37 protein-coding genes, 1 tRNA gene and 1 pseudogene are annotated in these 41,136 nt (G+C 67.7%); 17 read left to right on the forward strand and 22 right to left on the reverse strand.

Annotated elements, in window-relative coordinates; genetic code table 11:
• Positions 1-547 precede the first annotated feature (547 nt).
• Positions 548-1,609 carry a hypothetical protein gene (locus tag EFAMC1_RS10420; RefSeq protein ID WP_154054204.1) on the reverse strand — a complete coding sequence of 354 codons (1,062 nt, stop codon included), beginning with the start codon at positions 1,607-1,609 and terminating at the stop codon, positions 548-550.
• Between the two features lie 381 nt (positions 1,610-1,990).
• The gene (locus tag EFAMC1_RS10425) at positions 1,991-2,167 is read right to left on the reverse strand and encodes a hypothetical protein (RefSeq protein ID WP_187324666.1); all 177 of its coding nucleotides are present in this window, start codon (positions 2,165-2,167) and stop codon (positions 1,991-1,993) included.
• Between the two features lie 65 nt (positions 2,168-2,232).
• On the opposite strand from EFAMC1_RS10425, the gene EFAMC1_RS10430 reads away from it, so the two are divergent.
• Positions 2,233-2,430 carry a hypothetical protein gene (locus tag EFAMC1_RS10430; protein ID WP_154054205.1) on the forward strand — a complete coding sequence of 66 codons (198 nt, stop codon included), beginning with the start codon at positions 2,233-2,235 and terminating at the stop codon, positions 2,428-2,430.
• A 12-nt stretch (positions 2,431-2,442) separates the two neighbouring features.
• On the opposite strand, the gene EFAMC1_RS11320 is transcribed toward EFAMC1_RS10430, so the two are convergent.
• The 4 genes and pseudogenes from EFAMC1_RS11320 to EFAMC1_RS10445 form a co-directional block, all read right to left on the reverse strand.
• On the reverse strand, positions 2,443-2,841 hold the full coding sequence (locus EFAMC1_RS11320) for a hypothetical protein (RefSeq protein WP_261981878.1): 399 nt from the start codon (positions 2,839-2,841) through the stop codon (positions 2,443-2,445).
• Between the two features lie 85 nt (positions 2,842-2,926).
• Positions 2,927-3,133 (reverse strand): annotated as a pseudogene (locus EFAMC1_RS11565) (cytidylyltransferase domain-containing protein); the annotation flags it as partial.
• Positions 3,134-3,683: 550 nt separating this feature from the next.
• Entirely contained in the window at positions 3,684-4,352 is a 669-nt protein-coding gene (locus EFAMC1_RS10440; protein WP_154054207.1) for a M48 family metallopeptidase, read from the reverse strand.
• Positions 4,353-4,380: 28 nt separating this feature from the next.
• Positions 4,381-4,959, reverse strand: a complete 579-nt coding sequence (locus EFAMC1_RS10445; protein WP_154054208.1) for a xanthine phosphoribosyltransferase — start codon at positions 4,957-4,959, stop codon at positions 4,381-4,383.
• A 331-nt stretch (positions 4,960-5,290) separates the two neighbouring features.
• Between EFAMC1_RS10445 and EFAMC1_RS10450 the strand changes: the two genes are divergently transcribed.
• From EFAMC1_RS10450 to EFAMC1_RS10460, 3 genes are read left to right on the forward strand one after another with little or no spacing between them, the layout of a single operon-like run.
• On the forward strand, positions 5,291-6,970 hold the full coding sequence (locus EFAMC1_RS10450) for an FAD-binding oxidoreductase (RefSeq protein WP_154054209.1): 1,680 nt from the start codon (positions 5,291-5,293) through the stop codon (positions 6,968-6,970).
• Positions 6,967-7,752, forward strand: a complete 786-nt coding sequence (locus EFAMC1_RS10455; RefSeq protein WP_154054210.1) for an electron transfer flavoprotein subunit beta/FixA family protein — start codon at positions 6,967-6,969, stop codon at positions 7,750-7,752. The genes EFAMC1_RS10450 and EFAMC1_RS10455 overlap by 4 nt, the downstream gene beginning before the upstream one ends.
• Entirely contained in the window at positions 7,749-9,023 is a 1,275-nt protein-coding gene (locus EFAMC1_RS10460) for an electron transfer flavoprotein subunit alpha (protein ID WP_154054211.1), read from the forward strand. Before EFAMC1_RS10455 ends, EFAMC1_RS10460 begins: the two co-directional genes overlap by 4 nt.
• A gap of 72 nt (positions 9,024-9,095) precedes the next feature.
• Here the strand turns inward: EFAMC1_RS10460 and EFAMC1_RS10465 are convergent, their stop codons facing one another.
• Complete coding sequence (locus EFAMC1_RS10465) at positions 9,096-9,890, reverse strand: GntR family transcriptional regulator (RefSeq protein WP_187324667.1); 795 nt, start codon at positions 9,888-9,890, stop codon at positions 9,096-9,098.
• A 240-nt stretch (positions 9,891-10,130) separates the two neighbouring features.
• Between EFAMC1_RS10465 and EFAMC1_RS10470 the strand changes: the two genes are divergently transcribed.
• Positions 10,131-10,931 (forward strand): hypothetical protein, encoded by an 801-nt coding sequence (locus EFAMC1_RS10470; protein ID WP_154054213.1) that lies wholly within the window; start codon positions 10,131-10,133, stop codon positions 10,929-10,931.
• A gap of 32 nt (positions 10,932-10,963) precedes the next feature.
• Entirely contained in the window at positions 10,964-11,377 is a 414-nt protein-coding gene (locus tag EFAMC1_RS10475) for a hypothetical protein (protein WP_154054214.1), read from the forward strand.
• 115 nt (positions 11,378-11,492) lie between these two features.
• Here EFAMC1_RS10475 and gltA read toward each other — a convergent pair whose 3' ends face one another.
• The 3 genes from gltA to pth form a co-directional block, all read right to left on the reverse strand.
• Positions 11,493-12,944 (reverse strand): NADPH-dependent glutamate synthase, encoded by a 1,452-nt coding sequence (gene gltA, locus EFAMC1_RS10480; protein ID WP_154054215.1) that lies wholly within the window; start codon positions 12,942-12,944, stop codon positions 11,493-11,495.
• Entirely contained in the window at positions 12,932-13,771 is an 840-nt protein-coding gene (locus EFAMC1_RS10485) for a sulfide/dihydroorotate dehydrogenase-like FAD/NAD-binding protein (protein ID WP_154054216.1), read from the reverse strand. Before EFAMC1_RS10485 ends, gltA begins: the two co-directional genes overlap by 13 nt.
• A gap of 381 nt (positions 13,772-14,152) precedes the next feature.
• Positions 14,153-14,785 carry an aminoacyl-tRNA hydrolase gene (pth, locus tag EFAMC1_RS10490; protein ID WP_187324668.1) on the reverse strand — a complete coding sequence of 211 codons (633 nt, stop codon included), beginning with the start codon at positions 14,783-14,785 and terminating at the stop codon, positions 14,153-14,155.
• 558 nt (positions 14,786-15,343) lie between these two features.
• Here pth and EFAMC1_RS10495 point away from each other — a divergent pair.
• Complete coding sequence (locus tag EFAMC1_RS10495; protein ID WP_154054217.1) at positions 15,344-16,414, forward strand: hypothetical protein; 1,071 nt, start codon at positions 15,344-15,346, stop codon at positions 16,412-16,414.
• Positions 16,415-17,052: 638 nt separating this feature from the next.
• On the opposite strand, the gene EFAMC1_RS10500 is transcribed toward EFAMC1_RS10495, so the two are convergent.
• Positions 17,053-18,045: a ribose-phosphate diphosphokinase gene (locus EFAMC1_RS10500; protein WP_154054218.1), complete on the reverse strand. Its 993-nt coding sequence runs from the start codon at positions 18,043-18,045 to the stop codon at positions 17,053-17,055.
• A gap of 255 nt (positions 18,046-18,300) precedes the next feature.
• Positions 18,301-19,719, reverse strand: a complete 1,419-nt coding sequence (gene glmU, locus EFAMC1_RS10505; protein ID WP_154054219.1) for a bifunctional UDP-N-acetylglucosamine diphosphorylase/glucosamine-1-phosphate N-acetyltransferase GlmU — start codon at positions 19,717-19,719, stop codon at positions 18,301-18,303.
• 121 nt (positions 19,720-19,840) lie between these two features.
• Here glmU and EFAMC1_RS10510 point away from each other — a divergent pair.
• Positions 19,841-19,912, forward strand: a tRNA-Gln gene (locus tag EFAMC1_RS10510).
• On the opposite strand, the gene EFAMC1_RS10515 is transcribed toward EFAMC1_RS10510, so the two are convergent.
• Complete coding sequence (locus tag EFAMC1_RS10515) at positions 19,888-20,808, reverse strand: HAD family hydrolase (RefSeq protein WP_154054220.1); 921 nt, start codon at positions 20,806-20,808, stop codon at positions 19,888-19,890. The two genes, EFAMC1_RS10510 and EFAMC1_RS10515, sit on opposite strands and share 25 nt — an antisense overlap.
• A 1,037-nt stretch (positions 20,809-21,845) precedes the next feature.
• Here EFAMC1_RS10515 and EFAMC1_RS10520 point away from each other — a divergent pair.
• The 4 genes from EFAMC1_RS10520 to leuB all read left to right on the forward strand — a co-directional run bounded on the left by EFAMC1_RS10520 (position 21,846) and on the right by leuB (position 27,347).
• Positions 21,846-23,381, forward strand: coding sequence for a 2-isopropylmalate synthase (locus tag EFAMC1_RS10520; protein ID WP_154054221.1), 1,536 nt, complete (start codon positions 21,846-21,848; stop codon positions 23,379-23,381).
• A 124-nt stretch (positions 23,382-23,505) separates the two neighbouring features.
• Positions 23,506-24,774 (forward strand): 3-isopropylmalate dehydratase large subunit, encoded by a 1,269-nt coding sequence (gene leuC, locus EFAMC1_RS10525; RefSeq protein ID WP_187324669.1) that lies wholly within the window; start codon positions 23,506-23,508, stop codon positions 24,772-24,774.
• 243 nt (positions 24,775-25,017) lie between these two features.
• On the forward strand, positions 25,018-25,518 hold the full coding sequence (locus EFAMC1_RS10530; protein WP_154054222.1) for a 3-isopropylmalate dehydratase small subunit: 501 nt from the start codon (positions 25,018-25,020) through the stop codon (positions 25,516-25,518).
• Between the two features lie 719 nt (positions 25,519-26,237).
• Positions 26,238-27,347, forward strand: coding sequence for a 3-isopropylmalate dehydrogenase (gene leuB, locus EFAMC1_RS10535; RefSeq protein ID WP_154054223.1), 1,110 nt, complete (start codon positions 26,238-26,240; stop codon positions 27,345-27,347).
• A 49-nt stretch (positions 27,348-27,396) separates the two neighbouring features.
• Here leuB and EFAMC1_RS10540 read toward each other — a convergent pair whose 3' ends face one another.
• From EFAMC1_RS10540 to EFAMC1_RS10555, 4 genes are all read right to left on the reverse strand, one after another.
• On the reverse strand, positions 27,397-27,825 hold the full coding sequence (locus EFAMC1_RS10540; protein ID WP_222838714.1) for a GNAT family N-acetyltransferase: 429 nt from the start codon (positions 27,823-27,825) through the stop codon (positions 27,397-27,399).
• Positions 27,826-27,950: 125 nt separating this feature from the next.
• Positions 27,951-28,457: a DUF3021 domain-containing protein gene (locus EFAMC1_RS10545; RefSeq protein ID WP_154054224.1), complete on the reverse strand. Its 507-nt coding sequence runs from the start codon at positions 28,455-28,457 to the stop codon at positions 27,951-27,953.
• Between the two features lie 5 nt (positions 28,458-28,462).
• Positions 28,463-28,918, reverse strand: a complete 456-nt coding sequence (locus tag EFAMC1_RS10550) for a LytTR family DNA-binding domain-containing protein (protein ID WP_154054225.1) — start codon at positions 28,916-28,918, stop codon at positions 28,463-28,465.
• Positions 28,919-28,942: 24 nt separating this feature from the next.
• A complete protein-coding gene (locus tag EFAMC1_RS10555; protein WP_154054226.1) occupies positions 28,943-29,167 on the reverse strand; it encodes a flavodoxin family protein in 225 nt (74 codons plus the stop codon).
• Positions 29,168-29,296: 129 nt separating this feature from the next.
• Here EFAMC1_RS10555 and EFAMC1_RS10560 point away from each other — a divergent pair, with 129 nt between their 5' ends.
• The gene (locus EFAMC1_RS10560) at positions 29,297-29,749 is read left to right on the forward strand and encodes a hypothetical protein (RefSeq protein WP_154054227.1); all 453 of its coding nucleotides are present in this window, start codon (positions 29,297-29,299) and stop codon (positions 29,747-29,749) included.
• Between the two features lie 394 nt (positions 29,750-30,143).
• Here EFAMC1_RS10560 and EFAMC1_RS10565 read toward each other — a convergent pair whose 3' ends face one another.
• From EFAMC1_RS10565 to EFAMC1_RS10580, 4 genes are all read right to left on the reverse strand, one after another.
• On the reverse strand, positions 30,144-31,052 hold the full coding sequence (locus EFAMC1_RS10565) for a peptidoglycan-binding domain-containing protein (protein WP_154054228.1): 909 nt from the start codon (positions 31,050-31,052) through the stop codon (positions 30,144-30,146).
• A 102-nt stretch (positions 31,053-31,154) separates the two neighbouring features.
• On the reverse strand, positions 31,155-32,192 hold the full coding sequence (locus EFAMC1_RS10570) for a polyprenyl synthetase family protein (protein WP_154054229.1): 1,038 nt from the start codon (positions 32,190-32,192) through the stop codon (positions 31,155-31,157).
• A gap of 33 nt (positions 32,193-32,225) precedes the next feature.
• The gene (galE, locus tag EFAMC1_RS10575; protein ID WP_154054230.1) at positions 32,226-33,281 is read right to left on the reverse strand and encodes a UDP-glucose 4-epimerase GalE; all 1,056 of its coding nucleotides are present in this window, start codon (positions 33,279-33,281) and stop codon (positions 32,226-32,228) included.
• Positions 33,282-33,835: 554 nt separating this feature from the next.
• Complete coding sequence (locus EFAMC1_RS10580) at positions 33,836-35,149, reverse strand: coiled-coil domain-containing protein (RefSeq protein WP_222838715.1); 1,314 nt, start codon at positions 35,147-35,149, stop codon at positions 33,836-33,838.
• A gap of 573 nt (positions 35,150-35,722) precedes the next feature.
• On the opposite strand from EFAMC1_RS10580, the gene EFAMC1_RS10585 reads away from it, so the two are divergent.
• Genes EFAMC1_RS10585 through murB form a run of 4 tightly spaced genes read left to right on the forward strand, consistent with a single transcriptional unit; the run spans position 35,723 to position 39,894 of the window.
• Positions 35,723-37,063, forward strand: coding sequence for a hypothetical protein (locus tag EFAMC1_RS10585; protein ID WP_154054231.1), 1,341 nt, complete (start codon positions 35,723-35,725; stop codon positions 37,061-37,063).
• A complete protein-coding gene (locus EFAMC1_RS10590; RefSeq protein WP_154054232.1) occupies positions 37,047-37,808 on the forward strand; it encodes an ATP-binding cassette domain-containing protein in 762 nt (253 codons plus the stop codon). The genes EFAMC1_RS10585 and EFAMC1_RS10590 overlap by 17 nt, the downstream gene beginning before the upstream one ends.
• Positions 37,809-37,810: 2 nt before the next feature.
• The gene (locus EFAMC1_RS10595) at positions 37,811-38,932 is read left to right on the forward strand and encodes a hypothetical protein (RefSeq protein ID WP_154054233.1); all 1,122 of its coding nucleotides are present in this window, start codon (positions 37,811-37,813) and stop codon (positions 38,930-38,932) included.
• Between the two features lie 38 nt (positions 38,933-38,970).
• Positions 38,971-39,894 carry a UDP-N-acetylmuramate dehydrogenase gene (gene murB / locus EFAMC1_RS10600; RefSeq protein ID WP_261981879.1) on the forward strand — a complete coding sequence of 308 codons (924 nt, stop codon included), beginning with the start codon at positions 38,971-38,973 and terminating at the stop codon, positions 39,892-39,894.
• A gap of 104 nt (positions 39,895-39,998) precedes the next feature.
• Here murB and EFAMC1_RS10605 read toward each other — a convergent pair.
• On the reverse strand, positions 39,999-41,136 hold a 1,138-nt coding region (locus EFAMC1_RS10605), incomplete at its 5' end, for a serine hydrolase (RefSeq protein ID WP_222838716.1).

Raw genomic sequence — 41,136 nt, forward strand, 5'->3', positions numbered from 1 at the left:
GTTTTCATCCGTATGATTCGTCACATTTCCGCCCACCGGATTCCCGCTGGTGGGCGGTTTTGGTTGGCGGGGAGGGCAAAGAGGCGAAGAGGGTCGTGCTGCTGGGCGGGCGTAAGCGGGTTAGGCGGGAAGGCGAAGAGGGGCGCGATACCGGGCGGGCGTAAGTGGGCAGGCAAGGAGACGAAGAAGGGTGCGTTGCTGGACGGCCCCAGGTTTGCATGAGCTCGCGTACGCTTTGCTCGCGATCGATTTTTATGTTTGCTGTCACGAAAACTCAGTTTGTGGGAAAGGGAAGTTCCCATCCTGAGGGCAATTGGGGGCTCGGCGCGTGTTTGAACGTGCGGCTGTGCCTGCGCACGACTTGGGACTTGGGGCGGCAACGAAGCTACCTGACGTTTTCCAAAAGAGCTATCAGCGATGTGGGCGAGTGGCGTGGAGGCGTGACGCGTGCGGTCCTTTGGCTGTCCCACAAACTTCGTTTTCATGGCAGAAAACGCCCAAACTGATCGCGTGGGGGGGCTGGTGGCCTGATGGAGTCCCCGCTTCGCTACAGCAGCGCGTCCAGCGTTTCGGCAAGCTCCCCGAGTGACCGGGGCCGATGGATGCGTTCCCGGTGCGCGTACGAGTTGGCGATGGTGTCCATGGGGCCATGCCATACAGCCATGACCTCGGGCTCGGTGACCGTCGCGTAGAGCTCGGCCGTGCACACGATGTGCGGTTCGATTCCAAGCAGGATGCGGGGCATGACCTGCGCGGTCGAGCAGCCTGCGAGCAGCACCGGGCCCTCGCCCACGATGCCCGACTTGTAGGCGAGCTTCCAGGGAATGCCGCTCTCGTCGTAGGCGATGCGCGGGTCGCGCGGCGAGTTGTCGCGCGGGTGGGGGCGTACGATGACCTCGCGCTCGTGCGGGTCAAACAGCTCGAGCACGCGCCTGTCCATCTCTGCCCTCTCTGCATAGGCGTCGACGGGCTGGGTGAGGTAGACGCAGCGCTTGCCGTGATAGGGTGCCAGCTGCGCATAATCGACCGCAAAAATGCGCTGGAGCGTATCGGCTAGCCTTCGGTCACCCAGCGAAAAGGGGAGCTTGCGTATGACGTCGCTTGCGCTCGAGTGGCAGAGCTCGGGTGCGCTCACGTAGAGCGCGGCGGGTCGCGGCGGCCCCGAGCCCCCGTTGTCGCGCAGGATGTCGCCCCCGTGGCTGCCGAGACCGCCGTCGAAGAGCACCAGCTCGGCATCGGGCGACGCCTGGAGCAGGGCCTTCACCGTGTTGAAGGGATAGCTGCAGAGGATGCGGACATAGGGGGCGTCGGGCACGTGTCTGCCGGTGGCCTGCGCGCGGGCACTCTCGTCCATCGCCACGGAGGCCTCGCTGCCCCGCAGGTCAAGGCTGGCGCCCTTGCCGGGAGCCACGTCGACGACCGCCCTCGTGAGGTGCTCATCGCGAAGCCTGCGCGAGATGGCCGCGGCGTTGGCGAAGCCGTGGCGCAGGTACAGGTCGCACGTCTCGGGCTGACACGTCGCTCCCTCCAAAAGCAGCGCCACGGCACCCATGAGCTGGTACGGCGTGCCACAGACAAGGGCCTGTCTGCCCGGTTCGCTCTGAGCCAAGGGAAAGCCTTTCCTGCGTGGGCGTTTGAAGCACTATGGCGCAATCGGTGGCCACGTGCCGGCACACTCCCGCACCGGCCCGCTTGACGAGGTGATCCCATGGCTCGCAAGCTCAGCTACCAGGAACGACGCTTTCGGGTGACGAGGCTGTTTGTCGGGTTCGTGTCCTTTCTCGTCAACCACCTGGCGTTCTCGTTCGTTGCGCCCACCTTCAAGCGTCGCTGGCAGCGCGAGGGCACGGACCCCACGTCCGATGAGTTCGGCAACCGCTGGAGCGACTCCACCGACCGCTGGGTCTTCGCCAACCTCGTGGCGGTGCTCGTCTGCTCCGTGGCGATGTGCCTCGCCAGGAACATTGCCACGGAGCTGGCTCATCTCCCTCTACGGCGCGCTGCGCATCATCGAGATCCTCGCGGTGCGGCTCAAGATCGTCCCCATCGACCCTTTCGACGCGGACGGCATGGTGCGGCCCCATTGCACGATCACGGGCATCCAGCGCTCCATCGTGTGCCCGCTGTTCAACAACCTCGAGATGATGCTGTGGTTCGCGTGCCTCATGACCTTCCTGATGGGGGCTGGGCACGGGCGAGGCGCTCTCGTGCCCGCTCATCGTCTCGGCGAACGTGTTCGGGCGCCTCACCTTCGACTCCGACCGCGTGATGGCGCTGCTTGGCGTGCCGAGCGACTGGCCCACCTACCTCGCACTTTTCGAGGCCGTGTCGGGCATGGTCATGAACGTCGCGAGCATCGGGCGCTTCGTGGGCGCCCTGCCGGGGCTGCAAGTGTTGCCAAGGCATGGCCACGACCCGCACCGCAAGTGAGCCGTTGCGTGCCTAGCGCCGGGCGATGATCTTCCGGGCCTCCTCGAGGTCGGCCGGCTCATCGATGTCGAGCGCCTGCGAGCGGTCGAGCACCCAGCCGACCGGGCTGTCGTTGAGGCTCGTATCGGGACGAATCTCCTCGGCGCGGTTGATGAAGATGGCCCCGTCGAACGTGAAGTACGTGGGCATGTCCTGGCGGCGCGCCGTGCTGCCCTGGGCCAGCAGGTGCGAGAGCGTGCCGTCGGCGGCCATCGTGCGCATGAGGATGGGCGAGACGTCCACCTCGCCGATTGAGACCAGACCGCGCTCGCCGCACCCCTCGAAGCGCTCGAGTGCGCGGTCGAGGTCGGCTGCCGTGCGAAACGGGCTTGTGGCCTGCAGAAGTACGACGATATCGTAGCGCCTCCCCATCTCGGCGAGGCGTGCCAGGCCCTCTACCGTGCAGTCGATGGTCTTCGAGCCGCCCTGCGCGAGCTCCGCTGGCCGTAGGAACGGAGCCCAGGCACCGCGCGCGAGCTACCTCGGCAATCTCCTCGTCGTCGGCGAACGCGAAGCAGTCGTCGGCGTAGGCCGAGCCCAGCGCCGCCTGGATGCTGTGCCAGATGAGGGGATGCCCGCCGAGGTCTTGAATGATCTTGCGGGGGAGACCCTTACTCCCGCCTCGTGCGGGGATGAGGGCGAGGACGCGCTTCAACTCAAGCATGGGGCCCCAAACATGTGTCGGTCTGCCCTCCCATCCGGCTGGATGACCTGCTTTCGAGCATGCCAGTAGCCTATCGCGGCCGGTGCGAGGACGGTGATCTGCAGCCTGGGCCGGCTTGTGCCAGTCCAGCCTTTCTTGCGTCCTCCTGGGTTTTCTCTGCCCGTTTTGGAGCGGAGAATTGTCAGGCCGAGCGCGACGGGCCCTCGTGGTACGTCTCCGTTGCCGCTTTTGGAGTTGAGGGGAGGCCTCCAGCCAAGGCTTGCGATCGATTTCGGCGATTGCTGTCACGAAAACGCAGTTTGTGGGAAACGATGTCTTCGGCGCACGGGACGAGCACGGTGATTGGACGTGTGACAGTGGTGCGGTGTGAACTGGAGCTTGAAGTGACAGTCAATCTACCTAGTCTTTTTCAAATGTCATATTTGGGAGGCGGCATGTGGTGCGGCGTCATGGGAGCTTCGGCTGTTGAGTGTTTCCCACAAACTGCGTTTTCGTGGCAGAAAAGGGATTCTTGTTCGCGGGGTGCCCGTCCAGCCAAGCCCGAGCTACCTCACCCAAGCGCCGGAGGCTGCCTCAGCCGCGCGCGAATCTCGCGCTCGTTGGGGATCGCACGAGCTACGATGGCGTGAAAGCGCTGGTTATGGCTGGGTTCCAGCAGGTGCGCCAGCTCGTGCGCCACGACGTAGCCAAGGCACTCGGGTGGGTAGGCCGCCAGGCGCGCGTTGATGCGGATTCGTCCGGTCTTGGGCGTGCACGAGCCCCAGCGGCTCTTCATGACTCGCACCTGCCAGCCACTCGCATGGGCTCCTACCTGCGGCTCCATACGCTCGATGACCTCCGGCAGCATCCGGGTCATCTCGGCGTGATAGAGTTCTTCGAGCTCCTCCGCCGAGGCGGCCGACCCGTCCGGCGACCTGCGAAGCTTGCCCCAGAGGGCGTAGCCGCCGGCGCACCCCTCGTTTCGAGTCGCCGCCTCGGTCCGCGCAAGCACGCGCCGCCGAGTCCGCGCGATCCACGTGGCGTGCGCGTTCAGAAACGTCTGCGCCTGCTCGCGCGACACGTGCCAGGGAACGCTCAGGACAACACTGCCACCTGTCTGAACCCGCAGGTTGAGGTTGCGTACGCACTTGCGCGTCACGCAAACGGGGACGGCCTCCTGCGAAGAGGTGCCGCCCCCGACCAAAACATGCAGGATGTAGCTGGGATTCTCTTGTGCCATGGCCGCCTGCGAGCCCGCCTGTCAGCTACTACTCGAACTCGATCTCGCCCGTCGCAGCGTTCATCGACTTCACGATTGCGAGGCTCTCAAGCTGGTAGCCGCGTTCGCGCAGGCTCTTGCCGCCCGGCTGGAAGCCCTTCTCGATCGCGATGCCGATCCCCTCCACGATGGCGCCCGCCTCGCCGCAGATCTCGAGCAGGCCGTTGAGCGCGCAGCCCATCGCCAGGAAGTCGTCGATGACGAGCACGTGCTCGCCGCTCTTGAGGAAGCGCTTCGCTACGATGACGTTGTACTCGCGCTTCTTGGTGTAGCTGCGGATCTTGGTGCGGTACTGGTCGCCGTCGAGGTTGATCGACTCGGTCTTGCGCGCAAACACCACCGGCACGTTGCCAAAGTGCGTGGCCGCCACGCACGCGATGCCGATGCCCGAGGCCTCGATCGTCAAAATCTTGTCGACCTTCTTGCCGGCGAACAGCCGCGCCCACTCGGCGCCCATCTTCTCGTAGAGCGCGACGTCGCACTGGTGGTTGAGGAAGTTGTCCACCTTGAGGACGTTTCCCTCGCGAACGATGCCGTCCTGGCGGATTCGATCCTCGAGCTCCTTCATGCGGCGGCTCCTCCTTGAAGTTGCGGACAATGACCTACCTGCTGATTCGAACATTATGCAGCTTTTTGCCGCGCAGTGGGAGTGAGGGAGGGAGAGGAGGGACGTTGGGCGCGAGGTGGTGGGGCGCGGCGGCGGGTGAGGGGGGGCAGTGCCTGGGAAGAGTGTGGCGGAGGGCGTGGGCGAGAACGGCGCCTGTCGGGAAGCCGGGGGCGGTCGCCGGGTGCAGGTGCGAAACACGCCGGCAACGTTGGGGGAATAGCGTAGTAACCCAGCGAGTCTGCCCGGGTGCGGGGGTCCCGGCAGGCGTGGGCACAGAGGGAGAGTGCGTGCCATGTCATTGATTCGGCCATTGACCTCGGATTTCGAGGAGTACGTACGAGACGAGTCGCGCACGGTGGGGGAGGCGGACACCATCTCCTTCCCCACGTCGGAGGACGAGGTGTGCCAGACCCTACGCGAGCTGCACGGCGACGGCACGGTACACGCGGACGGCACGCCCGGCGGCGCCGTGCCCGTGACCGTGCAGGGCGGGCGCACGGGGCTTGCCGCCGGCGCGGTGCCCCACGGCGGCCACGTCATGAACCTCTCGCGCATGAACGCCTTCCTGGGCCTGCGTAGGGACGAGAATGGCACCTACTACCTGCGGGTTCATCCGGGCGTTGTGCTGGCCAACCTGCGCAAGGCACTTGCCAACAAGTCCGTCCCCACGGCCGGCTGGGACAAGGCGAGCCTCGAGGCACTCGAAGAACTCTATGCCGGGCCCGAGCAGTTCTTCCCGACCGACCCCACCGAGACCTCGGCCTGCATCGGCGGCATGGTGGCCTGCAACGCCTCGGGCGCGCGCAGCTACCACTACGGGCCGACCCGCCCGCACGTGAGCGCGGTGCGCGTGGCCCTGGCCGACGGCGACATGCTAGCCCTGCGCCGGGGCGAGACCCACGCCACGGGCCGCACGCTGCACCTCACGACCGAGGGCGGTCGCGAGCTCACGCTCGACCTGCCCACCTACCAGATGCCCCACACCAAGAACGCGTCGGGCTACTTCGCGGCCGACGACATGGACGCCCTCGACCTGTTCGTGGGTTCGGACGGCACGCTGGGCGTCATCACCGAGATCGAGCTTGCGCTCATGCCCAACCCGCCCGTGGTCTGGGGCGTGAGCTGCTTCTTCGAGAGCGAGGCCGCGGCGCTCGACTTCACTGTGGCCGTGCGTCCGCGCCTCTCCAACGCCGCCGCCATCGAGTACTTCGACGCCGGTGCCCTCGACATCCTGCGCTCGCAGCGCGCCAACGCCGCCGCCTTCGCGAGCCTGCCCGACGTGCCCGCGCGCTACGTCGTCTGCGTTTACGTCGAGCTCGACTGCCCCGACGACGCCACGGCGCTTCGGCAGCTCTACCTCGTGGGGGACGCCCTGCGCGAGGTGGGTGCCAGCGAGGATGACACCTGGGTGGCCCGCACCGACGTCGACCGCGAGCGCCAGCGCTTCTTTCGCCACGCCGTGCCCGAGAGCGTCAACATGCTCATCGACGGGCGCCGTCGCACCGACCCCGTCATCACCAAGCTGGGAAGCGACATGTCCGTGCCCGACGAGCACCTCCACGACGTGGTGGCGCTCTACCGCCGCACGCTGGCCGAGAGCGGCCTGGAGAGCGCGGCGTGGGGCCACATCGGCGCCAACCACCTGCACGTGAACGTGCTGCCGAGAAACGCCGACGACTTTGCCGCCGGCAAGCGTCTCTTTGCCGGCTGGGCCAAGGAGGTCACGCGCATGGGCGGCGCCGTCTCGGCCGAGCACGGCGTGGGCAAGATCAAGCGCGGCTTCCTCATGACGATGTACGGCCCCCAGCACATCGCGGAGATGGCGCGGCTCAAGCGCGAGCTTGACCCGGCGGGCCAGCTGGGTCGTGGCAACCTCTTCGACGAGGCGCTGTTGGATGTGGACGGGGGCGCGACCGTGGGCGAGGCCGCACCCGTGGGCGAGGCCGCGGAGAAGGGCGGTGAGCGCGCATGAGGATGGTCGTCTGCATGAAGGCCGTGCCCTCCACCACCGAGGTGCGCATGGACCCCAAGACCAACACGATCGTGCGCGACGGCAAGCAGTCCGTCGTGAACCCGTTCGACGCCGCGGCGCTCGAGGTGGCGCTCCAGCTCAAGGAGCGGCTTGGTGGCCACGTCACGGCGCTCTCGATGGGCATCCCCGACACCCAGCGCCTCCTGCGCGACGCCATCGCGCGCGGTGCCGACGACGCGATGCTGCTGAGCGACCGCGCCTTCGCCGGCTCGGACACGCTGGCCACCTCCTATGCGCTCTCGCTGGCGTTTGGCAAGATGGACGCACCAGCTGACCTCGTGCTTTGCGGCAAGATGGCGGTTGACGGCGACACGGCCCAGATTGGCCCCGAGCTTGCGGGCCTGCTCGACGTGCCCTGCGTCACGAGCGTCTCTGAGATGCTCGAGGCCACGCCTGACCACCTCGTCGTGCGCCACGACGTCGACGGCGGCACGGAGACGGTCGAGGTGCCGCTGCCGGCCGTGCTCACGCTCACCAAGGACGTCGCGACCCTGCGCATGCCCAGCATCGCGGGTGTGCGCGCGGGCGAGGCGGCCGAGGCGAGCGTCTTGGACGCGGCTGCCGCCGGTGCCAACCGCGCGCGCTGCGGGCTGGACGGCTCGCCCACGCAGGTGGTTCGCTCGTTCGTGCCCGAGCGCACCAACGAGGCCGTGGAGCTTTCGGGCACGCCGGTCGAGCAGGCCAGCGTGCTGCTTGACGTGTTTGGGGAGGCCGCACGATGAGCGGACTTGTTGTCGATACCGAGAAGTGCGTAGGGTGCCGTCGCTGTGAGCGCGTGTGCGGAAACGACGGCATCGAGGTTGTGAACCGCAAGGCGCACGTGCTCGACGGCTGCATCAGCTGTGGCATGTGCGTGGACGCGTGCCCGGTGGGCGCGCTCTCCATCGAGAAGGACAGTGCCGCGGGCGTCGACCTCTCGGCCTACCATGACATCTGGGTGTTCTGCCAGATGGATGGCGAGGGGGCTGTCCTGCCGGTGGCCTTCGAGCTGCTGGGCAAGGGCCGCGAGCTTGCCGATGCGCGTGGCTGCGGGCTCGTGGCCGTGCTGGGCGAGGGGAGCGGGACCGATGCGAGCGCGCCGCAGGAGGCCGGCGCGTCTGGGGCGGGCGTGCCCGACGCTGCCGAGCCCGACGCCGTATCCACCCTGCTCGCGGCCGGTGCCGACGAGGTCATCCGCACGCGGGACGAGCGCCTGGCCCACCCCAATTCCGAGGTCTTCGCCGACTGGCTCGTGGCCCTCGCGCACGAGCGCAAGCCCGAGGTCATCCTCTACGGCGCCACCAACTTTGGCCGCGAGCTGGCCCCGCGCGTGGCGGTGCTGCTCCAGACGGGCCTCACGGCCGACTGCACCATCCTCGAGATGGACGCCGAGCATGGCCTCCTGCTCCAGACGCGCCCCGCGTTCGGCGGCAACCTCATGGCCACGATCGAGTGCCCCTCGCACCGCCCGCAGATGGCCACGGTGCGCCCGGGCATCTTCCAGGCGCCCGAGCCGCGTTCCGTCGACGCCGCAACGGCGGCCGGCGCCGTGGTCGACGTGCCGCTCGACGCGGATGTCCACGCCCGCACGCGCGTGATCGAGGCCGAGGTGGCCGACACCGCCGGCTCCATCACTGACGCCGACGTGCTCGTGGTCGTGGGGCGCGGCATCGGCAGCAAGAAGGCGCTGGGTCCGGTGCGCCGGCTGGTGGACCTTCTGGCCGAGCGTCTCGGCTGTACGGTGGCCCTTGGCTGCACGCGTCCCATCGTGGAGGCCGGCTGGCTCGAGTACTCGCACCAGGTGGGGCAGACGGGCGTGTCGGTGGCGCCAAAGCTGCTGGTGAGCCTGGGTGTCTCGGGCGCCATCCAACACCTGGCGGGCATCGGCGGCGCCGAGTGCGTCGTGGCCGTGAACGAGGACGAGGGTGCCCCCATCTTTGGCGTGGCGCAGTACAAGGTGGTCGCGGACTGCCGCGAGGTCGTCGACCAGCTCATCGCGCAGCTGAGCGCGTAGGATCTGGCCGGCATCTCGCGAAGGGTGCCGAGCTGACTCGCTCCGACGCCTCGCGAGGGGCGTCGGCTTGTCTCACACCACCACCTTGCGTGCGCTGGAGCCGTCGATGTCGTAGGCTGTCTCGACGCGCAGGCGGTCGGCCCGCGCGATGCCCACGCTCGTCTCGAGCGTCTGGCCCTGGGTGCCCAGCGAGCGCGCGACGATGCGCAGGGCCGCGCTTCCCGGAGAGGTCTCCAGCAGCCGTGCCTCACGCCGGTCGAGCGTGATTGCCTCCACGTATTCCTCGGTCCGGCTCGACAGCTCGCCCGACTCTTCGGCGATGCACTGGTAGAGCGAGGTGCTCTCGAGGTTCGCGCTGTCCAGGCACGGGCAGAGCGCTTGGGGCACGTAGGCTAGCTCATGGATGACGGGGTCCTTGTCGGCGAGGCGCAGACGGTTGATCTCCCAGAGCGGCGTGCCGTCGGCGACGCCCAGCGAGCGCGCGACTGCTCCCGCCGCGGGCACCACCTTGATGCCCAAGAAGCGCGAGCCTGGTCGCGCGCCCGACCTCCCAATCGCGCTCGAGGTACTTACCTGCTGATAGATGGTGTCGAGCCGGCTGCTTTCCTCGGGGAGCGACACGAACGAGCCCCGGCCGCGCCGGCGGGTCGCGTAGCCCTCGTCCACGAGGTCCCGGTAGCAGCGGCGCACGGTGGCGCGCGAGAGGCCAAACGTCTCACAGAGGGCCTGCTCGGTGGGCAGGGCCTCGCCCGCGCCCAGCGTTCCGGTGGCAATGAGCTGCAGGATGCGGTGCTTGAGCTGGCGGTAGAGCGGAACGCCTGAGCTCTCGTCGAGCGCGTCGTGCGAGATGAGGGCGAGTGCGTCCATGGCTGCTCCCGGTCCTTGCGGCGTGGGTTGTCTGGCGATTTGCGGTCCCCGGGGGCCCATGTCGTGGCGACCAGCCATTCCGCCCACACTTTGTATGCACCTTTGTCCGCATTGTATCGTACATACAGACCAATTGGCCCAGTTGGGCGAGATGCGATCGCGTGGCCCGTATCCTGCAGGTGACACGGGGCGCCACGGAACGGGCGCCATGACGCGGGACCCAGGTGGAAGGAGACCACGATGATCGCATCCACGCAGGTAACGGCTTCTTCGACGGACAGGCCGGCACAGGCAGAGGCATTTGGAAGCGAGGGCCTGGCAGGGCTGGCGAGCCACCTCGACCTCGAGATTCCCACCGGCGTCGCGCCGCTCGACGTTGCCGCTCTCATCCGCAGGGCCCGTGAGCTGGGCGTTCGCTCCGTGTGCGTGCCGACCGAGGTCGCAACCGCCGCGCACGACGCCCTACGCGGCCGCGTGCGCGTACGCACCACGTGCGACCAGGTGCTCGGCTGGCCGGGAAACTCGCTGCTCATGCACGTTGGCGAGCGGCTGGAAGGCCGCCTCGTCGACGAACTCGACATCCCCGTCGACGCGTCCGTCCTGGGAGACGCCGCGTGGCTCTCGCCGCAGCTGCGCCGCGTCGTCGCGCGATGCCATGCGCACGGGGCCTTTGCCGCGGTGGCCCTGTGCACGGCCGGCCTCACGACGGCCGAGCTCCGCACGCAGGTTCGCGGCCTGGCGCGCGCGGGCGTCAACGCCCTTGCGCTGGTCGTGCCGGAGGGCGGGGCGCTTCCGCTCGAGCTCGTGGCGGCTGCGGTCGACGAGACGGCGGGTCGGCTCGCCGTGCGCGTCGTCATGCCGGGTGTCACGTTCTCCCAGCTCCAGCGCATGCTCGACCTGGGCGTGCAGTCCGTGTCCGTGACGCCAGACGAGATGGATGTCCTGCTCGCGGCCGCCGTCGCAGCCGACGAGGCCGCGGCCACGGCCGCATCTGCCACGGCCGCACCCGCGGCTGCCACGCCCCGCCCCAAAGCCGCCTAGCCCTGACCGCACCCGCGGCCGCCACGCCCCTCGTGACCTGCCACATCGACCACGACGCGGCCGAGGTCCTCTATCGCCAGGCGTGTGAGCTGGGCCTCACCCAGCACATCTACAACACCGAGGGCCGCATGCTCGTCGTCGATGCGGACGCCACGGAGCGCGCCTACCTCTCGAGCATGCCCGGCACCGAGTTCGTCTCGAGCGAGGGGCACCCCAGCATCGCATCGTTCTTCGGCGCCGACGACGTCGTGAAGGTCATCTTTGCCAGTTCGGGTTTTGCCATGCTCCGCGAGCTGGGTGAGCGCCAGCGCCCCGAGCTTGCCGCGCACGGCATCGACGTCACCGACGACGCGCGGCCGCACTGCGACGTGGTGCTCAAGACACGTAGCGAGGACGGTGCCTTCGAGGAGCTCCATGAGCGCTTCGTTGAGCCGGACCTCATCTGAGGAGGGCTGCGGGCGACTCGTTCGCACGCGCCCCACATTCCACTCACAGAAAAGGCGGGCCCGGACGCATCATCCGAGCCCGCCTCATCAGCCTATCAGCCCAGCTAGATAACCCTTACGCCTCGACGGCGTCGGCCTTCTCCTCGGTCGCGGGGGCACCGTCGCCCTCGAGCGCGGTCATCATGGAGTGGGCGGCCTTCTTGCCGGCGCCCATGGCCAGGATGACGGTCGCAGCACCGGTCACGATGTCGCCGCCAGCCCAGACCTTCGGGTTGGAGGTGTGGCCGTTCTCGTCGGTCTCGATGTAGCCCCACTTGTTGAGCTCCACGTCGGCGGCAAGCTTCGGGAACGGGTTCGCGAAGGTGCCGATGGCGGTGACGGCCACGTCGCACGGGATGTCGAACTCGGAGTTGGCCACGGCATGCGGACGACGACGACCGCTCGCGTCAGGCTCGCCAAGCTCCATCTTCTGCAGACGGACCTTGCTCACGAAGCCCTTCTCGTCGGCGATGAACTCGACCGGTGAGACCAGCTCCATGACCTTCACGCCCTCCTGCTTGGCGTGGTGCAGCTCGGCGCGACGGGCCGGCATCTCGGCCTCGGTACGACGGTAGGCCAGGGTGACCTTGTCGGCGCCCAGGCGAAGCGCGGTGCGCGCGGCGTCCATGGCCACATTGCCGCCGCCGAAGACCACGACGTTCTTGCCGTGCTTGGTGGGTGTGTCGAACTTGGGGAAGCTCTCGGCCTTCATGAGGTTCACGCGGGTGAGGTACTCGTTGGCGCAGAAGACGCCGGGGAGGTTCTCGCCCGGGACGTTGAGGAAGCGGGGAAGGCCCGCGCCCACGCCCAGGAACATGGCGTCAAAGCCCTGCTCCTCGAAGAGCTCCTTGGCGTCGGTGATGCGGCCCACGACGCTGTTGTACTCGAACTTGACGCCCAGGTCCTTGAGGCCGTCGATCTCGCGCTTGACGATGGCCTTGGGCAGACGGAACTCGGGGATGCCGTAGGACAGCACGCCGCCGCCGGTGAAGAAGGCCTCGAACACCGTGACGTCGTAGCCGTTCTTGGCAAGCTCGCCGGCGCAGGCGATGCCGGACGGGCCGGAGCCCACCACGGCGACCTTCTTGCCGTTGGACGGCTTGACCTCGGGCTCGCGCGCAAGCTCGCCGGCATTGTCGCCGAGGAAGCGCTCGAGCTGGCCGATTGCGATGGCCTTGCCCTTCTTGTTGAGGATGCAGTGGCCCTCGCACTGGTTCTCCTGCGGGCACACGCGGCCGCAGACGGAGGGGAGCATGCTCTCCTCGTGGATGATATCGAGGCCCCCGCCGAAGTCGCCCTGGCGAATCTTCTCGATGAAGTGCGGGATGTCGATGTTGACCGGGCAGCCCTGCACGCACTGCGGCTTCTTGCAGTCGAGGCAGCGGTTGGCCTCGGCGACGGCGTCGGCCATGGTGAAGCCGCGGTCGACCGGACGAAAGTCCTTGGCACGCTCGGAGGCGACCTCCTCGTTGTCAGGAGTGCGGTCCGCCTTCATATTGGGCTTGTACTTACCGTTTACCTGTGGCATGCGCAGGTCTCCTCCTCGTAGGCCTTGAGGGCGATGCCCTCTTCCGTGCGATACGAACCCTGGCGGGCGCGCAGGTCGTTCCAGTCGACGAGCGTGGCGTCAAAGTCCGGGCCGTCGACGCAGGCAAACTTGGTCTTGCCGCCGACCTCGACGCGGCAGCAGCCGCACATGCCGGTGCCGTCGACCATGATCGGGTTCAGGGAGGCGATGATGGGGATGTTCTCCTCCTGACAGGTGATGGCGGAGAACTTCATCATCGGCACGGGGCCCACGCAGAAGGCGGCGTCGATGGCACCGGCCTCGCAGAGGCGCTTGAGCGGGAGGGTGACGACGCCCTTCTCGCCCTCGGAGCCGTCATCGGTGGTGATGTAGAGGCCCTCGAGCGGCAGCTGCTTGATCTGGTCGGTGAGGAGCAGCAGGTCCTTGGTGCGGGCGCCCATGATCATCGAGACCTTCTTGCCCTGCTGGCAGAAGGTGCGGGCCACGGGGTAGGCGATAGCCAGGCCCACGCCGCCGCCGATGACGGCCACACGCTCGCCCTCGATCTCGGTGGGGTTGCCGAGCGGGCCGGTGAGGTCCTGGATGTAGTCACCCTCCTCGAACTTGGAGAGCATCTCGGTGGTCTTGCCGATCACCATGAAGATGAACTCGATCCAGCCCTCCTCGGCGTTCCAGCCGGCGAGGGTGAAGGGGACGCGCTCGCCCTCCTCGTTCGCGCGGACCATGAGGAACTGGCCGGCATGGGCCTTCTTGGCCATCTGCGGCGCCTCACAGCGGAACTCGAACACCTTCTCCGAGAACTGATGCTTTTTGAGGATCTTGTACATGCAGATCTCCTCTCCTAAAGCTCTTCCACGCACGCTTGATATGGCCCCGCAGGCTTTGCCCCGTCCCGCGCGAGCCATGGTTGCGCACCATGCACACAGTCGCCATTCTATCTTGTTGAACGAGTTTCAATCGTGTAAATTGCCTGCGTATAATACCTGTTCGCAAAAGGTATTTAAACTGGGTGGAGAGGCTGGGCGCGGGGTTTGGAATCCCGGTGGGTCCCCGGTTTTTGGCAGGCGGTGGGCTGGTGGGGTGCCTGGAATCCTGGCAGGCCCTCGATTTCTTGGTGGGCGGTTTGTTGGCGCGGCGCCGCCCTTTTTGGGCCGGGATGACTGCGGCCGGCGCCCCGATTCGGCGCCGGCCGCATGCCGTTTCTCGCTCTAGCGGGCGCCCGGCTTCCCGGCGCCGTTCACGTGGTCACGCGCGAAGATGACGCCACGCTCGAGCGCGAGCTCGGCCGCGTCGGCGGCGTCGACGGCGGCCTGCGCGCCCTCCTCCAGCTCCTTGGGGCGGTATTCCTTGAGTACCCAGTCGACCACCTGCATGCGGCCCGGCGGCATGCCGATGCCCACGCGGATGCGGCTGAAGTCGCGGCTGCCCAGCTTGTTGATGATCGACTTGAGACCGTTGTGGCCCGCGTGCCCGCCGCCCACCTTGACCCGGACGTCGCCGGGGTCGAGGTCGAGCTCGTCGTGGATTACGAGCAGCTCCTCGGGCGCCACGCCGTACTCGGCGCAGAGCTTGGAGATGGGGCCACCGCTCGTGTTCATGTAGCTCTGGGGCTTGGCGAGCACCACCTCACGCACGCACGGGTGGCCCTCCTCGTCGAGGCCGCGGGCCCTGACGGCGGCAACCTCCGCGCCGCACTGGCTCTTCCAGTAGCCGGCGCCAAGGCGGCGCCCCAGCTCGTCGATGGCGCGAAAGCCCGCGTTGTGGCGGGTGTTGGCGTACTCCTCGCCGGGGTTGCCGAGTCCCGCCACCATGCGGATCGTCTTGGGCTGGGAAGTGGGCATGCGTGCTCCTTGCGTGTGTCGTCGGGCGTCGGTTCCCGCAAAGTCATGGGGAGCATCATGGTAGCTCTCGTGGTCTGCCGGGGTGTTTGGGGCCGCTTGCAATCCGTGTCGTACCCGCGGTCGTTCGCGATTCGTGCCAGGTTTAGCACCATTTTCATTGTCCAGGGTCAAAACTATCGAGTTTGCTGCAGTTCAAATGCCCTCGGCCAAGTAGCCCGTAACGGGGGGGAAACTCGCTACCTGCATGTTTGTAACTGGGAAACCCATGGCTACTTGGCCACACCGAAATGAACTGCAGCAAACTCGATAGTTTCGTTTCTCCTGGGCCTCAACGTGGCCATTTTCTGCGGTTCTTGTCGTTCACCTTGGCCAAAGGGGCCGTCTGCCGACGGGCAGCCCGCGCGCGCCCGAAACGTGAGGGCCCCATGCTAGTTTCCGGATATGGAAGCAATCATCTGTGGCATATCGGCTTGGCAGTACCACCGCGTCCCTCCGCTCGTGCGGGACGTGGAGATCGATGCCGCCCGTGCAACCGCCCCAGCTCCGGCGGGTCTTGCGATGCCACCCGGAATCATCGCAGGGAGGTCCAATGCCCGCGCGGTCGAGCGGCTTGTGCGCTCGCGTATCCTCACGGACCTCAAGGGGCTCTCGCTCCCGATCCACCTGATGGTCCCCGACTCCTCAGGCATGCACGAAACTCGGCTTGTCCATTCCCATCGCATCCCCAAGCGGCTTCCGAGGGAGCACCTGGTTGACCTTGGCAACGGCCTGTTCGTGCTGTCCCCCGAGCTGACGGTCATGCTCCAAGGCACTGGCGCAAGCAAGGTAAAAGTTGCAAAGATGATGTTCGAGGCCTGCGGCCTCTTCTCGCTGCTGCCATCAAACGACCGGATCGACCTCGTCGCTTCCGACCTGGTCTCCCAGGGTGTCTTGGTGCGCGAGAGCTTCGGGGCAGATAGCATCTTCGGCTACAGCGACGACGCGGGCAGGCCGCTTGGCTTTCTCGACTGGGAGGGGAACCCGCTTGGCTGGACGCCGGCCTTCGACCGTCTCGGCAGGCTCACGGACCTCTGGAAGCGACCGCCCCTTACGAGCGTCGAGGAGCTGACATGCCTGCTTTCCGAGCTGGGCGGGTTGCGCGGCCTTGGCGTTGCGCGCGCCGCCGTAAAGATGGTCAGGAACGGTGCCGCCTCGCCGGAGGAGGCGAGGTGCTGCATGCTGCTGTGCTCGGGCGCGCGTCATGGTGGCGAGGCCTTCGGCTCGCCGGACCTCAACCGGCAGATTCAGCTTTCCCCCGAGGCTCAGGCGCTGTCGGGCCTTGGCTTTTGCGTCGGCGACCTGGTCTGGAAGGAGCGCAGGCGCATCCTCGAGGTGCAGGGCAAGGGCTTTCACGCCGACGCCCAGGGGTTCGAGGTGACTACGGGCAGAAGGGCCGGGCTCGAGAGCATGGGCTACGAGCTGCTGGAGGTCACGCCTCACCAGATGGCCCACCTCGAGCTGCTCGATGCGATGCTGCCCTCCTTCTCGAGCAGGCTGGGGTTCAAGTTGAGGAAGCGCACGGCCGCCTTTCTCGCGCGACGCAATGCGCTCCACGCGGAGCTCTATGGCGGCCCCTATGACGAATGCTAGCCGGCAGATGGGGCTTGTGGGGGTTGGAATTGGGGTGATTGGGACGTAACGCGGTCCTATGACGATTGCTAGCTGGCCAAGAGGGCTTGCGTGGGGCTGCGATTCTTGGGAGAGGTGGGCGTGCGGGTGGGCTGGGGTGCCTTTTGCGCGGGGCGCGGTGGCCTGGGCACAGGGTATTTTGGGTCTGAGAATCAAAACTATCGAGTTTACTGCAGTCGAGGGGCGACGGCCCAAGTAGACCGACCTCTCTCGTTTGTAAAAGTGCTGGTAAATGAGGTTCGCGATATCGGGATACTTGGGCAGTCGCGATTGAACTGCAGCAAACTCGATAGTTTTGACTGGTGGGCAAGAATTGCGGCTTCGGGACGATGGATTGCTGGGCCATCGGCGCCGAAATAGCGGTTTCAGACTGGGGAGTGGCGCAGTTTGGGGTAGTTACGCAGCTTGGAACGAGGGCTTCGGGTCGAGGGACTCGGGCGGGCGGCCCAGCCGGGGCCTGGATTGAGGCAGGATTTGGCCCAGGCTGCGGAAGGGCGTGAGCCACGGGCCAGCGAAGGGACGCTCGACAAAGAGGGCCGCACGCCGTGAGGCATGCGGCCCTTGCCGTCCGAATGGAGCGGGGAAGTGAGGCGCTTGGCCTACAGGTTGAACCTGCCGCCCACCATGCCGGAGACCGAGGTGTCCGTGAACACGTGGTAGATGCACTCGGAGATCTCGTTGGCGACGGAGATGGTCTTGACCTTGGGGCCCAGCTCCTCGGGGTCGTGCGGCACGGCGTCGGTCACGACGCACTCCACGATGGGCGCGTCGTTCAGGCGCTGGATGGCCGGGCCGGAGAAGATGCCGTGCGTGGCGCACACGTAGATGTCGCCGGCGCCCAGGTTCTTGAGCTCCTTGATGGCGGCACACAGCGTGCCGGCTGTGTCGATCATGTCGTCGTTGATGATGCAGGTCTTGTTCTCGATATCGCCGATGATGCCCATGACCTCGGCCGCGTTGTGGCGCGGACGGCCCTTGTGGGCGATGGCGAGCGAGCAGCCCAGGTCGTCGGAGAGCTTCTTGCACGCCTTGGCACGACCCACGTCCGGCGACACCACGACGGTGTTCTCCCAGTCGAAGTTCTTGTTGCGGAAGTACTCGCCAAACAGCGGCAGCGCCGTGAGGTGGTTCACCGGGATGTCGAAGAAGCCCTCGATCTGGCCCTGGTGCAGGTCAAGCGTTATGACGCGGTCGACGCCGGCCGTCTCGAGCAGGTTGGCGACGAGACGCGCGGTAATCGGCTCGCGCGGGGCGGCCTTCCTGTCCTGGCGCGCGTAGGCGTAGTGGGGCAGGACCGCGGTGATGGAGCGGGCGCTCGCGCGGGTGGCCGCGTCGGCGACGATGAGGACCTCCATCAACAGGTCGTTGACGTTCTGGCCCACGATGGACTGGACGAAGAACACGTCGCAGCCACGGACGGACTCGTCGAAGCGGGCGTAGATCTCGCCGTTGGCGAACTGCTCGAGCACGAGGCCCTCGACCTCGACGCCCAGCGTCTTCGCGATGTCGGCGGCGAGCTGGGGGTTGCTCGAGCCGGTGTAGATTCGCAGACGCTTCTTCATCGGAACGAGCTTGTCGAGATCTTCGTACATGTGGGTGCCGCCCTTTCGTGTCGAGCCATCGCTGCCGTGCTTGCCTGATTGCGTCTGGCGCCGCATGGCGCCTGCCCGCCGCCCGCGTCCGGGCCGCTTGCCGGGACTATCGTAGCCTACTTGCCGGGATGCCGTGTTGCCGTGCCGCGTCCCCACGATGTCGCCGCAGGCAGCGGGCGCAAGACCCACCACCAAGTCGCGGCGCCGCCGTGCAAAGGCCGCGGCAAGTCCGCCGCGGCCCCGCGCTCGCCGGCTCTACTTGCTGCCGTACTTCTTCTCGAGCGCCTCGCGGTGCTTGTGCGCCCAGCCCTTGATGTTGGTCTGCCGCGCGCGGCCCACGCCCAGCGCGTCGGCGGGCACGGGCTTGGTGATGACCGAGCCGGCCGCCACGAGCGCGCCGTCGCCGATCTCGGCCGGGGCCACCATCATGGTGTCGGAGCCCACGAACACGTCGTTGCCGATGACGGTCTTGTGCTTACCCACGCCGTCATAGTTGCAGGTGATGGAGCCGGCGCCGATGTTCACGCCCGAGCCCATCGTGGTGTCGCCGATGTAGGAGAGGTGCGGTACCTTGGAGCCCTCGCCGATCGTGGACTTCTTGATCTCGACATGGGTGCCGGCCTTTGAGCCGTTGAGCATGTGCGTGCCGGGGCGCAGGTAGGCGCGCGGCCCGCAGTCGACGGCGTTCTCGAGCACGCAGTCGATGGCGACCGTCTCGTCGATGGTGCAGCCGTCGCCGGCGCGCACGTTGGTGAGGCGGCTCTGGGGGCCCAGCTGGCAGTCCTCGCCCACGTGTGTGTCGCCGATGAGGAAGGTCTGCGGCCAGATCACGGTGTCCCTGCCCACCGTGCAGTCCGGGCCAACCCAGGCCTGCGTGGGGTCGATGATCGAGACGCCCTCGGCCATGAGGCGCGCGTTGATGCGGTCGCGCGCGATGCGGGTGAGCTGGGCGAGTTGGGCGCGCGAGTTCACGCCGAGGCCCTCGGTGTAGTCGTCGACGTGCATCGCGGCCACGCGCCCGCCGTGGGAGCGCAGGATCTCGAGCATGTCGGGCAGGTAGTACTCGCGCTGGGCGTTGTCGCAGCCCACCTCGCCGATGTGCGCCGCGAGCAGGGCACCGTCGAAGGCATAGCAGCCGGCGTTGCACTCGAGCAGGCCCTTGTCCTGCTCGGGCGTGCAGTCCTTCTGCTCGATGTTGCGGATGACCGCGCCCGTCTCGTCGAGCTCGAGGCGACCGTAGCCAAACGGGTCGGGCGGGGTGATGGCGAGGATGGACGCCGCGGCGCCGCCGTCCGCGACCGAGGCGGCGAACCTCTCGATGGTCTCGGGGCGCACGAGCGGCAGGTCGCCGTTGAGCACCACGACGGGGCCGGCGTCGATGCCGGTGGCCTCGAGGGCGACGCGGACGGCGTGGCCGGTGCCGAGGCGCTCGGTCTGCTCGACGCACTCGACGTGGGCCTCCGCGCGTGAGCCGTAGCGGGCGTCGAGGATGGTGCGGACCTCGTCGGCGTGGCTGCCGACGACGACCACGACGCGGTCGCAGCCGCCCGCGAGCGCCGCGTCGACGACCCACGAGATCATGGGCTTGCCGAGGATCTGGTGCGAGACCTTGGCGTGGTTTGACTTCATGCGCGTGCCCTCGCCGGCGGCGAGGACGATTGCGGTAGCTGACATGGGTGCCTCCGCTTGTGCCGGGAAGTTGGTTTGCTTTTCGTCGTGGGATATTGCACCAACATGATAGCGCAGTGGCGGATGGCATCCCTGAGCTGCTACACTAGGCAGGCCAGCGCGCAGCTGGGGGATCGTCCAGTGGTCAGGACCCGGGATTTTGATTCCCGTTACCTAGGTTCGAATCCTAGTGCCCCAGCTGCGCGCTTGTGCTTTTTTTGTCTCCTGCCCCTTGCCGAGGAGCTCGCGCTCGACGAAGTCGGCGAGGCCCTCTTGGGCGTTGGTGAGCTTGAGGAGCACGTCGGCGGCCTCGAACGCGTCAGGGGTGGAGTTGCCCATCGCCACGCCCAGGCCGGCCGCGCGCAGCATCGCCGAGTCGTTGCCCGAGTCGCCGATCGCGCAGACGCTCTCCATCCCAAACCCAAGCCGCCCGGCCAGGATGCGCAGTCCCTCGGCCTTGCTCGTGCCGCCGGCGTTGTACTCGACGTTCTGCACGCCCGACGACGCGTAGGCAAGCCCCAGCTCGCGGCCCATCGCGTAGAAGTCCTCGTCGCACCAGGGCGCCAGGTAGTGGAGGCCCACCTTCACGACGCCTGCCCCGCGCCGCTCGACCATCTCAGCCACGTCGAAGTCGACGGGCGGGTCGTCCCAGTAGGTGGCGCCTGCGCGGATGCGCTCGTACTCGGCCTGGCTGACGCACGTGCCCACGCGCGTGCCCTGCTCATCGTCGAGCGTGAGATAGACGGTGATGCCGGGCTTGAGCAGCCGACGCACGAGGCCCGCGGCCACCTTGGGGTCGATGTTCTTGTGGCAGAGGAACTCGCCGGTCGCCCGGTCGATGACGTCGGCCCCGGCGCCGGCCACCACGTAGCGCAGGTCATCCATGCCGATGACCTTCTCGCACAGGCCGTGCCAGGTGCGGCCGGTCGCGGGCACCACTGCCACGCCGCGGGCCATGAGCTCGCGCAGCGCCCGCTGGGTGCGAGGGGTCACGGTCTTGTCAGGCGTGAGTAGGGTGCCGTCGAGGTCGAAGGCGAACAGGCGGATGTCGGGGCGGCGAAGCGGCGCGCCCCCGCTGGTTGTCGTTGCGTTCATCTGGAGATCCCGGCCTCCCAGGGCCTTGCGTCGCGTGAGGTTGTCTCCGACGACTTTACATGGGGTCGGGGCGCGTGCCTAGGCGGGGGAGGCGGCAGGCCCAGCGCCCGGGCGGCCGCGGCCACGCAGCCCCCGGACCCGTCGAGCTCGTCGAGGGCCAGCGCCCTCAGTTCCACATCGTACATCCCGGCTCCCTCCTGGACACATCGGTGTCCGGGTTTTTGTCCGGAGCCCCCTAGCCGGGGCGGACCGCCGGGCGGAACGAGCGATGGCCCCAATCCACGGGTCTCCTTTGGGGTCGCGGCCCGTTGGCCAGGCTCCTCATACGCCAATTTCCGGTTGCTGGTCACGAAGGCGGATTTACCCTTGCTCTTCGACCCCAAGACCTACCCAGAGTCTGGCTCCACGGTCCCTCGGCAGCAGAAAATGATCTCGATTCTTCCTTGAGGTGAACGAAAGGCGGACGAAAGCCCCCATCTGACTGCTTCCCGGTGCCTGATCGGTCGCCGTCAGGCGGGGTAAATCGGCCTTCGTGACCACCAAGTCGTAAATTGACGACTCGACGTTGGGGGAGGGGTGCCTGGGGTGCCTTGCGAGACTGAAGTGGGGCGCCGGGGGCGCCGCCCCGGCGCCCCTCGACGTCTCCCAGGCTGACCCCCGTTCGGATGCTCCCCGGGACTCCTCCCCGGATTTCTCGCTCGGGTTGGGATAGTGGGTTGCACCGGCGGCCGCGGGCGGCTAGACTCATACCCACTGTTGACGAGAGGACCAAGCCGATGGCTCGCATCGCTTCTGACATGCAGCTCCTAGGCCTAGCGCTACGTACCGGGGGTACGCGCTAGGGTCCATCCGTCTTACCGCTCCATCGTCTCGTAGGACACCCGCGCGTATCCGCCTGCTCGGCAGGCAGTCGCGACGGGTGTCTTTCTCTATCTTGGCCTCTTGTGCCAGTCTCCCTCGTTCTCCTGCTCGGGCAGCTCGCTCTCTTGCCAGACCGCCAAGCAACGCGCATCCGCGCACCCAACCAGGAGGAAGCCATGACCCGCAAGATCCACATCTTCGACACCACCCTGCGCGACGGCGAGCAGAGCCCCGGCGCCAGCATGAACACCGAGGAGAAGCTCGTCATCGCGCGCCAGCTCGTGCGCATGAACGTCGACGTCATCGAGGCGGGCTTTCCCATCTCCAGCCCGGGCGACTTCAAGTCCGTCTCCGAGATTGGCAAGATCGCCGACGACGCCTGCACCGTCTGCGGCCTCACCCGCGCCGTCGACAAGGACATCGACGTGGCGGCCGAGGCGCTGAAGACGGCCAAGCGCCCGCGCATCCACACCGGCCTGGGCGTCTCGCCCTCGCATCTGCGCGAGAAGCTCCACATGAGTGAGGATGAGGCCATCGAGCGCGCGGTCCACGCCGTGCGCCGCGCCCGCTCCTACGTGGACGACGTGGAGTTCTACGCCGAGGACGCCGGCCGTGCCGACCAGGACTTCCTCGTGCGCATCGTGGAGGCGGCCGTCAAGGCGGGTGCCACCGTGGTCAACATCCCCGACACCACCGGCTACAACATGCCGTGGGACTTCGCCGCGCGCATCTCTGACCTGCGCGAGCGCGTGGACGGCATCGAGGACGTCACCATCTCCGTGCACACCCACAACGACCTGGGCATGGCCACGGCGCTGGCGCTCGAGAGCGTCAAGGCGGGCGCCACGCAGATCGAGTGCACCATCAATGGCCTGGGCGAGCGCGCCGGCAACACCGCGCTCGAGGAGGTCGTCATGGCCATCAAGATGCACGGCGATGAGCTGGACGCCCACACCGACATCGTCACCAGGGAGCTCACGCACGCGAGCAAGCTCGTGAGCAGTATCACCGGCATCAACGTGCAGCCAAACAAGGCCATCGTGGGCGCCAACGCCTTCGCGCACAGCTCGGGCATCCACCAGGACGGCGTGCTCAAGGCGCGCGACACCTATGAGATCATCGACCCGGCCGATGTGGGCGCCGGCACCTCGCAGATCATCCTCTCGGCGCGCTCGGGCCACGCGGCCCTGCGCCATCGCATGGCCGAGCTGGGCTACACCTTCAACGATGAGGAGTTCGAGGGCATGTACCAGCGCTTCCTCGAAATCGCAGACCAGAAGAAGGAGGTCTACGACGAGGACCTGGAGAGCATGGTCCAGGAGCGCCAGCGCGAGGTCACGGCCGTCTACACGCTCGACGCGCTGCAGGTGAGCTGCGGCGACCCGCTGGTGCCCACGGCCACGGCCACCATCACCGACGAGGTGGGCGCCACGCACGTGGTGTGCGCCACGGGCTCCGGCCCGGTCGATGCGGCGTACAAGGCCATCGACAAGGTCGTGGCGGTGCACGGCGACCTGGCGGAGTTCTCGGTCAAGGCCATCTCGCGCGGCATCGACGCCATCGGCGAGGTCACGGTTCGCGTGGCGGCCGAGGACGGCAACGTGTTCACCGGGCGCGGGGCGGACAACGACATCATCGTGTCGAGTGCGAAGGCCTACGTGAATGCGATCAACCGCATGATCCAGACGGCCCGCGCGAAGAGCGGGAAGTAAGGTCTCGCGGGGCCGGAGAGCCCTTGGTCGGAGCTGCGGACTGCTTATTCCTTCCGTATGATTTGTCACATTTTGGCGGTGGGCCCCGGGGAGTCGGGCCCCGCAGACTGGAGAGGCGTTCGAAATGACAAGACCCATGACCATGGCGGAGAAGATCTTGGCGGCGCATGCGGGGCTGGACGAGGTGCGGGCGGGGCAGCTCGTGGAGTGCGACCTCGACCTCGTGCTCGCTAACGACATCACCGCGCCCATCGCCATCGACGTCTTTCGCGAGCTGGGGGCCGAGCGCGTCTTCGATCCCGACCGCGTGTGCCTCGTGCCCGACCACTACGCGCCCAACAAGGACATCAAGAGCGCCGAGCAGACCAAGAAGATGCGCGACTTCGCCCACGAGCAGCACATCACCCACTACTGGGAGCAGGGCTGCGCCGGCATCGAGCACGCGCTGCTCCCCGAGACGGGCACCGTCGTCCCCGGCGACCTCGTGATCGGCGCCGACTCGCACACCTGCACCTACGGCGCGCTCGGGGCCTTCTCCACGGGCGTGGGATCCACCGACGCGGGCGTGGGCCTCGCCACGGGCCGCGCCTGGTTCAAGGTGCCGCAGACGCTGCGCTTCGAGGTGGAAGGCGAGCTGCCCGAGGGCGCTACGGGCAAGGACGTCATCCTGCACATCATCGGCATGATTGGCGTGGACGGTGCGCTCTACCAGGCGATGGAGTTCGCCGGCTCGGCCATCGAGGGTCTCTCCATGGAGGGCCGCATGACGATGTGCAACATGGCCATCGAGGCAGGCGGCAAGGCCGGCATCATCGAAGCGGACGACGTGACGCGTGCCTGGACGCGGGATCGCGGCGAGCGTCCGCCGGTGGAGTACCACGCCGACCCGGATGCCGAGTACGTGCGCGTCTACAAGATCGACGCCGCCGACATCAAGCCGTGTGTTGCCTGGCCGCACCTCCCCAGCAACACGCACCCGGTGGAGGAGAGCCGCCACATCACCATCGACCAGGCGGTCATCGGCTCGTGTACCAACGGCCGCATCGAGGACATGCGCGCGGCGGCGGCCGTGCTGCGCGGGCGTCGTGTGGCCGAGGGCGTACGCTGCATCGTGATCCCGGCCACGCAGCGGGTCTTCAAGCAGTGCATGCACGAGGGCCTGGCCGACGAGTTCATCGACGCTGGTTGCGTCTTCTCCACGCCCACGTGCGGGCCGTGCCTGGGTGGCTACATGGGCATCCTGGCCGCGGGTGAGCGGTGCGTGTCGACGACGAACCGCAACTTCGTGGGCCGAATGGGGGACGTCACGAGCGAGGTCTACCTGGCGAGCCCGGCCGTTGCTGCCGCGTCTGCCGTGGCGGGGCACATCGCGCTGCCGAGCGACCTGTCGTAGCCTCTCGGCTGGGGCCGGGCCTGTCTCCTCCCGGCTCAGACGGCTGAGCCGCCAAGGGCACGGCTCAGAACTCGCCGGGAGGAGACAGGGCCGGCTGGCGTTTGTCCTCGGCACTCGAGGGTTGGCGGCGCGATGTGCCTGCGGTGGGGCTGCTGGTACGTGAGGCGAGCCGATGGGCCTGCTCAGACTGGGGCTTCTTGTTGGTTGTTGGGTCTTCTTATCGGGCTTCGAAAGGGGAGTCTTATGCACTTTGAGGGCAGGGTGTTTCGGTATGGGCGGGATGTGGATACGGATGTCATCATCCCGGCGCGCTATCTGAACTCGTCGGACCATGAGCACCTGGCGGCGCATGCGATGGAGGATATCGACCCCACGTTTGCCACGACGGTGCAGCCCGGCGACATCGTCGTGGCCGAGGAGAACTTCGGCTGCGGCTCCTCGCGCGAGCATGCGCCGGTGGCGCTCAAGGCGGCGGGCGTCTCGTGCGTCATCGCCAAGAGCTTCGCGCGCATCTTCTATCGCAACAGCATCAACGTGGGCCTGCCCATCCTCGAGTGCTCCGAGGCCGTGGATGCCATTGCCGCAGGTGACACGGTTGCCGTCGACACCGAGGCCGGTACCATCACCAACGGGCGCACAGGCGAGACGTTCACCGCCGAGCCCTTTCCGCCATTCATTGCCGAGATCATCGAGGCCGGCGGCCTCGTGGCCCGCACCAAGGCCAAGCTTGCCGTCACGAAGTAGCGAAGGCGTCGCCTGCCCCGGGTTGCAGTCGCTTGCGCCGCTCTTCCCGGCCCGCGCGCGCTTCGCAGCCCTTCCCGGTCCGCACGCGCTTGGCAGCCCTTCCCGGCCCGCATGCGCTTGGCAGCCCTCTTTCCCGCCGAACGTGCGCTTAACCGAGTTTATTGGCGAGTTTCGGCCCCTTTTTCTCGGTTTTATGCACGTTCGGCGGGGACGGGCCGGCGGCCGCTTGGGCGGGCGTCGAGCCGCTTCCGGGGCTCGCACGCGATTGATTGGCGCGCGGCGAGCAAAACCATCGAGTTTGCTGCAGTCCAAGCGGGACTCGTCGAGTAGACGGGCGATTGGCCGTCGCAAAACCGCAGGTAGTTTTGTTTCGCGTTCGTCAGCTACTCTCGGCTTCGCCCATGAACTGCAGCAAACTCGATAGTTTTGCAGAGGGGGGGGTGGCGAGACAGGGGCAACGGCCCGCCAGATGGAAGCGGATGGGGGCAACGGCCCGCCAGATGGAAGCGGACAGGGGCAACGGCCCGCCAGATGGAAGCGGACAGGGGCAACGGCCCGCCAGATGGCAGTGGCCCGGGGATGACGGCCCGCCAGGTGGCAGTGGTCCGGGGACGACGGCTTGCCCGCCGACGCCTGTCCAGAGGCAGAAACTGTGCCATATGCCCCGACAACCTTCACATGTACGCTGAGATTAGGGACCTGAGACAAGGAGACACTAGATGACCACCTACAAGATCTGCTGCCTGCCGGGAGACGGCATCGGGCCCGAGATCATCGCCGAGGGCAAGAAGGTGCTGCGTGCGGTGGGCGAGCGCGCAGGCGTGACGTTCGAGTGCACCGATGCCCCCATCGGCGGGGCCGCCATCGACGCCACGGGCGAGCCTCTGCCGGCCGCCACCCTCGATGCCGCCCGCGCGAGTGACGCCGTGCTGCTCGCCTCCGTCGGCGGCCCCAAGTGGGACACGACGGACAGCTCCAAGCCCCGTCCCGAACAGGGCCTTCTCGCCATCCGCAAGGAGCTTGGACTCTACACCAACCTGCGTCCGGTGCAGATCTTCAAGCCGCTCGCCGGGGCCTCCACGCTGCGCCCGGAGGTCATCGACGGCGTCGACCTCGTGATCGTGCGCGAGCTCACGGGCGGTCTCTACTTTGGCGAGCGCCACCGCTTCTTCGACGAGCCCGGCGCCGGCGCGAACGGCGCCCTCGGCCAGCGCGCCGTGGACACGCTCGAGTACCGCGAGTTCGAGGTGGAGCGCATCGCGCGCCAGGCCTTCGAGGCCGCGCGCCGCCGCCGGGGCCACGTCACGAGCGTCGACAAGGCCAACGTGCTCGACACCTCCCGCATGTGGCGTGAGGTGGTCCACCGCGTCCACGACGCCGACTACCCCGACGTCACGCTCGATGACATGCTCGTGGACAACACGGCCATGCAGCTCATCAACCGCCCGGCGTTCTTCGACGTCGTCGTGACGGAGAACATGTTCGGCGACATCCTCTCCGACGAGGCGGCGCAGATCACGGGCTCGCTTGGCATGCTGGCCTCGGCGTCGCTCGGGGACGGCGTGGCGCTCTACGAGCCCAGTCACGGCTCCGCGCCCGACATCGCGGGCCAGGGCATCGCCAACCCGCTCGCGCAGATCATGTCCGTCGAGATGATGCTGCGTCATAGCCTCGACATGGGCGAGGCGGCCGATGGCATCCACGCCGCCATCGAGGCCGTGCTCGAGGAGGGCTGGCGCACCGCCGACATCGCCGACGGCGCCACGCCGGCGGACCATGTCCTCGGCACCGCCGCCATGGGCGACCAGGTCGTGGCGCACCTCGCCTAGCGCGCCACGCGCCAGGCGCATGGTTGCCGTCAACGTTAGGCAGCGCGGCTCAATCGCCGCGCTGGCCTAGCGCTTGTCCGAGAAGTTGCAGATCTGCATCGCGACGCCGTCTTGCATGAGGGTGAAGCCCTGGCGCTCGAAGAAGGGGGCGTTCTTGCTCTTCTCGGGGCATGACCTCGAGGTAGAGGTAGTTGCGGTAGCGCTCCTTCATCCGTGCGATGAGGCCGCTCGCGATGCCCCGGCCCCGGTAGGCGGGGTCGACGAGGACGTAGTGCAGGTACGCCACGAGCTCGCCGTCGTCGAGCGCGCGGGCGAGGACGACAAGGCGCGGCCCGTCCCACGCCGTGACCACGGCCGACGACCCCATCAGCGCCTTGTGCAGCCGCGACGGGTACTCGGCGGACACCCAGCCCACCGACGCGAACAGGGTCTGGACCTGGTCCTGGGTGAACGTCCTCTCGAAGGAGTACGTGACCATTGCCGCTTCTCAGGTTGTGGCGTGCGCGATTCACGTAACCGTACGCGTTTTGTTGTACCGACGGCGGGCGGAGCCGCCCGGCCACGGCGCGGGCGGCCGCTCAAGCCTCTGTGCGGGCCTGGTCCCTAGCGGTTCTCCGATTCGTGCTCGCGGCGGTAGGCGGCGAGGCGCTTGGCGTACCCGTCCTCCTGGGCGCTGTAGGCCTTGCCGAGGGCCAGCGTGAGCACGGCGAGGATGGCTAGGTAGGCGACGACGAAGACCGCCCAGGCCTGCGGCATGTCCTTGGGAACCCAGTTGCCAAACCATGCGCTGCCGACGAGAACCACGAGGTCGCAGAGGCCAAACAGCGCCGTCCTACTGGGGTAGGCGAGCCCGGGGCCCAGCACGCGGGGGTTGAAGAAGACCTGCTGGAGAAGGCCCGTCCCCAGACCCGTGACGATGCAGCCGAGGATGACCCGCGCGTCGAGCAGCTGCGTCCCCGCGGCAAGGTCGCCGATCGCAAACGGCAGCGCCATGGCCACCGCGATGCCGCATCCCACGGACAGCCCCATAGTGAGGGCGTTCATCGGGATCTCGTCCGCCGCCGCCAGAAGCCCGCGCCGCCCAGTCGTCACACACTCGTGCGTCTTCATGCCGCTCACCTCTCCATGCCAAGCTTTTTGCGAATGGTTGGGGCGTAGGCCCGCGTGACCATCTCGAGCCGACCGCCCTCGAGCTCGAGGATGAGCCTCGCGCCCACCTCGGGCCGGATGCCCCGCACGCAGTCGAAGTTCACGATCACCTGGCGAGACACCCGCACGAACTCGGTGCCCTCGAGCTCCTCCTCGAGTCGAAAGAGGCGCAGGGGAGACTCAAGCTCGCGGCCGTCTCGCAAGACGATGGCCACGCGCTGCGAGGCCACCTCGAAAAGCAGCACGTTTGCGAGCGAGACGACGGTGCGCTCGGGGCTGCCGGGGCTCGCGTAGCCATAGATGCGGCCGTCAAGCCGCTCGATACGCCGGGCGAGCGCCCGCGCCCGCTGGTCTCCCGGTGGGCTCAGCACCTCCACGGCGATGGCCCGGCGCCCGTCCTGCTCTCGTATGGTGACGTCCATCTGGCCTCCCTCTGTCTGCTGGCATCAGTATGGGGGAGTCCGCGGACATGAGGTTGTGGGTGTGCCGAGATGCACAAAGAGGGGAGTGAGCCGCATGCGACGCGGGGTCGCGTGCGGAGAAATGACGCGCATGGCATGGGGCTGCGTGCAGCGCAGCTCGACGAGCGTCGCCCCCAGCCGCTCGGCGACGGCCCTGCAGACCTTCTCGACGTGACCCTCGAGCGTGTAGTACACGATTGCCGTCCTCATGCGCACCTCCGTCGCCTGGCCCTCGGCGGGCCTCCCCCAGTCCTGCCCTCGTTGTACCAATCCTCGTGCCGCGCGTGTGCCCCGTGTGCCCTGTGCCCTGCCCTCCGTGTGCCCTACGTGCTCGATGCCGTGGCCCAGCTGCGCGACCTGGGCGTGCGTATCGGCTCGACCACCGGCTACAACGACAAGATGATGGACGTCGTGGTTCCCTGCGCCGCCGAGCAGGGCAACAGCCCCGACTTCTGGATCACGCCGGACGCCGTGGGTGGCAAAGGCCGTCCTTGGCCGTTCATGGTCTTCCGCAACATGGAGGCGCTTGCCGTGGACGACGTCCTCCACGTGGCCAAGGCGGGCGACACCGTGTCCGACATCAAGGAGGGCGTGGCCGCGGGCGTGTTCTCCGTGGGCGTCGTGGAGGGCAGCTCCGTCATGGGCCTCTCCGAGGACGAGTACGCCGCGCTTGACGAGGATGCCCGCGAGGATGCCTGCGCCCGCGCGGAGCGGGTCTTTCGCGAGGCCGGCGCCGACGCCGTGATCCGCAACTTCGAGGAGCTCCCCGCGCTCATGCGCCAGATCGGGTAGGGGACCGACCAGTTGGCTGGACCCGTACGCCCCGCTGCGGGTCCCCCGCCACCAAGCCCCAAGGCCTCTCGCCACTGTAGCGTTTTCGGACAAACCCTCCGACAAAACCCCAGTTGGCGAGAGGCCTCCTGTCCAGAAACGCTCCACTCGGTAACTTCAAATCCGTGACTGTTGCAGTTTCGGACAAGCGGCGCTGCAAAACCCCAGTTGGCGAAGAGCTCCTTGTCCGAAAACGCTCCACTCGCGATGGCGGGTGCTCGCCGGGCAGCCCCGCTGTCCAAAAACGCTACGCTCGCGTCGGATGAGGGCGCGAGCGTAGCGTTTTGCGTTCGAGAAGAATGTGCTTGCAGGATGGGAAGCTACCGGCCAGCCCTCGGGCAGCCCCTACAACCCCTTACCCTAGCGCGCCACAGAGGGCGTCGAGCAGGGTCACGGCGAGCATCTGCGCGTCATTGGTGGTGAAGGTGCCGTCGTAGGCCGCACCGTTGGGCAGTTCGATGCGCACCACGGGCGGCTTGTGCCGCGAGCTCTCGAGCGCCGTGCGCAGGCGCAGCGCCAAGTCCTCGCCCTCGCCCATGGACACGTTGGCCACGTTGGACACGGCCGGGCGCGGCGTTACGGCCAGCACGAGCACAGCGCGGTCGTCCTTGCTCGCGTCGTCGATGGAGTCCACGAGATGCAGCCCCGTCTTCTCCGAGGTGGCGCTCGCGATGTTCCAGATGCGGCCGGCGACGTTTCTCGAGATGGGATCCTCGGCCGTGAGCGAGACCTGCGCCTCGTCGAGCACGAGCGCGGCGCGGGCAAAGCCCATGGCACCCTCGGGGTGCGGACCCGCAGCGGGCTTGCCGGCCCACACGTGGCGCAGGCGCTCGAGCGCGTCGAAGGTGTCGGAGAAGGCAATGCCGTCGGCCAGCATGCCCACATTCTCCTGGAAGAGCTTCACCGCGGCCTCGGTGTGCGGCCCGTAGTAGCCGTCCGGCTCGCCGCAGGAGAAGCCCAGCACGTTGAGGGCCTTCTGCAGGCAGCGCACGTCGTTGCCATGGAAGTTGGGAAGGCGCAGGTAGAGCGTGCGGTCACCCATCTGGTAGCACTCGTCGACGAGCACCGACCACGCGCTCATGTCAATCTCGGTGCTCACCGAGAGGCCATGCTCCACGCGAAAGCGCGCGACGGCGTTTGCGGTGGAGTTGCCAAAGCTCTGCTCCGCGCGCTCGTGCTCTTCAATCTCGTAGCCCAAGGACGCGAGGCGATCCTGCACGTCCTCGACCATCGCGCCCTGCATGCCCTCGTGAATCGGATCCATATGTGGCACCCATTTCGTCTGTTGCCCAACACCGTAGTAGTATGCCCCACATCGGCCCGCGACCGAGGGGTCGTGGTGGGCGAGTGGGCCGCGCGGCCCGGCCTAGTGGTCGCGCTGGACGAAGAAGTCCGCCATCGAGTCGAGCAGCTCGTGGGCCTCGGGCGAGACGAGCCCCTGCCGCTCGAGCTCGGCGGCGCGCTCCTTGGCCGCGATGGCCTCCCGCGAGGCGACCTCCCGGCAGCGAGCGATGCCGCCCCCGGCCTCGATGAGCTCGACGGTCCTCGCGAGCCGCCCCTCGTCAGTGGTACCGGACTCGAGGAGCGCCACGAGCTCGCCGCGCTCGGCCTCGCCCAGGTGCTCGAGGGCCCACACCACGGCGAGCGTGCGCTTGCCCTCGGTGACGTCGCTCCTGAAGTCCTTGCCCTGCGCGGCCGCGTTGCCCACGAGGTTCAGCAGGTCGTCCTGAATCTGGAAGGCGACGCCCGCATGAAGCCCCAGGTCGACGAGGCCCTCCGCGTCATCCTTGCCGGCACCCCCGGCAATCGCGCCGATGTAGAGCGGCAGCGCCGCGGAGTACCAGGCCGTCTTGCTCGTGACCATGTAGACGTAGTCGTCGCAGGTGACGTCCCAGCGCCCGTCGCGCGCCCAGCCCAGGTCGAGCGCCTGGCCCTCGAGCGTGTGGCGTTCCATGCGCACGAGCTCGGAGAGCACGGCGAGGCGCCGCGCCGGGTCAAGCCCCTCGTCGGCGAGGACCACCTCGAAGACCTGCGTGAGCGCGAGGTCGCCCATGTTGGTGGCCAGTCCCACGCCCTCGGTCTTGTAGAGGCACGGCTCGCCCCGGCGCAGCTCGCTCTCGTCGGCGATGTCGTCGTGGACGAGCGCCGCGCTCTGGAAGAGCTCGATGGCGATGCCCGCCGAGAGGGCGTCCTCGGGCCTGCCGCCCACGGCCTCGGCACCGAGCAGCGCCAGCACCGGCCGCACGCGCTTGCCCCCGCCAGAGGTGAAGTGCGCGAGTGGCGCGTAGAGGTAGCGCTCGAGGTCGGCGGAGACGGTGCCATCCGTCATCGGGCGCGCCGCCGCACGGGCAAGCGCGTCCTCGACGAGCGGCAGCCGCTCGCGCAGGTAGTCCATAAACGTCATGCTGCCTCCACGCGTCACGACCGGTCGGCTCGCCTAGCCCTCGAAGCCGTTGGGGTTGTGGCTCTGCCAGTTCCAGGAGTCGCGGCACATGTCGTCGATGTCGTACTGGGCCTTCCAGCCCATAAGGCGCTCGGCCTTGGACGCGTCGCACCAGTTGGCGGCGATGTCGCCCCCGCGCCTCGGCTTAATGACGTAGGGCAGCTCCTTGCTGCAGGCCTTCGAGAAGGCGCGGATGACCTCGAGCACGCTCGTGCCCTTGCCCGTGCCCAGGTTGAAGACCTCCACGCCGCTCTTGCCGTTCATCCAGGCAAGTGCCGCCACGTGGCCCTTGGCGAGGTCGACCACGTGGATGTAGTCACGCACGCCGGTGCCGTCGGGGGTGGGGTAGTCGTCGCCAAAGACCTGTACAGCCTTGAGCTTGCCCACGGCCACCTGCGCCACGTAGGGCACGAGGTTGTTGGGGATGCCCTTGGGGTCCTCGCCGATGAGTCCCGACGGGTGCGCGCCGATGGGATTGAAGTAGCGGAGCAGCACGACGTCCCACTCGGGGTCGGCCGTGTGGAGGTCGGTGAGGATCTGCTCGATCATCCACTTGGTCCAGCCGTAGGGGTTGGTGCAGGCCTTCTTGGGGCTCTCCTCGGTGAGCGGCAGCTTGTCCGGGTCGCCGTAGACGGTGCTGGAGCTCGAGAAGATGATGGACTTGCAGCCGTGGTTGCGCATGACGTCCACGAGCGTGAGCGTGCTCTCGATGTTGTTGTGGTAGTACTCGACGGGCTTCTTGACTGACTCGCCCACGGCCTTGAAGCCGGCGAAGTGGATCACGCGGTCAATGGGATGCTCGTCGAAGATGCGGTCGAGTGCGTCGCGGTCGAGCACGTTGTCCTCGTAGAAGGTGAGGCGGCTCGCGGCCTCGTCACCCACGATCTGGCGCACGCGGTCGAGCGCCACGACGCTCGCGTTGGACAGGTCGTCGACCACCACGACCTCGTAGCCTGACTGAAGCAGCTCGATGACGGTGTGGCTTCCGATGAAGCCGGCACCGCCCGTCACGAGCACGCAGGTGTTCGTGGGCTCAATCGCTTCTGACATGGGTGTCCCTTCGCCGTATGAGGGTTATGCGAGACAATAGTATATCGCGCGCCCTCCCGCGACCGCGTGCTGCGGCGGTCCCTCCGAGAAGAACGTGCCTGGACGGCCGTTTCGTGGCCTTTTGGGGTCCAAGAATGGCTGTCTGGGCACGCTCGTCTACCTGCCCCTGCACGCCTACCCCGCCCGCGCGCCGGCCGATCCCGCGTGCGGGTGCTTCTGCGCGACGGCCGATCCCGCGTACGGGCGCTTCTGCGTGTCGGGCGCTCCCGCGTGCAGGCGCTTCTGCGTGTCGGGCCGCGCGCCGGCTCCTCCCGCGCCAACCCCTCTCGCACCAACTCCTCCCGCACCAGCCCCCCCCCGAACAAGGAGCGTGCAAAAAGGGCAGTTGCCGGGTCGAGATTGGCCCAACAACTGCCCAAGTTGCACATTCTTTGAGAGGAGCGTGCCATCGCGGCGCCCCGCGAGACATACGCCGATTCGGGCGAGCCCGCGTGGGCGAGCCCGTGTGCGCGGGCCTCGACCACGCGGGCAGCAACCCTAGCCACGTAGCAACCCTACGCCGCCCAGCCCCAGCGCGGGGTGACGATGTTGCCGTACGAGCTGATCCACGAGTCGAGCCCGATGGTGCGGATGTAGCCCACGTTGTCCATCACGGTGCCGTTGCCCACGTAGATGCCCACGTGGCCATAGGTGCGCCCGGCGCTCGAGCCGCCGGCGTAGGTGGAGACGGCCACGATCATGCCCGGCTGCAGGTCGCCCTTGTTGGAGCTCGTGCAGAAGTTCCAGTACATGTTGTTGGCGTTTCCACCGGGATAGCCCAGGCCAGCGGCGTTGTAGACGCGGCTCACCCACATGGCGCAGAGGCCCACGCCCGGCGAGCCCACGCGTCCGCAGGCGCTCACGATGGCCGAGCCCTTGGTGCTCGCGCTAGCGCCCGAGAGGCTGCCGGTGACCCCGCCGCCACCGCCGCCGCTCGACTGCGCGGCCTGCTGGGCTGCCTTCGCGGCGGCTGCCGCAGCAGCTGCGGCCTCGGCCTGGCGGCGCTCCTCCTCCGCGGCGGCAAGGATCTCCTGGTCGCGCTTGGCGATGAGGTCCTTCACGTCCTGCGACAGGCTGTCGACGAGCGCGGTGGCCTCGTCCTGCTTGGCCTGGACGGCGGCGAGCTGCTGGGTTTGCTCCTCCTTGAGCTGCTCCAGCTCGCTCTTCTGGTCCTCGAGCTCGGACTTCTGCTGGTCGAGGTCGGCCTTGGCCTGCTTGACGTCGGCGATGAGCTGCTCGTCGCTGGCGTTGATCTTGCCCATGTAGGTGAGGTTGCTCGTGAGCTCCTCGAAGGTTGCCGAGTTGAACAGCACCGACAGGAAGTCGGACGAGCCGGTCTTGTAGCTTGCGGAGAGGCGGCGGCTCAGCTGGTCCTGCTTGTCGTCCAGCTCGGCCTGCTTGGCCTCGATCTCCTTCTGCTTGTCGTCGATCTGGCCCTGCACCGTCTCGATCTTGGTGACGGTGTCGTTGAGCTGCTGGTTGAGCTGGACGTACTGGTCAGAGATCTCGCCGAGCTTGGCCTGCGCGTCGTTGTAGGCCTGCTGCGCGGCGTCGAGCGCGTCGAGCGTCTCCTGCGTGGCCTCGGCGGCGAGCGAGCGAAGCGGGTTGCCGAGCGCGGCGGCACCCAGGACGGTGACGCCGAGCATGGCCTTGAGCGCGGCGCGGCGCGTCATGACGGGGCCGGAGGCGGGGTTCGAGATGGCCCGGACGGCCTCGTCTCGGCCGGCGGCGGGAGAGGGGGCGCCGGCATCGGTGGAAGCGGGGGCGCTGCCCTCGCCGAACATATATGAAAAGACGCCCCTCTTGGGGCGGAACGTGCTTCGCGACATGTTTGCTCCAGGTGAGTTGCGGTTGCTTGTCGGCAGCGCTCGTTCGAACAGGATAGCGCAAGAAGGCTGAGCGAGACCTTGCCTCGTGGGCGAACGGCGGGAGAGCGAGGCTGACTAGCAGGGAATTTGTTGGCAACGTGTAGTTTGGGAGGGCATGCGGTCACGGGACGCAGACGGGACACGCACCAAAGCTCCATGCCTCGCGGAGAAACCTGAGCGACGGCTGAGCGGGCCCTGGTCCAAGTGAGGAGCGGGCTGTGAAATCAAGCTATAGATACCCTGCTCATACCATGATGAGGAGTTTGATATCGAGAGGTGATGTAGCGGTGCTCGGGGTAGGCGAACTAATGTTAGTATTTTTTATACAATTATTCATTGTAACCTAAAACAGGTAGCTTATTTGGGGTTTACCGGTAACCGGAGCAGACTAAAACTCATAAGTTAAAGTACATTACTAATATATGCTATAAAGTGTACGGGCGATATAAGGTTAATCGAGCCGATGTGGCTGTTTTGGCAGCACCGGCTCGTTCCCGTTTAGGCTCTACGAGGTCCACGGGCAATTGGAGGCCCATGGGTGCCTACTTGGAAACGTGCCTGAGATATGCTCTTCGCAGCAAGGCCCTTGGGGCGTTGCTGGTGGTCTTTGCGCTGCTCATGGTGGCTTCTGCCGTTATCGTCCCAGGCGAGGAGACCATAAGCTCCGCATCACAGGCGGACCCCGTCGCGCTGTTCGAGGGCGGCGAGCGATTCAACACCCGCCAGGCGGTGGCGGACGACTCGGGGCTTCGGGGCAAGCGCGAGGCTGATGCCTACCGGCGCCTGAACAGCATCGCCGACAGACTGGACGGTGCCGCCGGCGAGGCGGAGCGCTACGACGTCCTTGCGAGCTACTACGAGGCGAAGGCCTCGTGCTACGAGGATGGGTCCCTCGCGCCCAAATACTCCACCGGCTATGACTCCGCCCTCGATGCCCAGACAAACGCGAGGCGCTATCGCCGACTCGCGGAATTCGGCAAGGCCCACGGCCGAGAAGAGCGGCTGTGGTGGACGCTTCCCGGCGAGACTCCCGCATTCGTCTATCTCGCGGGCGCTGTTGCCTTCCAGTCGAGTGGCCAGCTGGACGCGCGCTTCCACTCGCTGCCCCTGGTGCTGCTTGCTCCGCAGGGGCTTCTCCACAGCAATGCCTGCCTCTTGTGGTGCGTCCCGGCGGTGCTGGTTGCCTGGCGGCTTGCGAGGCTCTGCGGTTGGCGGAGGCTTGTGGGCCAGGCACCTACGGGCGCCATCGTCTCCCTGGCGCTGCGGCTTGCGGCTGCCGCGCTCGTCTTGCCTGCTTTCGCGCTTGCCGCCTGTGTGCCGGCCGTGCTAGTGGCTGGGATTCGCAACGGCCTCGGCTCCCTGCTCTATCCCGTCACCCTCGTGCGCGACGACGCCCTCATCGAGACGACCCTGGGAGGCATTCTCGCCTCGCAGCTGGTGATTCTCGTGCTCATGGCGCTTGTTGTGGCAGCGGTCTCCGAGCTTGTGAGCCTTGCGTTCGACTCACCGCCCCTTGGGGCGATTGTCGGGGCGCTGTTCTGCCTCGTGCCGCTCCTGCCGGCGTATGGCCTTCAGGCCAGGGCAGGCGGCGCGACCCTGGCCTGGCTTCCCCAGACCTATCTTAACCTCCGGCGCGTGGCCGGCGTGCCGGCCGAGACGGGAGACCTTTCGCGGGAGTTCCTCTCCATCAATGACAGTTCCGGGGCTGTCGAGAGTGTCATCCATGGCGCGACGCCGCCCCGCGCGGTTCTGGCGCTTGGCGCCACGGTGCTCGCATGCTCGTTGATTGCCCTTCTCGTGCGTCATCTCCGTCGTCCGAGCCTGTGGGCTCGCAAGTCCCTGACCAAAGGCGGCGCCCATGTTGCGTGCGACTGACGTAAAAGCGAGGCGTGGCGGGCGCGTTCTGCTCGACGGCGCCTCGCTTGCGCTCGAACCCGGCAAGGTGGTTGGCCTCGTGGCGCCCAACGGGTGGGGAAAGACGACGCTCCTGCGCCTTCTTGCCGGGGCACATATGCGCGGCTGCTCGGGGATACTGGAGGTCGGCGGGGTGCGACCCGGTGACGAGCGCGCCTTTCGCCGTGCGGTGTTCTACGCGCCCGGCGAGGGAACGCTGCTCTATCCGGACGTCTCGGCGCGCTTTCACCTCGAGGCAACGAAGCGCCTCTGGGGCTCGCCCTACTCCGTGGATGACGTGGCACGCCGCTGCGGCATCGACGCATGGCTTGGCCGCCCGGCCAGCAAGCTCTCCCAGGGCATGAGGCAGCAGCTCACCCTGGCCATCGCATACATGACGAAGGCGCGGTTCCTTCTGCTGGACGAGCCCATGAACGCGCTTGACCCCACCAACGTGCAACGAAACTCGGGGCTCGTGCGCAAGGTGGCCGCACACGGGGCGGGCATCCTCATGAGCTCGCACGTCCTCGACAACGTGGACCGCGTCTGTGACAGCGTCGTCTTCATGCGCGGCGGAAAGCTCGTTGAGCTCCCTGCGGGTGGGGCGGGCTCGCTTGCGACCTACAACGAGCTCTATGGGAGCGCGACAACGTCTGCGCACGCGCGCCCGCAGGGCGAGGTCTTGGGAGACGCGCGTCCCCGCGGCCGTCGGTTCCCGAGGCCCTAGCCATGGGAGTGGGGGCCTATCTGCGGGTGCGCACAGGCATGCTGGTGCGGAGCCGCATCACGATGGGCATGCTCCTGCTGGTCCTTGTCGCGTGCGTCGTCTCCAGTCTCATTCCGGCCGAGACGGGCTTTGGCCCGTCGCTCTACGGCCGCCGCCGGGGTGCGTTGTCCCAGGCCATGGAGCGAGACGAGGTGCGGGCACAGGACGGGGAGGGTGCGAGTCTGCTTTTCTCCTACGAGGCATCGCTTGTGGCGCTCGAGCAGGCAAGGCCGGGCCTCACGGGAGACTGGAAGCCGTTTGTCGAGGATGCCGCCAAGGCCGCCGAGCTGGCCGTGCGCATGGGCGAGTCCGGGCTGTGCCCGTTCGGCACGGGCGGCGTGGGGCCCGAGACGAGCGTGCGTGCGGAGCTTGGGCTCACGCGCGCGCTGGGCGAGGGCGAATGGCCAATCTACGCGTGTGCGTCGAGGCAACCGGCCCTCTTTCGACTGGCCTCGGTTCCGTCGCTGCTGCCGGGCCTCGCGTGGTGCCTGCCCGCGCTCGTCATGGCTTGTGTGCTGGGGCGCGACCGCTCGGGAGGGAGGCTGCTAGCACAGTCGCCCGTGAGCCCGCGCGTCGCGCTCGTCGTCGACGCCGGGTTGGCCTGGGTGTCTGGGCTGCTCGTCGTGGCTCTGGGGTGGGGAGCTGCGGCGCTTGTCGCCTTGCGCAACGGCGTCGGGAGCCTTGCGTACCCCGTGGCCCTTGTGAGTGCCGAAGGTGCCCGTGTCATCTCCGTGGGAGCGTCCGTTGCCTGGTGCTTCTTGGCCTTGGCCATGTCTACGCTGGTCATCGCCCTGGTCTCAACGGCAGTTGCGTGGGGAGAGCGGCGCTGGGTGCCGTCCCTGGTCGCGGGTGGGCTCCTCGCCTGCGGCTCGTTGCTGGCGCAGGCCCAGGGCGGGGAGGCGTTGGGGCCGCTTCGCCTCCTGGACCCCCTGCGGATGGCTCCGCAGGCGTGCTATCCCGGCGACGGCGCGTGGGCCGCTCTCGTGGCAAACCCGCTTGAGGCCATGCCCCTGCTGGCGCTGGCAGCCGTTGGGTTTGTGGCGATGGTGGCGCTCTGCCCGCTCTGGTGTAAGGTTTCTCGTTGATTGCATGTCCAGCATAGGCTATGGGAGGTAGCGCGTCAGTGAATAGCGGGCAGAACCCTATCGACAAGAGGCTCTTCGAGCAGCTCGTGGGCGCCGAGCACGTCCGTGCCAACGAGCCGATGAGCGCCCACACCACGTTCAAGGTGGGTGGCCCCGCCGACCTCTACGTCGAGCCGCAGACGATGGCCCAGCTCATCCACGTCATCCGCGCCTGCCGCGAGGACGACGCGCCCTACTTCGTCCTGGGCTTGGGCTCGGACCTGCTCGTGGGCGACGGCGGCTTTCGCGGCGTGATGGTGGCCTGCCCCGCGGGCCTCGACGACATTGAGGTCTCGGGCACGCGCATCACCTGCCAGCCGGGCGCGGCCATCGCCGACGTCTCGCGCGCGGCGGAGGAGCACGGGCTCACGGGCCTGGAGTTTGCCTGCGGCATCCCCGGCAGCGTGGGTGGCGCGGTCTTCATGAACGCCGGTGCCTACGACGGTTGCATCGCCGACGTGCTGGCCAGCGCCACGCTGCTTGGCCAGGAGGGCGACGTCTTCGAGCTGCCCGTCGAGGACCTCGACCTGGGCTATCGCACGAGCCGCGTGCGCACGCAGGGGCTCGTGGTGCTCTCGGCCACGTTTGCGCTCGCGCCGGGCGACAAGTGGGACATCTGCGCCAAGATGGCCGACCTCACCGAGCGTCGCCAGGCCAAGCAGCCGCTCGAGCTGCCGAGCGCCGGCTCCACGTTCAAGCGGCCCGAGGGCCACTTTGCCGGCAAGCTTATCACCGATGCGGGGCTCAAGGGCTATCGCTCGGGCGGGGCGGCCGTCTCCACCAAGCACGCCGGCTTCGTCGTGAACCTGGGCGGCGCCACGGCGGCCGACGTCCGCGCCGTCATCGCCCACGTCCAGGACGAGGTCCAGCGCCAGTTTGGCGTCCACCTCGAGCCGGAGGTCCGCTTCATCGGCGAGTTCTAGGCTGGGGCACGGCGGTTGGGTAAGGAGTGCGGCCCGCAGGCGAAGGTGCCTGTGGGCCGCATTTTGTGTCGGGGGGGGTGTTGGGCCGAGTCGCGCCGACGCAGCTACGCCAGCGTCGACCGCAGGGCGAGCAGGGGGCTCAGCACGCTCTCGATGGCGGCGAAGTTCTCCGGCTCGGTGGTCATCACGCTCACCAGCACGTCTCCGGTGGAGGTGCGCACCACGCCGGCATCGACGGTGGTGCCAAAGCCGGCGTCTCCCGCGGGATACCAGCCGGCCTTTGACCAGGTGGTTCCCAGGGTCCCGGCCGTCACGCGGATGGCCGAGGTCTCCGGCGTCTCGAAGACGCTGGCAAGCCACGAGGCACCCGGCTTACCCGAGCTCAGAAACTCGTAGCACTGCTGCCAGAGGGCGAGCATCTGGTTGGGCGTGAAGAACTCGTACTTGTTGTCGGCGATGCTCGCGCCGCTTTGCGCGGCCGCCGCCTTGGCCACGGCGCTCGTGGCCCCGTGGCTTGGCATCTGGGCCGCGCCCGAGGCGTCCACCAGCGCGGCGAACGACGAGTTGCCATAGGCGTCGCGCATGTTGGAGTAGGCGGCGTTGTCCGAGCTCTCGATGATGGCCGAGATGCGGCTGCCCTCGCTCGACTGGGCACTGTCGCCCAGCTCGTAGCGCACGACGCTCGTGACGTAGGGCCCCTTGATCGAGCTCGCCGAGTAGAACTGCGCGTCGGCGTTGTAGCTCACCGAGACGCCGGTCGAGAGGTCGAGCATCGCGTAGCCGACCGCAAAGCCCGCCTGCTCGATGGCGTGGGTGGCGTCGGTGAGCTCCTGGAGGACTGAGCCGCCGCTCGCGGTGGTGCCGCTGATCGTGGGCGAGCCGGGCAGGATGGGCGTGAGCTCGTCGGGAAGCAGCAGCGACGCGGCAAAAACGGCGTCCTCGTCATCCGAGAAGAGCAACAGGCCCTCCATGCCGCCGCTGCCGTTGTAGGCGCGCCCGGGCCCGGGCAGAAGGGCACAGCGCACCACGAGCGAGACGAGCACGAGGGCGCAGACGCCGCCGGCAAGGGTGACGAGCGAGCGAGGTGAGACGGGAAGCGCGGTGCCGAGCAGGCCGCCCCGCCCCGTGCCGACGCCGCTCAGGCCCCGGCCGCGGCCCTGTCCCAGCTGGTAGGCGCGGCCGTCGAGCTGACGGCGGCCGGGACGCGGCACCAGGCCACGCGGCGCGGGCGGGCGCCCGTGC

It is taken from the genome of Olsenella uli (genome assembly GCF_901212675.1).
Taxonomy (GTDB): domain Bacteria; phylum Actinomycetota; class Coriobacteriia; order Coriobacteriales; family Atopobiaceae; genus Parolsenella; species Parolsenella uli_B.

What these genes read in the sequence shown, in the direction of transcription:
- EFAMC1_RS10425 (WP_187324666.1), bottom strand. Translation starts at nt 2,167, where the DNA reads ATGAGGCACGCGAACCACAGCATCATCTCGAGGTTGTTGAACAGCGGG.
- EFAMC1_RS11320 (WP_261981878.1), bottom strand. Translation starts at nt 2,841, where the DNA reads ATGGGGAGGCGCTACGATATCGTCGTACTTCTGCAGGCCACAAGCCCG.
- EFAMC1_RS10440 (WP_154054207.1), bottom strand. Translation starts at nt 4,352, where the DNA reads ATGGCACAAGAGAATCCCAGCTACATCCTGCATGTTTTGGTCGGGGGC.
- EFAMC1_RS10445 (WP_154054208.1), bottom strand. Translation starts at nt 4,959, where the DNA reads ATGAAGGAGCTCGAGGATCGAATCCGCCAGGACGGCATCGTTCGCGAG.
- EFAMC1_RS10450 (WP_154054209.1), top strand. Translation starts at nt 5,291, where the DNA reads ATGTCATTGATTCGGCCATTGACCTCGGATTTCGAGGAGTACGTACGA.
- EFAMC1_RS10455 (WP_154054210.1), top strand. Translation starts at nt 6,967, where the DNA reads ATGAGGATGGTCGTCTGCATGAAGGCCGTGCCCTCCACCACCGAGGTG.
- EFAMC1_RS10460 (WP_154054211.1), top strand. Translation starts at nt 7,749, where the DNA reads ATGAGCGGACTTGTTGTCGATACCGAGAAGTGCGTAGGGTGCCGTCGC.
- EFAMC1_RS10465 (WP_187324667.1), bottom strand. Translation starts at nt 9,890, where the DNA reads ATGGACGCACTCGCCCTCATCTCGCACGACGCGCTCGACGAGAGCTCA.
- EFAMC1_RS10470 (WP_154054213.1), top strand. Translation starts at nt 10,131, where the DNA reads ATGATCGCATCCACGCAGGTAACGGCTTCTTCGACGGACAGGCCGGCA.
- gltA (WP_154054215.1), bottom strand. Translation starts at nt 12,944, where the DNA reads ATGCCACAGGTAAACGGTAAGTACAAGCCCAATATGAAGGCGGACCGC.
- EFAMC1_RS10485 (WP_154054216.1), bottom strand. Translation starts at nt 13,771, where the DNA reads ATGTACAAGATCCTCAAAAAGCATCAGTTCTCGGAGAAGGTGTTCGAG.
- pth (WP_187324668.1), bottom strand. Translation starts at nt 14,785, where the DNA reads ATGCCCACTTCCCAGCCCAAGACGATCCGCATGGTGGCGGGACTCGGC.
- EFAMC1_RS10495 (WP_154054217.1), top strand. Translation starts at nt 15,344, where the DNA reads ATGCCACCCGGAATCATCGCAGGGAGGTCCAATGCCCGCGCGGTCGAG.
- EFAMC1_RS10500 (WP_154054218.1), bottom strand. Translation starts at nt 18,045, where the DNA reads ATGTACGAAGATCTCGACAAGCTCGTTCCGATGAAGAAGCGTCTGCGA.
- glmU (WP_154054219.1), bottom strand. Translation starts at nt 19,719, where the DNA reads ATGTCAGCTACCGCAATCGTCCTCGCCGCCGGCGAGGGCACGCGCATG.
- EFAMC1_RS10515 (WP_154054220.1), bottom strand. Translation starts at nt 20,808, where the DNA reads ATGAACGCAACGACAACCAGCGGGGGCGCGCCGCTTCGCCGCCCCGAC.
- EFAMC1_RS10520 (WP_154054221.1), top strand. Translation starts at nt 21,846, where the DNA reads ATGACCCGCAAGATCCACATCTTCGACACCACCCTGCGCGACGGCGAG.
- leuC (WP_187324669.1), top strand. Translation starts at nt 23,506, where the DNA reads ATGACAAGACCCATGACCATGGCGGAGAAGATCTTGGCGGCGCATGCG.
- EFAMC1_RS10530 (WP_154054222.1), top strand. Translation starts at nt 25,018, where the DNA reads ATGCACTTTGAGGGCAGGGTGTTTCGGTATGGGCGGGATGTGGATACG.
- leuB (WP_154054223.1), top strand. Translation starts at nt 26,238, where the DNA reads ATGACCACCTACAAGATCTGCTGCCTGCCGGGAGACGGCATCGGGCCC.
- EFAMC1_RS10540 (WP_222838714.1), bottom strand. Translation starts at nt 27,825, where the DNA reads ATGGTCACGTACTCCTTCGAGAGGACGTTCACCCAGGACCAGGTCCAG.
- EFAMC1_RS10545 (WP_154054224.1), bottom strand. Translation starts at nt 28,457, where the DNA reads ATGAAGACGCACGAGTGTGTGACGACTGGGCGGCGCGGGCTTCTGGCG.
- EFAMC1_RS10550 (WP_154054225.1), bottom strand. Translation starts at nt 28,918, where the DNA reads ATGGACGTCACCATACGAGAGCAGGACGGGCGCCGGGCCATCGCCGTG.
- EFAMC1_RS10555 (WP_154054226.1), bottom strand. Translation starts at nt 29,167, where the DNA reads ATGAGGACGGCAATCGTGTACTACACGCTCGAGGGTCACGTCGAGAAG.
- EFAMC1_RS10565 (WP_154054228.1), bottom strand. Translation starts at nt 31,052, where the DNA reads ATGGATCCGATTCACGAGGGCATGCAGGGCGCGATGGTCGAGGACGTG.
- EFAMC1_RS10570 (WP_154054229.1), bottom strand. Translation starts at nt 32,192, where the DNA reads ATGACGTTTATGGACTACCTGCGCGAGCGGCTGCCGCTCGTCGAGGAC.
- galE (WP_154054230.1), bottom strand. Translation starts at nt 33,281, where the DNA reads ATGTCAGAAGCGATTGAGCCCACGAACACCTGCGTGCTCGTGACGGGC.
- EFAMC1_RS10580 (WP_222838715.1), bottom strand. Translation starts at nt 35,149, where the DNA reads ATGTCGCGAAGCACGTTCCGCCCCAAGAGGGGCGTCTTTTCATATATG.
- EFAMC1_RS10585 (WP_154054231.1), top strand. Translation starts at nt 35,723, where the DNA reads ATGGGTGCCTACTTGGAAACGTGCCTGAGATATGCTCTTCGCAGCAAG.
- EFAMC1_RS10590 (WP_154054232.1), top strand. Translation starts at nt 37,047, where the DNA reads ATGTTGCGTGCGACTGACGTAAAAGCGAGGCGTGGCGGGCGCGTTCTG.
- EFAMC1_RS10595 (WP_154054233.1), top strand. Translation starts at nt 37,811, where the DNA reads ATGGGAGTGGGGGCCTATCTGCGGGTGCGCACAGGCATGCTGGTGCGG.